At 59.2% G+C, this 46,085-nt stretch carries 43 protein-coding genes and 1 other RNA gene; 9 read left to right on the top strand and 35 right to left on the bottom strand.

Annotated features, from left to right (window positions below; all coding sequences use genetic code 11):
* Nucleotides 1-307 precede the first annotated feature (307 nt).
* From AC1RQB_RS23350 to AC1RQB_RS23340, 3 genes are all read left to right on the top strand, one after another.
* On the top strand, nucleotides 308-1,468 hold the full coding sequence (locus AC1RQB_RS23350; RefSeq protein WP_063341482.1) for an efflux RND transporter periplasmic adaptor subunit: 1,161 nt from the start codon (nucleotides 308-310) through the stop codon (nucleotides 1,466-1,468).
* Nucleotides 1,465-4,557: a multidrug efflux RND transporter permease subunit gene (locus tag AC1RQB_RS23345; RefSeq protein WP_063341483.1), complete on the top strand. Its 3,093-nt coding sequence runs from the start codon at nucleotides 1,465-1,467 to the stop codon at nucleotides 4,555-4,557. The genes AC1RQB_RS23350 and AC1RQB_RS23345 overlap by 4 nt, the downstream gene beginning before the upstream one ends.
* 247 nt (nucleotides 4,558-4,804) lie before the next feature.
* Complete coding sequence (locus tag AC1RQB_RS23340; RefSeq protein ID WP_063341484.1) at nucleotides 4,805-6,301, top strand: sensor domain-containing diguanylate cyclase; 1,497 nt, start codon at nucleotides 4,805-4,807, stop codon at nucleotides 6,299-6,301.
* Nucleotides 6,302-6,498: 197 nt separating this feature from the next.
* Here AC1RQB_RS23340 and lpxC read toward each other — a convergent pair whose 3' ends face one another.
* The 18 genes from lpxC to rsmI form a co-directional block, all read right to left on the bottom strand.
* Nucleotides 6,499-7,410, bottom strand: a complete 912-nt coding sequence (gene lpxC / locus AC1RQB_RS23335; RefSeq protein ID WP_007904315.1) for a UDP-3-O-acyl-N-acetylglucosamine deacetylase — start codon at nucleotides 7,408-7,410, stop codon at nucleotides 6,499-6,501.
* Between the two features lie 112 nt (nucleotides 7,411-7,522).
* Nucleotides 7,523-8,716, bottom strand: a complete 1,194-nt coding sequence (ftsZ, locus tag AC1RQB_RS23330; protein WP_007939850.1) for a cell division protein FtsZ — start codon at nucleotides 8,714-8,716, stop codon at nucleotides 7,523-7,525.
* 67 nt (nucleotides 8,717-8,783) lie between these two features.
* Nucleotides 8,784-10,043 carry a cell division protein FtsA gene (gene ftsA, locus AC1RQB_RS23325; RefSeq protein WP_007904319.1) on the bottom strand — a complete coding sequence of 420 codons (1,260 nt, stop codon included), beginning with the start codon at nucleotides 10,041-10,043 and terminating at the stop codon, nucleotides 8,784-8,786.
* Between the two features lie 15 nt (nucleotides 10,044-10,058).
* Nucleotides 10,059-10,925 (bottom strand): cell division protein FtsQ/DivIB, encoded by an 867-nt coding sequence (locus AC1RQB_RS23320; RefSeq protein WP_007904320.1) that lies wholly within the window; start codon nucleotides 10,923-10,925, stop codon nucleotides 10,059-10,061.
* A gap of 4 nt (nucleotides 10,926-10,929) precedes the next feature.
* On the bottom strand, nucleotides 10,930-11,913 hold the full coding sequence (locus AC1RQB_RS23315; RefSeq protein ID WP_063341485.1) for a D-alanine--D-alanine ligase: 984 nt from the start codon (nucleotides 11,911-11,913) through the stop codon (nucleotides 10,930-10,932).
* The gene (gene murC, locus AC1RQB_RS23310; RefSeq protein WP_007904332.1) at nucleotides 11,910-13,370 is read right to left on the bottom strand and encodes a UDP-N-acetylmuramate--L-alanine ligase; all 1,461 of its coding nucleotides are present in this window, start codon (nucleotides 13,368-13,370) and stop codon (nucleotides 11,910-11,912) included. Before murC ends, AC1RQB_RS23315 begins: the two co-directional genes overlap by 4 nt.
* On the bottom strand, nucleotides 13,363-14,433 hold the full coding sequence (gene murG / locus AC1RQB_RS23305) for an undecaprenyldiphospho-muramoylpentapeptide beta-N-acetylglucosaminyltransferase (protein WP_063341486.1): 1,071 nt from the start codon (nucleotides 14,431-14,433) through the stop codon (nucleotides 13,363-13,365). Before murG ends, murC begins: the two co-directional genes overlap by 8 nt.
* Nucleotides 14,423-15,640, bottom strand: coding sequence for a putative lipid II flippase FtsW (gene ftsW, locus AC1RQB_RS23300; protein ID WP_008072110.1), 1,218 nt, complete (start codon nucleotides 15,638-15,640; stop codon nucleotides 14,423-14,425). Before ftsW ends, murG begins: the two co-directional genes overlap by 11 nt.
* Nucleotides 15,637-16,983 (bottom strand): UDP-N-acetylmuramoyl-L-alanine--D-glutamate ligase, encoded by a 1,347-nt coding sequence (murD, locus tag AC1RQB_RS23295; RefSeq protein ID WP_063341487.1) that lies wholly within the window; start codon nucleotides 16,981-16,983, stop codon nucleotides 15,637-15,639. Before murD ends, ftsW begins: the two co-directional genes overlap by 4 nt.
* A gap of 5 nt (nucleotides 16,984-16,988) precedes the next feature.
* Nucleotides 16,989-18,071 (bottom strand): phospho-N-acetylmuramoyl-pentapeptide-transferase, encoded by a 1,083-nt coding sequence (gene mraY / locus AC1RQB_RS23290; RefSeq protein WP_007904350.1) that lies wholly within the window; start codon nucleotides 18,069-18,071, stop codon nucleotides 16,989-16,991.
* Nucleotides 18,071-19,438 (bottom strand): UDP-N-acetylmuramoyl-tripeptide--D-alanyl-D-alanine ligase, encoded by a 1,368-nt coding sequence (locus AC1RQB_RS23285; RefSeq protein ID WP_063341488.1) that lies wholly within the window; start codon nucleotides 19,436-19,438, stop codon nucleotides 18,071-18,073. Before AC1RQB_RS23285 ends, mraY begins: the two co-directional genes overlap by 1 nt.
* Nucleotides 19,431-20,894 carry a UDP-N-acetylmuramoyl-L-alanyl-D-glutamate--2,6-diaminopimelate ligase gene (locus tag AC1RQB_RS23280; protein WP_008072113.1) on the bottom strand — a complete coding sequence of 488 codons (1,464 nt, stop codon included), beginning with the start codon at nucleotides 20,892-20,894 and terminating at the stop codon, nucleotides 19,431-19,433. Before AC1RQB_RS23280 ends, AC1RQB_RS23285 begins: the two co-directional genes overlap by 8 nt.
* Nucleotides 20,894-22,633: a peptidoglycan D,D-transpeptidase FtsI family protein gene (locus tag AC1RQB_RS23275; RefSeq protein WP_177319036.1), complete on the bottom strand. Its 1,740-nt coding sequence runs from the start codon at nucleotides 22,631-22,633 to the stop codon at nucleotides 20,894-20,896. The genes AC1RQB_RS23280 and AC1RQB_RS23275 overlap by 1 nt, the downstream gene beginning before the upstream one ends.
* Nucleotides 22,633-22,926, bottom strand: a complete 294-nt coding sequence (gene ftsL, locus AC1RQB_RS23270) for a cell division protein FtsL (protein WP_032830409.1) — start codon at nucleotides 22,924-22,926, stop codon at nucleotides 22,633-22,635. The genes AC1RQB_RS23275 and ftsL overlap by 1 nt, the downstream gene beginning before the upstream one ends.
* Nucleotides 22,923-23,870: a 16S rRNA (cytosine(1402)-N(4))-methyltransferase RsmH gene (rsmH, locus tag AC1RQB_RS23265; protein ID WP_008072115.1), complete on the bottom strand. Its 948-nt coding sequence runs from the start codon at nucleotides 23,868-23,870 to the stop codon at nucleotides 22,923-22,925. Before rsmH ends, ftsL begins: the two co-directional genes overlap by 4 nt.
* Complete coding sequence (mraZ, locus tag AC1RQB_RS23260; protein WP_003205355.1) at nucleotides 23,867-24,322, bottom strand: division/cell wall cluster transcriptional repressor MraZ; 456 nt, start codon at nucleotides 24,320-24,322, stop codon at nucleotides 23,867-23,869. Before mraZ ends, rsmH begins: the two co-directional genes overlap by 4 nt.
* Before the next feature lie 354 nt (nucleotides 24,323-24,676).
* Nucleotides 24,677-25,030, bottom strand: an RNA gene (gene rnpB / locus AC1RQB_RS23255) — RNase P RNA component class A.
* Between the two features lie 73 nt (nucleotides 25,031-25,103).
* Complete coding sequence (gene rsmI / locus AC1RQB_RS23250; RefSeq protein WP_198537196.1) at nucleotides 25,104-26,009, bottom strand: 16S rRNA (cytidine(1402)-2'-O)-methyltransferase; 906 nt, start codon at nucleotides 26,007-26,009, stop codon at nucleotides 25,104-25,106.
* Nucleotides 26,010-26,185: 176 nt separating this feature from the next.
* Here rsmI and AC1RQB_RS23245 point away from each other — a divergent pair, with 176 nt between their 5' ends.
* From AC1RQB_RS23245 to AC1RQB_RS23230, 4 genes are all read left to right on the top strand, one after another.
* Nucleotides 26,186-27,997 carry a penicillin-binding protein activator gene (locus AC1RQB_RS23245; protein ID WP_063341489.1) on the top strand — a complete coding sequence of 604 codons (1,812 nt, stop codon included), beginning with the start codon at nucleotides 26,186-26,188 and terminating at the stop codon, nucleotides 27,995-27,997.
* Nucleotides 27,997-28,359: a YraN family protein gene (locus tag AC1RQB_RS23240; protein ID WP_007904371.1), complete on the top strand. Its 363-nt coding sequence runs from the start codon at nucleotides 27,997-27,999 to the stop codon at nucleotides 28,357-28,359. The genes AC1RQB_RS23245 and AC1RQB_RS23240 overlap by 1 nt, the downstream gene beginning before the upstream one ends.
* 104 nt (nucleotides 28,360-28,463) lie before the next feature.
* Entirely contained in the window at nucleotides 28,464-29,057 is a 594-nt protein-coding gene (locus AC1RQB_RS23235) for a phosphoheptose isomerase (protein WP_007904374.1), read from the top strand.
* Complete coding sequence (locus AC1RQB_RS23230) at nucleotides 29,054-29,632, top strand: BON domain-containing protein (protein WP_008072118.1); 579 nt, start codon at nucleotides 29,054-29,056, stop codon at nucleotides 29,630-29,632. Before AC1RQB_RS23235 ends, AC1RQB_RS23230 begins: the two co-directional genes overlap by 4 nt.
* A gap of 83 nt (nucleotides 29,633-29,715) precedes the next feature.
* Here AC1RQB_RS23230 and AC1RQB_RS23225 read toward each other — a convergent pair whose 3' ends face one another.
* From AC1RQB_RS23225 to rplM, 7 genes are all read right to left on the bottom strand, one after another.
* The gene (locus AC1RQB_RS23225; protein WP_008004998.1) at nucleotides 29,716-30,129 is read right to left on the bottom strand and encodes a ClpXP protease specificity-enhancing factor; all 414 of its coding nucleotides are present in this window, start codon (nucleotides 30,127-30,129) and stop codon (nucleotides 29,716-29,718) included.
* 16 nt (nucleotides 30,130-30,145) lie between these two features.
* Nucleotides 30,146-30,763 (bottom strand): glutathione S-transferase N-terminal domain-containing protein, encoded by a 618-nt coding sequence (locus AC1RQB_RS23220; protein WP_007905304.1) that lies wholly within the window; start codon nucleotides 30,761-30,763, stop codon nucleotides 30,146-30,148.
* Nucleotides 30,764-30,913: 150 nt separating this feature from the next.
* Nucleotides 30,914-31,696, bottom strand: a complete 783-nt coding sequence (locus tag AC1RQB_RS23215; protein ID WP_063341490.1) for a cytochrome c1 — start codon at nucleotides 31,694-31,696, stop codon at nucleotides 30,914-30,916.
* Nucleotides 31,696-32,907, bottom strand: a complete 1,212-nt coding sequence (locus AC1RQB_RS23210; RefSeq protein ID WP_008072120.1) for a cytochrome b — start codon at nucleotides 32,905-32,907, stop codon at nucleotides 31,696-31,698. The genes AC1RQB_RS23215 and AC1RQB_RS23210 overlap by 1 nt, the downstream gene beginning before the upstream one ends.
* Nucleotides 32,907-33,500: a ubiquinol-cytochrome c reductase iron-sulfur subunit gene (petA, locus tag AC1RQB_RS23205; protein WP_007905300.1), complete on the bottom strand. Its 594-nt coding sequence runs from the start codon at nucleotides 33,498-33,500 to the stop codon at nucleotides 32,907-32,909. Before petA ends, AC1RQB_RS23210 begins: the two co-directional genes overlap by 1 nt.
* Before the next feature lie 267 nt (nucleotides 33,501-33,767).
* On the bottom strand, nucleotides 33,768-34,160 hold the full coding sequence (rpsI, locus tag AC1RQB_RS23200) for a 30S ribosomal protein S9 (protein ID WP_002555064.1): 393 nt from the start codon (nucleotides 34,158-34,160) through the stop codon (nucleotides 33,768-33,770).
* A 14-nt stretch (nucleotides 34,161-34,174) separates the two neighbouring features.
* Nucleotides 34,175-34,603: a 50S ribosomal protein L13 gene (gene rplM / locus AC1RQB_RS23195; protein WP_007905295.1), complete on the bottom strand. Its 429-nt coding sequence runs from the start codon at nucleotides 34,601-34,603 to the stop codon at nucleotides 34,175-34,177.
* A gap of 245 nt (nucleotides 34,604-34,848) precedes the next feature.
* On the opposite strand from rplM, the gene AC1RQB_RS23190 reads away from it, so the two are divergent.
* The gene (locus AC1RQB_RS23190; RefSeq protein ID WP_063341491.1) at nucleotides 34,849-35,889 is read left to right on the top strand and encodes an NADP(H)-dependent aldo-keto reductase; all 1,041 of its coding nucleotides are present in this window, start codon (nucleotides 34,849-34,851) and stop codon (nucleotides 35,887-35,889) included.
* 102 nt (nucleotides 35,890-35,991) lie between these two features.
* On the opposite strand, the gene AC1RQB_RS23185 is transcribed toward AC1RQB_RS23190, so the two are convergent.
* The gene (locus AC1RQB_RS23185; protein ID WP_063341492.1) at nucleotides 35,992-37,128 is read right to left on the bottom strand and encodes an acyl-CoA dehydrogenase family protein; all 1,137 of its coding nucleotides are present in this window, start codon (nucleotides 37,126-37,128) and stop codon (nucleotides 35,992-35,994) included.
* Between the two features lie 244 nt (nucleotides 37,129-37,372).
* Here AC1RQB_RS23185 and AC1RQB_RS23180 point away from each other — a divergent pair, with 244 nt between their 5' ends.
* A complete protein-coding gene (locus AC1RQB_RS23180) occupies nucleotides 37,373-38,269 on the top strand; it encodes a GlxA family transcriptional regulator (RefSeq protein WP_173667540.1) in 897 nt (298 codons plus the stop codon).
* 126 nt (nucleotides 38,270-38,395) lie between these two features.
* On the opposite strand, the gene cyoE is transcribed toward AC1RQB_RS23180, so the two are convergent.
* The 9 genes from cyoE to moaC all read right to left on the bottom strand — a co-directional run bounded on the left by cyoE (nucleotide 38,396) and on the right by moaC (nucleotide 45,930).
* Nucleotides 38,396-39,283, bottom strand: a complete 888-nt coding sequence (cyoE, locus tag AC1RQB_RS23175; RefSeq protein ID WP_007896421.1) for a heme o synthase — start codon at nucleotides 39,281-39,283, stop codon at nucleotides 38,396-38,398.
* Nucleotides 39,284-39,294: 11 nt separating this feature from the next.
* Nucleotides 39,295-39,630 carry a cytochrome o ubiquinol oxidase subunit IV gene (gene cyoD, locus AC1RQB_RS23170; protein WP_007896420.1) on the bottom strand — a complete coding sequence of 112 codons (336 nt, stop codon included), beginning with the start codon at nucleotides 39,628-39,630 and terminating at the stop codon, nucleotides 39,295-39,297.
* Nucleotides 39,631-40,257, bottom strand: a complete 627-nt coding sequence (locus AC1RQB_RS23165) for a cytochrome o ubiquinol oxidase subunit III (protein ID WP_007896419.1) — start codon at nucleotides 40,255-40,257, stop codon at nucleotides 39,631-39,633. It lies immediately after the preceding gene.
* A 3-nt stretch (nucleotides 40,258-40,260) separates the two neighbouring features.
* Nucleotides 40,261-42,291 (bottom strand): cytochrome o ubiquinol oxidase subunit I, encoded by a 2,031-nt coding sequence (gene cyoB / locus AC1RQB_RS23160; protein ID WP_063341493.1) that lies wholly within the window; start codon nucleotides 42,289-42,291, stop codon nucleotides 40,261-40,263.
* 3 nt (nucleotides 42,292-42,294) lie between these two features.
* The gene (gene cyoA, locus AC1RQB_RS23155) at nucleotides 42,295-43,239 is read right to left on the bottom strand and encodes a ubiquinol oxidase subunit II (RefSeq protein WP_008070433.1); all 945 of its coding nucleotides are present in this window, start codon (nucleotides 43,237-43,239) and stop codon (nucleotides 42,295-42,297) included.
* 828 nt (nucleotides 43,240-44,067) lie between these two features.
* Nucleotides 44,068-44,577, bottom strand: a complete 510-nt coding sequence (locus tag AC1RQB_RS23150; RefSeq protein WP_032830273.1) for a disulfide bond formation protein B — start codon at nucleotides 44,575-44,577, stop codon at nucleotides 44,068-44,070.
* A 184-nt stretch (nucleotides 44,578-44,761) separates the two neighbouring features.
* Nucleotides 44,762-45,214 carry a molybdopterin synthase catalytic subunit MoaE gene (gene moaE, locus AC1RQB_RS23145; protein WP_063341494.1) on the bottom strand — a complete coding sequence of 151 codons (453 nt, stop codon included), beginning with the start codon at nucleotides 45,212-45,214 and terminating at the stop codon, nucleotides 44,762-44,764.
* 3 nt (nucleotides 45,215-45,217) lie between these two features.
* Nucleotides 45,218-45,460 (bottom strand): molybdopterin converting factor subunit 1, encoded by a 243-nt coding sequence (gene moaD / locus AC1RQB_RS23140; RefSeq protein WP_063341495.1) that lies wholly within the window; start codon nucleotides 45,458-45,460, stop codon nucleotides 45,218-45,220.
* Nucleotides 45,457-45,930 (bottom strand): cyclic pyranopterin monophosphate synthase MoaC, encoded by a 474-nt coding sequence (gene moaC / locus AC1RQB_RS23135; RefSeq protein WP_063341496.1) that lies wholly within the window; start codon nucleotides 45,928-45,930, stop codon nucleotides 45,457-45,459. The genes moaD and moaC overlap by 4 nt, the downstream gene beginning before the upstream one ends.
* Nucleotides 45,931-46,085: the final 155 nt, after the last annotated feature.

Genomic DNA, 46,085 nt, shown 5'->3' with positions numbered 1-46,085 from the left:
GCATGACACAAACGCCCTGGGGGGGCGGGCTTGCCCGCGATAGCGGCGTGTCAGTCACAGAGATGTTGGATGTGCCGACGTCATCGCGGGCAAGCCCGCTCCCACAGTGGAGCAGTGTGCACCCACCCTCACCACTCATTAGTTCGCCTGCGCTTTTGATCACGGGGAATCAGCATCAATCCAAAGAGGTCCAAACTGACAGCGCCGTCAGTTACCAGTCACTCTCCTGACGGGCGAACAGGTTTATAAAGGAAGGTATAAACCTGACAAAACTCCGACCACTCACTCTGCCCGGCGCCCCACTCGCATGCGAATTCATAAAAAAAACGCCCTGTTCGCCGCCCTTCTGATCACCCTGGCAGCCCTGGGCGTGTGGTATGCCGCCAAACCCGCCACCACCAAACTGACCACCTCCACCGCCATCCCCGTGCGAGTGGTCAGCGTCACCGAAAAAGACGTGCCCCGCTACATCAGCGGCATTGGCTCGGTGCTGTCCTTGCACAGCGTGGTCGTGCGTCCGCAGATCGACGGCATCCTCACCAAACTGCTGGTCAAGGAAGGCCAACTGGTGAACAAAGGTGACCTGCTGGCCACCATCGACGACCGCTCGATCCGCGCCAGCCTCGACCAGGCCCGGGCGCAACTGGGCGAAAGTCAGGCGCAACTGCAAGTGGCGCAGGTCAACCTCAAACGTTACAAACTGCTGAGCGTCGACGACGGCGTGTCCAAGCAGACCTATGACCAGCAACAAGCCCTGGTCAACCAACTCAAAGCCACCGCCCAAGGCAATCAGGCATCGATCGACGCCGCGCTGGTGCAGCTTTCTTACACACAGATTCGCTCCCCGGTCACCGGTCGCGTCGGTATTCGCACAGTGGATGAAGGCAACTTCCTGCGCATGACTGACACCCAAGGCTTGTTCACAGTGACCCAGATCGACCCGATCGCCGTGGAATTTTCCCTGCCGCAACACCTGTTGCCGACCCTGCAAGGCCTGATCAACGATCCCCAGCACACGCCGGTCAAGGCTTACATCGGTGCCGACACCGACGGCGAAACCGGCAACCTGCTAGGCGAAGGCCGCCTGACCCTGATCGACAACCAGATCAACGCCAACACCGGGACCATCCGCGCCAAGGCCGAGTTCGCCAACCCCGCACAGAAACTCTGGCCGGGCCTGCTGGTAACGGTAAAAATTCAGACAGCACTGGATAAAAATGCGCTGGTGGTGCCACCCACCGTCGTACAACGTGGCCTCGATCAACATTTCGTCTACCGGGTCAACGGCGACAAGGTCGAAGCCGTTCAGGTGCAGATGGTTTATCAAGGCAGCGGCCAGGACCTCATCAAAGGCGTGAAACCAGGCGATGTGCTGGTCAGCGACGGCCAGTCGAGGCTCAAACCTGGCTCAACCGTGCAGGTAGTGACCGACCCGCCGCAAATGGTGCAATCGGAGCCGAAACCATGAAGGGACATGGCTCGGTTTCCGCGTGGTGCATCGATCATCCGGTGGCGACGGTCCTGCTGACCTTTGCCTTGGTGTTGCTGGGGGTAATCGCCTTTCCGCGACTGTCGATTGCGCCACTGCCGGAAGCAGAATTCCCGACCATCCAGGTGGCCGCGCAACTGCCTGGCGCCAACCCCGAAACCATGGCCTCGTCGGTGGCCACGCCGCTTGAAGTGCAATTCAGCGCCATCCCCGGCGTGACCCAGATGACCTCGAGCAGCGCCCTGGGCTCGACCATCCTGACCTTGCAATTCACCCTCGACAAAAGCATCGATACCGCCGCGCAGGAAGTCCAGGCCGCGATCAACACCGCCGCCGGCAAACTGCCCAAAGACATGCCGAACCTGCCGAACTGGCGGAAGGTCAACCCGGCCGACAGCCCGGTGCTGATCCTCAGCATCAACTCGCCGCAAATGCCCGGCACCGAAGTCAGTGACCTGGTGGAAACCCTGCTCGCACGTCAGATCAGCCAGATCGACGGCGTAGGCAATATCAACATCACCGGTCAGCAGCGTCCGGCGATCCGCGTGCAGGCCTCGGCGGACAAACTCGCCGCCATTGGCCTGACCCTGGCGGACATTCGCCTGGCGATCCAGCAGACCAGCCTCAACCTGGCCAAGGGTGCCTTGTATGGCGAGTCGAGCATTTCGACCTTGTCCACCAACGACCAATTGTTCCACCCCCAGGAATACGGTCAGCTGATTGTTTCCTACAAGGACGGCGCACCGGTTCATCTCAAGGATGTAGCCAAAGTCGTCAACGGTTCGGAAGACGCCTACATCCAGGCCTGGGCTGACGGTCAGCCGGGGGTGAATCTGGTGATTTTCCGGCAACCGGGGGCCAACATCGTCGAGACCGTGGACCGTATTCAAGCGGCCCTGCCGACGCTGGAGGCCATGCTGCCGGCCTCGGTGCAGGTCAAGGTGTTGATCGACCGCACCCAGACCATTCGCGCTTCGCTGCATGAAGTGGAAGTCACCCTGCTGATCGCGATCCTGCTGGTGGTGGCGGTGATGGCGCTGTTCCTGCGGCAGTTGTCGGCGACCCTGATTGTGGCGTCGGTGCTCGGCGTGTCGTTGATCGCCAGTTTTGCCCTGATGTACATCATGGGCTTCAGTCTGAATAACCTGACGCTGGTGGCGATCGTGGTGTCCGTCGGGTTTGTGGTGGACGATGCGATTGTGGTGGTGGAAAACATTCACCGTCACCTGGAGGCCGGCGACGGCATGCGCGAGGCGGCGATCAAGGGCGCCGGCGAGATCGGCTTTACCGTGGTTTCCATCAGTTTCTCGCTGGTGGCGGCGTTCATTCCGCTGCTGTTCATGGGTGGCGTGGTCGGGCGGCTGTTCAAGGAATTCGCCCTGACCGCCACCTCGACCATCATGATTTCTGTGGTGGTGTCCCTGACGCTCGCACCGACGTTGGCCGCGCTATTCATGCGTGCGCCGGAACACAGCCAATCGGGCTTCGGCGAGCGCTTGCTGGCGCTGTATGAGAAAGGCCTGCGCCGCGCCCTCGCCCATCAGAAATTGATGATCGGTGTGTTCGGCCTGTCCCTCGGCCTGGCGGTCGCCGGGTACATTTTCATTCCGAAGGGTTTCTTCCCGGTGCAGGACACCGGTTTCGTCCTCGGCACCACCGAAGCGGCGGCGGATATTTCCTACGGCGACATGGTGAAAAAACACCTGGCGATGGCCGAAATCGTTGCCGCCGATCCCGCCGTCGAGACGTTCTCACACTCGGTCGGCGTTGCGGGCAGCAACCAGACTATCGCCAACGGACGGTTCTGGATTTCACTGAAAAAACGTGGCGACCGTGACGTGTCCGCCAGCCAGTTCATCGACCGGATTCGCCCGCAACTGATGAAAGTCCCGGGCATCGTGCTGTACCTGCGCGCCGGGCAAGACATCAACCTCAGCTCCGGTCCGAGCCGTGCGCAGTACCAATACGTGCTCAAGAGCAACGACGGGCCACTCCTGAGCACCTGGACCCAGCGCCTGACCGAAAAACTGCGCGGCAACCTGGCGTTTCGCGACATTTCCAATGACCTGCAACTGGGCGGCAGCATCACCCACATCAGCATCGACCGCAGTGCTGCGGCGCGTTTCGGCCTGACCGCCAGCGATGTCGACGAAGCGTTGTACGACGCCTTCGGCCAGCGGCAGATCAACGAGTTCCAGACCCAGACCAACCAGTACAACGTGATTCTGGAACTGGACACCAAGCAGCGCGGCAAGGCTGAAAGCCTCAACTATTTCTACCTGCGCTCGCCGCTGAGCGGGGAAATGGTGCCGCTGTCGGCCCTGGCGAAATTCGATGCACCGACCATCGGCCCGTTGTCCATCGCTCACGACGGGATGTTCCCGGCGGCCAACCTGTCGTTCAACCTGGCGCCCGGCGTCGCTTTAGGCGATGCGGTGATCATGCTCAATCAGGCCAAGACCGACATCGGCATGCCGGTGGCCATCAGCGGTAATTTCCAGGGCGCGGCCCAGGCGTTCCAGAGTTCGCTGGCCAGCCAGCCGTGGCTGATTCTGGCGGCGCTGGTGGCGGTGTACATCATTCTTGGCGTTCTGTATGAAAGCTTCGTGCACCCGCTGACCATCATTTCGACGCTGCCCTCGGCGGGGCTCGGGGCGGTGATCATGCTGTGGATCTGCGGCCAGGACTTTTCGATCATGGCGTTGATCGGGCTGGTGCTGCTGATCGGCATCGTCAAGAAGAACGGCATCCTGATGATCGACTTCGCGCTGGACGCCCAACGTAACCGTGGCTTGCCTCCCGAAGAGGCGATCTATGAGGCGTGTATGACGCGGTTCCGGCCGATCATCATGACCACCCTCGCCGCCTTGCTTGGTGCCCTGCCGCTGATGCTCGGCTACGGCACCGGCGCCGAACTGCGCCAGCCATTGGGCATCGCGGTGGTCGGCGGCTTGCTGGTGAGCCAGGCGCTGACGTTGTTCACCACGCCGGTCATATACTTGTGGCTCGAGCGGCTATTCCATCGGCCTAAGCCCGCACCGCTGCAGGCGATGGCGACCACAGACTGAGGCGGGGTCTCACGCGGTTCAGGGGCAAGCCCCCTCGCCACAAAAATACCAAACCACCAACACAGGGTAATTATCGACTGCCCGCTGAATGTCTTCTAAGCTTCAATTAGCAAAAGGCCAGCATGTTTTGCTGGCCTTTTTTTTATCCGCCATTTATACAGGCGCTCTGAACGCGACCGGTTTCTGGGACTCTGCCCGATTCTTGTAAAAGAACTTTCATAACGCCTTATTTGCAGAAGTCAGAACCATGAGTGTGAGCAGTGCGAAATCTCAACTTCCGATCCGTTCGACACGATCGGAGCGGCTTCTGGTTCTCGGCAGTTTGTTGTTGGTGATTGCGATACTCAGCATCGTGACCTTTCTGCTGATCCGTGAACGCGCCAATGCCGAATTGTCCGCTGCTCGCGCCGCCAACAATATCGTGCAATTGATCGACGCCGACGTGCTGCGCAATGTCGAACTCTATGATGTGTCCCTGCTGGGTTTGATCGCTGCCTCCCAGCGAGAAGACCTCAAGAGCGTTTCTCCAGCCATTCGCCATCTGGCCTATTTCGACCGCGCCACTGCCGCGCCGTACAAGGGCAACATTTTGTTGCTCGACAACAAGGGCGACGTGATCGCCGACTCGGCCTCGGTGGAGCCCAGGCAGGGCAACTATGCCGATCGCGAATACTTCCAGTCTCACGTGAACAACCCGGACCCGGGCATGTTCATCAGTCCCCCCTTCAGAGCCAGGTCGCCCGAACAGGATTGGCGTATCAGTTTCAGCCGCCGGGTGAACGGCCCCCAGGGTGAGTTCCTGGGCGTGGCCGAAGCCGCCATGCGGTTGAGTTACTTCGATCAGTTGTTCAACAGTTTGAGCATCGGCCGCGACAGCACGGTCAATCTGATCAGCAAGGACGGGACTCTTCTGGCTCAGCAACCACGTCTGGCCGAAGAGCTGATCGGCAAAAACTTCAGTCACCGTCCCAATTTCCAACGCATCGTCAAAGAAGGCAACGGCAGCTTCACCAGCATGTCCGATCGATACCGTGACAAGCGCTTGTACACCTTCTCCAAGGTCGGGAACTTGCCGTTGATCGTCATCGTTGCGCTGTCCAGTGATGAGGTCTTTGCGGCCTGGAAGCGCACTGCTGTGGTGGTCAGCTTCGCGACCATTGCCTTGTGTGTGAGCTTGCTGTGGCTGACCTGGTTGCTCTGCCGGGAATTGCGTCGGCGTCAAAGTGCCGAGCAGGAACTGGCACAACTGGCCGCTACCGACCCTTTGACCGGTCTGGCCAACCGTCGAAGCCTGGATCAGGCCTTGCACCATGAATGGTTTCGCGCCCAACGTTCTGGTCTGCCATTGTCGGTGCTGATGATCGATGTCGATCACTTCAAGGCGTTCAACGATCGTCATGGCCATCAGGGCGGCGACGATGCCTTGCGCTGGGTGGCCAAAGTGATCGGCACCCATGTTCGACGGCCGGCGGATCTGGTCGCCCGTTACGGTGGCGAGGAGTTTTCGGTGATCCTGGCTGAAACCGACAGCGCTGGCGCGCAACAGATTGCCGACAACGTCCGCTCAGCGGTGGAGCAGTTGCCGTTGGCGGAGGGTGGTATGTCGCCGATTACTGTCAGTATCGGTATCAGTACCTGGACGACGGCGTCCGATATCAGCCTGGAGCAATTGCTGTTTTCGGCGGACAAGGCGCTGTATCAGGCCAAGGAAAGTGGGCGGAATCGGGTGGTTGCAGCAGACTGAGATCTACGGTGTGGCGGCGCCTCTTCGCGGGCAAGCCTCGCTCCTACAGAGTGTGGAAGTTAAATGCGCCGCTGTCCTGTAGGAACGAGGCTTGCCCGCGAAAAGGCCATGACAGACACCACAAAACACCACTTTCCCGCACCCATAAAAAAAGGCCACCCGAAGGTAGCCTTTAAAAAACTAGAGAGGTTTTTTGCTTACACGGCCGCAACAGGACGCATGTAAGAGATCGGTGCAGTGCTGGCGTCTTCGAAAGTCACGACTTCCCAAGCATCTGTCTGCTCAATCAACTTGCGCAGCAGCTGGTTGTTCAATGCATGTCCGGACTTGAAGCCCTTGAACTCACCAATCAGGCTATTGCCCAGCAGGTAGAGGTCACCAATTGCATCGAGGATCTTGTGCTTCACGAATTCGTCTTCATAGCGAAGGCCGTCTTCGTTCAGTACACCATCCGCGTCGACCACAATAGCGTTTTCAACGCTGCCGCCGAGTGCGAGGTTGTGCTTGCGCAGGTACTCGATGTCACTCATGAAACCAAAGGTACGGGCGCGGCTGACTTCTTTTACGAACGAAGTGCTGGAAAAATCCACGCTTGCACTTTGTGTGCGGTCACGGAAAACCGGGTGATCGAAATCGATCTCGAAGCTCACTTTGAAACCTTCGAAAGGGACGAAAGTGGCGCGCTTGTCGCCGTCTTCCACTGTCACTTCCCGCAGGATCCGGATGAACTTCTTGGCGGCGTCCTGTTCTTCCAGGCCGGCCGATTGAATCAGGAATACGAAGGGTCCAGCGCTACCATCCATGATCGGGACTTCGGACGCGGAGAGCTCGACGTAGGCGTTATCGATGCCCAGGCCAGCCATGGCCGAGAGCAGGTGCTCCACCGTGTCCACTTTGACGTCACCGCTAACAAGCGTGGTCGACATAGTGGTTTCGCCAACGTTTTCCGCGCGGGCAGGAATCTGCACCACAGGGTCGAGGTCAGCACGACAAAACACAATGCCGGTGTCGACGGGCGCTGGCTTGAGGGTCAGGTAGACCTTCTCCCCGGAGTGCAGGCCGACACCTGTGGCACGGATAATATTCTTCAGGGTGCGTTGTTTTATCATGGCATGGGCCGCTTCAGCGCAAATTGCGAACTGGTATCAACAAAGGCTGGCGATGATAGCAGACCAGACCTTTGCTGAACACCAATCACCCTAATACCCCTGATACATTTCATCAATCGGCCTGACGACGCAGGAAAGCCGGGATGTCCAGGTAGTCCAGGTCATCTTGCGGGTTCATCTTCGCGGCAGTCGCAGCACCGGCCTGAGCCTGGTTGCGCATGACGGTCGGACGATCCAGGTCACGGTAATTCACCGCAGGCTGTTCCTGACGAACAGGGGCTTGTTGTTGTGGCTGGGAAGCCATCGAGGTGTGAACGGTATTGTCGATGACCTTCACAGGCTTCTCGATTTTAGCGCCTAAACCGGTGGCAACAACAGTCACGTGCAGCTCGTCGCGCATGTCCGGATCGATAACGGTACCGACCTTGACCATCGCGTGCTCGGAAGCGAAGGCTTCGATGATGCTACCCACGTCGGAGTACTCACCCAGGGACAGGTCAGGACCGGCGGTGATGTTCACCAGGATGCCGCGTGCGCCTTGCAGGTTCACGTCTTCGAGCAACGGGTTGCGAATGGCCGCTTCGGTGGCCTCACGTGCACGGTTCGGACCGCTGGCGCAGCCAGTGCCCATCATCGCCATGCCCATTTCGCTCATCACGGTACGCACGTCGGCAAAGTCGACGTTGATCATGCCCGGACGCTTGATGATGTCGGAGATACCGCGAACGGCACCGGCCAGTACATCGTCGGCCTTGGCGAAAGCCGACAGCAGGCTTGCGTCTTTACCGAGGATGGTCAGCAGCTTCTCGTTGGGAATGGTGATCAACGAGTCGACGCTTTCAGACAGCAGACGAATGCCTTCGTCGGCGAGCTGCATGCGCTTGCGACCTTCAAACGGGAACGGACGGGTCACCACTGCTACGGTGAGGATCCCCATTTCCTTGGCCACTTCGGCAATGATTGGCGCAGCACCGGTACCGGTACCACCGCCCATGCCGGTGGTGATGAACACCATGTTGGTGCCCTGCAGGACTTCGGCAATGCGCTCACGGTCCTCGAGAGCGGCCTGACGACCTACTTCAGGGTTGGCACCGGCGCCCAGACCTTTGGTCACGCTGGTACCCAGTTGCAGGATGGTCCGCGCACTGATGCTTTTCAGTGCCTGGGCATCAGTGTTGGCGCAGATGAATTCAACGCCTTCAATGTTGCTCTTGACCATGTGATTGACAGCGTTGCCGCCGCCACCGCCAACACCGATAACTTTAATTACCGGGCTTGCGGGGATGTTGTCTACGAGTTCGAACATTTTCCCTCTCCTTACGTTCTCTAGTTTTTTCGCCTACTGCTGTTTGAAGCGGTGTTGCGGTAAAGCTTTAGAAATTGCCTTGTACCCAGCTCTTGAAGCGATCGAGCAAGGCGACTTTCGGTTCGTCATTGCTGTAGCTGTCGCGGCTGCCGATGCCCGAGAACGAAATCCCGTCGGACTGCTTCTGCAGGCCGTACATCAACAGGCCAACGCCGGTGGAATAAATCGGGTTGCGGACCACGTCGTCCAGGCCCTTGACGCCATGCGGCACGCCCAGGCGAACCGGCATGTGGAAGATTTCTTCGGCCAGTTCCACCGCGCCTTCCATCTTCGACGTACCGCCAGTCAGCACGATGCCGGCCGGGATCAGGTCTTCGTAGCCACTGCGACGCAGTTCGGCCTGGATCAGGGTGAACAGCTCGTCGTAACGCGGCTCGACCACTTCGGCCAGGGCCTGACGGGACAGCTCGCGCGGTGGACGGTCGCCGACGCTCGGCACCTTGATGGTTTCACCGGCACCGGCCAGTTTGGCCAGGGCGCAGGCGTAGCGAATCTTGATTTCTTCGGCGTACTGGGTCGGGGTGCGCAGCGCCATGGCGATGTCGTTGGTCACCTGGTCGCCCGCAATCGGGATCACCGCGGTGTGACGGATCGCGCCTTCGGTGAAGATCGCGATGTCGGTGGTGCCGCCGCCGATGTCCACCAGGCACACGCCCAGCTCTTTCTCGTCGTCGGTCAGGACCGAGTAGGCCGAGGCCAACTGTTCGAGAATGATGTCGTCGATTTCCAGACCGCAGCGGCGCACGCATTTTTCAATGTTCTGTGCGGCGTTGACGGCGCAAGTGACGACGTGAACCTTGGCTTCCAGACGCACGCCGGACATACCCAGCGGCTCGCGAACGCCTTCCTGGTTATCAATCACATAATCCTGCGGCAGGGTGTGCAGTACGCGCTGGTCAGCCGGGATCGCCACCGCCTGGGCAGCGTCGAGAACGCGCTCAAGGTCGGCGGAGCTGACTTCGCGATCACGAATCGCCACGATGCCATGGGAGTTCAAGCTGCGGATGTGATTGCCGGCCACGCCGACAAACGCCGAGTGGATCCGGCAACCGGCCATCAGCTGCGCTTCTTCGATAGCGCGCTGGATCGACTGGACGGTGGACTCAATGTTCACCACTACGCCTTTTTTCAGGCCGCGGGACGGATGAGTACCGATCCCGACGATTTCGAGCGTGCCGTCGTCCGAGACCTCGCCGACCAGCGCCACCACCTTGGAGGTGCCGATATCGAGACCGACGATCATTTTGCCGCTTTGCACGTTTGCCATGGGTCCTGCCTCTTCTTAATTCTTCGCGACAGCGGGTTGGGCTGTCGTGGGCGCTACAGGTTCCCGCCAGCCAACAGCGAGGCCGTTGGCGTAGCGCAGATCGATGCGCGCAATGTTCGTAATCTGCTCTTTGAGCGTCTTGTCATAGATGGCAATGAAGCGGCGCATCTTTTCCACCAGCTTGCCGCGTCCCAGCAGCAGTTCGATTCCCGGGCCCGCGCTGCCGGCGCCGGTGGTCAGGAACCAACTGCCTCGTTCACGCAACTCCAGGCGTGCAATCGAGAAGCCCAATGGCCTGAGCATCTGGCTCAGCACCTGGTATTGCTGCATCACTTGCTGCTGGGCCCGCTGCGGGCCGAACAGCTGTGGCAAGTGTTCGTAGTTCGCCAGCTCGCGCGGGGTGAACGCCTGCCCCTGGTTGTTCAGCAGCGACTCATCGCCCCAGCGGGCCACCGGCAGTTGTTCTTCCAGGCGAATCACCACCTGATCCGGCCACACCCGACGCACTTCGGCGTGGGCAATCCATGGCATCTGTTCAAGCTCGGTACGCATGCTCTCCAGGTCGATGGTGAAGAAGCTCGACGCCACGTAGGGGGCGATCCGCTGCTGCACCGCTTGCTGGCTGATGTAACTCAAGTCGCCCTGCACCGCGATCTTGGTGATCGGCCGGTCGGCGTACGGCAGCAAACGCTGTGCGCCTTCATAAGTGCCGAACCCCAGCGCGACCAACAGCACGGGCCAGAACAGACTTTTCAGAAAACCAAAATTGGCTTTCGGCAGGCGCGCGGACATCGGCTCTTTGGCCACCATTCGGCTGGCACCCCGCGGCACCGGCTTGCGGCCGGGTGCGGAAGGCTGATGACGTAGCTGAGCGCCTTGCATGGTCTTAACCTCTTGTCGGCTCTTGGTTACCGGCAGCATTGCCGGTAACGCTGGCGGCCAGAATCGCCAGAACCAGTTGCTGGAAATCCAGGCCAGCGGCACGGGCCGCCATCGGAACCAGACTGTGATCGGTCATGCCCGGTGCGGTGTTGACTTCCAGGAACCAGAACTGCCCGTCGGCGTCCTGCATCACGTCTGCCCTGCCCCAACCGGCGATACCCAGCGCCTCACAGGCTTTGGCCGTGAGGTCCATGAGTTCTTTTTCTTTGTTGCTGTCCAGGCCACATGGGATCCGGTACTGGGTATCGGAAGCCACGTACTTGGCGTCGTAGTCGTAGAAACTGTGGGTTGTGCCCAGGGCGATTGGAGGCAACACCTGGTCACGCAGGGTGGCGATGGTGAACTCCGGACCTTGAATCCATTGCTCGACCAACACTTGCGAATCGTAGGTACTGGCCGCTTTCCACGCGTCGATCAATTCGGACGCGGAGGTCACTTTGGCCATCCCGATACTGGAACCTTCATGGGCCGGTTTGACGATCAAAGGGAAGCCCAGTTCCGTGGCCGCCGAAATACAATCGGCCTCAGAGCTCAGTACCGCATGGCGTGGCGTCGGAATACCGAGGCTGTGCCAGACCTGCTTGGTGCGCAGTTTGTCCATGGCCAGTGCCGAGGCCAGAATGCCGCTGCCGGTGTACGGAATGCCAAGGCATTCGAGCAGGCCCTGCATGCTGCCGTCTTCACCGCCACGACCGTGGAGGATGATGAAGGCGCGGTCGATTTTTTCGTTCAGCAGACGCTGCAGCAGGTCATCGCCCACATCAAGACCGAAGGCATCCACACCGGCGCTTTGCAATGCATCGAGCACCGCGTTACCCGACTTCAGGGAGACTTCACGCTCGGCACTCTTGCCGCCGAACAGCACGGCGACACGGCCGAAGTCTTTCGGCAAGAGAGTGGAGACGAGGTTGGCGTAAGCAGCAGTCATTTCAACTTCCCCACGCTTGGCGCGGCAACCGCGCCAGCGAACAACGGACTGTTCAATAGTTTCGGTGCGAGACCGCCGATATCACCGGCGCCCTGGCACAACAGAATGTCGCCGGCACGCAGCAGCGGCTTGACGATTGGCGCGAGGTCGATGCCGCGCTCGATGTAGATCGGGTCGAGCTGACCGCGCTGGCGAATGCTGTTGCACAGCTTGCGGCTGTCGGCGCCCGGGATCGGCTCTTCGCCGGCCGGGTAGACTTCCATCAACAGCAGCACATTGGCGTCGGCCAGCACATTGACGAAATCGTCGTACAGGTCGCGGGTGCGGCTGTAACGGTGTGGCTGATAAACCATCACCAGACGGCGCTCCGGCCAGCCACCGCGCACGGCTTTGATCACGGCCGCGACTTCGGTCGGGTGGTGACCGTAGTCATCCACCAGCATCACGTTGCCGCCATCAACCGGTAGTTCGCCGTACACCTGGAAGCGACGGCCAACACCCTGGAAGCCGGACAGGCCCTGGACGATGGCTTCATCGCTGACGCCTTCGTCGGTGGCGATGCAAATGGTCGCCAGCGCGTTCAGCACGTTGTGGTTGCCCGGCATGTTCACCGACACATCCAGCGGCTCGCGATCAGGGCGCAGCACGGTAAAGAAGGTCTGCATGCCCTGCTGACGCACATTGATGGCACGCACGTCGGCATCGTCGCCAAAGCCATAAGTGACCGTCGGACGTTTCACCTGCGGGAGAATTTCACGCACCACCGGATCATCCAGGCACACCACTGCCAAGCCGTAGAACGGCAGGTTGTGCAGGAACTCGACGAAGGTTTTCTTCAGTTTGTTGAAGTCGCCGTCGTAGGTCGCCATGTGGTCGGCATCGATGTTGGTGACCACGGCCACCAGCGGCTGCAAGTGCAGGAAGCTGGCATCGCTTTCGTCGGCTTCGGCGATCAGGTAACGGCTGGTGCCGAGCTGGGCATTGGTGCCCGCGGCATTCAGACGACCACCGATGACGAACGTCGGGTCCAGGCCACCGGCGGCGAACACCGAAGCGATCAGGCTGGTGGTGGTGGTTTTGCCGTGGGTACCGGCGACGGCGATGCCGTGGCGGTAACGCATCAGTTCGGCCAGCATCTCGGCACGTGGTACCACCGGAATCCGGCGTTCCAGGGCGGTGGCCACTTCCGGGTTGGAAGTGTTCACAGCGCTGGAGGTGACCAGCACATCGGCGTTCGCGGCGTTCTCGGCACGGTGGCCGATATAAATGTGGGCACCGAAGGATTCCAGGCGCTCGGTCACCGGCGATGCTTTCAGGTCGGAACCGGACACTTCATAGCCCAGGTTCAGCAACACTTCGGCAATGCCGCACATACCCACGCCGCCGATACCGACGAAGTGGATGCGACGGATGCGGCGCATTTCCGGGTGCGGCATGGCTTTTTTGTTCTCAACCATGGGCCACCTCCAGGCAGGTATCGACCACGTTACGAGTGGCATCGGGTTTGGCCAGGCGGCGTGCCGCGGTGGCCATGTCGTTGAGTCGTTGCGGTTGCATCAAGACCTCTGTCAGGCGAGCGGCAAGGTCCGCTGCGCCAGTCGTTCTTTGCGGCATCAGGAAGGCAGCGCCTTCACGGGCCAAATAGTCGGCGTTGCGGGTCTGGTGATCGTCGATCGCGTGGGGCAAAGGCACCAGCATCGAGGGCAGACCGGCAGCCGCCAGTTCACTGATGGTCAATGCGCCTGCGCGGCACACCACCAGGTCGGCCCAGCCATAGGCTTGGGCCATGTCTTTGATGAAAGGCTGCACTTGCGCCTCGACGCCAGCTGCGCGATAGCGCTCTGCAGTCACTTCATCGTGTTTTTTGCCGGCCTGATGAAACACGTCCGGACGCAGGTCGGGAGCGACTTGCGACAGGGCTTCAGGCAGCAACTTGTTCAACGGCTCTGCGCCCAGGCTTCCGCCCAGGATCAGCAAACGCGCCTTGCGACCGGCCAGGGCAGGTCGCGGTGTTTCGAGGAACAGCTCGGTACGCACCGGGTTACCGGTGGTGCGACGGCTGTTCGACAGGGTAAAGGTGTCGGGGAACGCTTCACAGACTCGGGCGGCCAACGGCACCAGCAACCGATTGGCGGTACCGGCCACGGCGTTCTGTTCGTGAACAATCACCGGCACGCCGGACAATTTGGCTGCAACGCCGCCGGGCCCGGTCACATAACCCCCGAAGCCGACCACGCAGACTGGCCGCAGCTGACGAATGATCGCCCGCGCCTGCCAGATCGACTTGAGCAACATGAACGGTGCCTTGAGCAGGGACAATTTGCCCTTGCCGCGCAAACCGCTGGCGTTGATCCGATGCAATTGAAGGCCGGCCGCCGGCACCAGATCGTTTTCGATCCCGCGCGGCGTGCCCAACCAGTGCACGGTATAACCGCGGGCCTGGAACTCGCGAGCGCAGGCCAGTGCCGGGAACACGTGGCCCCCGGTGCCGCCAGCCATGATCAATACGTTAGCGCCCATGGTTCGGCTCCTCGGCGAAGTCGCTCTCATGGAACTCCATCTCTTCACTGCCCAAGTGGGTTCGACTCTCCCACTCGATGCGCAGCAACAAGCCAAGACAGGCACAGCAGATCACCAACGAACTGCCGCCATAGCTGAGGAATGGCAGGGTCAGCCCCTTGGTTGGCAGCAGGCCGACGTTCACTCCGATGTTGATCAGGAACTGACCAATCCACAGGAACGACAAGCCATACGCGATATAGGCGGCGAAAAATTGTTTGGCCTTCTCGGCCCAATAGCCGATGTACATGCCACGAATACAGACAAACACGAACAGCGCCAAGGTGCACAACGAACCCACGGCACCCAGTTCTTCGGCCAGGACCGAGAACACGAAGTCAGTGTGGGCTTCCGGCAGGTAGAACTGTTTCTGCACGCTGTTGCCCAGGCCAACGCCCAGCCATTCGCCGCGACCGAAAGCGATCAAGGCTTGAGACAACTGATAGCCCGCACCGAACTGGTCGGCCCACGGGTCCGCAAAGTTGGTCAGTCGCGCCATTCGATACGGCTGCATTTGAATCAACAACACCACCGCGCCGACAGCCAGGACAACCATCAAGGAAAAACGGAACAGCCCGACGCCGCCGAGGAACAGCATCGCTGCAGCCGCCCCCATCATCACGACGGTGGCACCGAAGTCCGGCTCCATCAGCAACAGCCCCGCCATCGGCAGCAGAACGATGAACGGCTTGAAGAAACCCATCCAGCTTTCACGTACTTCTTTCTGGCGACGCACCAGATAACCGGCGAGGTAGATCACCACGAACACCTTGGCGATCTCGGAAGGCTGAACGTTGAAGAAGCTGAAGCCGATCCAGCGCATCGAACCGTTCACTTCACGGCCAATGCCGGGGATGATCACCATCACCAGCAAACCGAATGCACCAATCAGCATCAGCCAGCCCAGGCGTTGCCAGGTAGCGATCGGAATCATCATGGTGACGATGCAGGCGCCAAGTCCAAGCACTACATAGATAAGATGGCGGATCATGTAATACAGGGCACTGCCCGATTGCACCGCCCCCACTTCAGTGGATGCCGATGCAATCATGACCAGGCCCAGGCCCAGCAGCGCCAGACAACCGGCGAGCATTGGGAAATCAAGGTCGATGCCGCGCCCGGTGATGATCGGCGACGGGTACGGCTTGATGATATTCAGGAGGCTCATGCCAAGTCCTCCACGGCGCGGACAAATTGGTGACCGCGATCTTCGTAGTTCTTGAACATGTCGAAACTGGCGCAGGCCGGCGACAGCAGCACCGCGTCGCCCTTTTCTGCGATGGCGCGGCATTGCGCGACCGCTTCGATCAGCGAGCCGACGCGAATCAGTGGCACGGCATCGCCGATGGCATCGCCGATCTTGTCGGAATCACGGCCCATCAAAATGACGGCGCGGCAGTTGGCCGCCACCGGATCACGTAAATCCTTGAATTCGGCACCCTTGCCATCGCCACCGGCGATCAGCACGAGTTTGCCGTCGATGTCCGCACCCAGGCCTTCGATGGCGGCCAGGGCGGCGCCGACGTTGGTGGCTTTGGAATCGTTGTAGTAGCTCACGCCATTCAGCTCGCGTACCCATTGGCAGCGATGCTCGAGCCCGGCGAAATTGCGCAGGGCCGAAAGCATGGCTTCGAACGGCAGGCCGACGGCATGCCCCAGTGCCAAGGCCGCAAGAGCGTTGGACTGGTTATGCGCCCCACGAACTTTCAACTCGCGCACCGGCATCAGGTTCTGGAATTCGAAGGCCAGGTATTTCTCGCCGTCCTCTTCCCGGATCCCGAAGGCCTTGAAGTCGGGCTTGTTCAGACCGAAGGTCCAGCACGGTTGGCCTTCACCCATCAGCGGACGGCTCAGGGCGTCCTGACGGTTGACCACAAACTGCCTGGCACCCCGGAAGATCCGGTGCTTGGCCAGGTGATAGGCCGGCAGACCGCTGTAGCGATCCATGTGGTCTTCGCTGATGTTGAGCACGGTCGCCACTTCGGCGTTGAGTTGATCGGTGGTTTCGAGCTGGAAGCTCGACAACTCCATCACGTACAACTCGATGTCGTCGCTGAGCAAATCCAGCGCCGGTGTGCCGAGATTGCCGCCGACAGCAACACGCTTGCCAGCCGCAGCCGCCATTTCGCCGACCAGGGTGGTGACGGTGCTTTTGGCGTTGGAACCGCTGATGGCGACAATCGGCGCCTTCGCGTTACGCGCGAACAGCTCGATGTCGCCGGACAACTTCACGCCACGGGCGGCGGCAGCCTGCAGGGCCGGGGTCGCCAGCGCCAGGCCGGGGCTCACGTAGAGCTCATCGGCACGGCACAGGAATTCGACGTCCAGCTCGCCACAACGCACTTCCACGTGCGGATAGTCACGCTTGAGCGTGGCCAGTTCCGGTGGATTTTCCCGCGTATCGGCGACAGCAAACGACACGCCCCGGTTCGCCAGGAAGCGAACCAGGGACATGCCGCTCTTGCCGAGGCCGACAACGATGCGGAAGTGGTCAGAAGCGATCAGAGACACTCGTTCTACCTCAGCTTCAGGGTGGCAAGGCCGACCAGTACCAGAATCACGGTGATGATCCAGAAACGGACGATCACGCGCGGCTCGGGCCAGCCCTTGAGTTCAAAGTGGTGGTGTATCGGTGCCATGCGGAACACACGGCGACCGGTCAGCTTAAAGGAGGCAACCTGGATGACGACCGACAGGGTCTCCATCACGAACACGCCGCCCATGATGAACAGAACGATTTCCTGGCGGACGATCACCGCGATGGTGCCCAGGGCCGCGCCCAGCGCCAGTGCGCCGACGTCGCCCATGAACACTTGGGCCGGATAGGTGTTGAACCACAGGAACCCCAGGCCCGCACCGATCAGCGCGCCGCAGAACACAATCAACTCACCCGCGCCCGGTACGTAAGGGATCAACAGGTATTCAGCGAATTTCACGTTACCCGACAGGTAGCAGAAGATCCCCAAACCGCCGCCGACCATCACGGTAGGCATGATCGCCAGACCGTCGAGGCCATCGGTCAGGTTGACCGCGTTGCTCGAGCCGACAATCACGAAATAGGTCAGGACGATGAAACCCGCGCCCAGTGGAATGCTGTAGTCCTTGAGCATCGGCAGGATCAGGGTGGTTTCTACCGGCGTCGCGGCAGTCATATAAAGGAAGATCGCCGCGCCCAGGCCGAACACCGACTGCCAGAAATACTTCCAGCGGCTCGGAAGGCCACGGGAGTTTTTCTCGATGACTTTGCGGTAGTCGTCTACCCAGCCGATGGCACCGAACAGCAGGGTCACCAGCAACACCACCCAAACGTAACGGTTGGCCAGGTCGGCCCAGAGCAAGGTGCTGACTCCGATGGACGAAAGAATCAGCGCGCCGCCCATGGTCGGGGTGCCGGATTTGGACAGGTGCGATTGCGGGCCGTCGTTGCGAACGGATTGACCGATCTGACGGTTCTGCAAAGTGCGGATCATCCACGGGCCATAGCACAGCGACAAGACCAGCGCGGTCAGCACACCGAGAATCCCGCGCAGGGTCAGGTACTGAAAGACCGCGAAGCCTTTGTAGAACTGTTGCAGATACTCCGCTAGCAGCAGCAGCATTAATGTTTCTCCAGACGGGTCCCGCACAAAGCGGCGACGATGTTTTCCATCGCGGCGCTGCGCGAGCCCTTGATCAAAATGGTGGTGTTTGGGTCCTGCTCGGCTTCCAGGGCCTTGATCAGCTCAGCCTGAGTGCTGAAGTGAAAAGCCTGCTCGCCGAAAGCGTTTACGGCGTGGGTCATCATTGGCCCGACCGCGTAAAGCGCGGAAACCTTGCCGCGGGCGTACTCGCCCACATCGCGGTGCCCCTGCTCCGCCCAATCGCCCAACTCGCCGATATCTCCGAGCACCAGAACGGTGCGGCCGGAAAAGCCGGCGAGTATATCAACGGCGGCACACATGGAGGTGGGGTTTGCGTTGTACGTGTCATCGATCACGCGCATACCGTTAGTTGCCAGTTGCGCGACGGCACGACCCTTGACCGGTTGCACGGCATTGAGCCCCGAAGCGATATGCGACAAGGACACGCCCAGGGCGTGAGCCGCCGCGGCGGCGGCGACTGCGTTGGTGACGTTGTGCCCGCCGAGCAGGTTCAATTGAATCCGGGCAATACCTTGCGGCGTGTGCAGTTCGAATGCAGGGCAGCCGCGTGCATCGGAAACGATGAAGCTGGCATGGAAATCTGCGGTGGCATCCAGCTGAGAGAAACTCAGCACCCGTCGGGCAGCGGCACGGGCCTTCCAGATCGGGAACGCCTTGTCGTCGAGATTCAGCACGGCGATGCCCGAGGCATCCAGCCCTTCAATAATCTCGCCCTTGGCCTCGACGATTTTTTCCGGGCCGCCGAATTCACCGACGTGGGCAGTGCCGGCATTGTTCAGCACAGCGACATGCGGTTTGGTCATGGCAACGGTGTAGGCAATCTCGCCAAGACGCGAAGCCCCCAACTCGATGACCGCCGCCGTGTGTTCCGGCGCCAGTTCGAGCAGGGTCAGCGGAACACCGAGGTCGTTGTTCAGGTTGCCACGGGTCGCCAGCACCGGACCGCGCGTGCGCAGGATGCTCGCAAGCATTTCCTTGACCGTGGTCTTGCCGCTGGAACCGGTGATGGCCGCGATCGGTTGAGTGAACGCAGCGCGGTTCATCGCGCCCAATTGGCCGAGGGCCTGACGGGTGTCCTTGACCAGCAGCTGCGGCAGCGCGCTGTCGGCGACTTCGCGCTCGACCAGGGCACCCACGGCGCCTTTGGCGGCGACGTCATTGAGGTAGTCATGGCCATCGAAACGCGGGCCGGCCAGAGCAATAAACAATTGGCCGGGCTTGATTGCGCGGCTGTCGATGCTGACGCCGTCGAAGCTGGCGTCGCTGGCAATCAGACGGCCATTCAATGCGCTGGTCAGTTCGCTCAGTTTCAAGGCTTTAAGCATGGGCCACCTCCCACGCGGTCAGGGCGTGATCGGCCTCGACCAGATCGGAGAAAGCGTGGCGCTCGCCGTTGATTTCCTGATAGTCCTCGTGACCTTTACCGGCCAGGACAATCACGTCATCGGCCGATGCGCTGGCGATCAATTGGGCAATCGCCTGGCCACGGCCGGCGACGAAGGTCACTTTATCCACAGCGGTAAAACCGGCGCGGATGTCGTCGAAAATCACTGTTGGGTCTTCGGTGCGCGGATTGTCATCGGTGACCAGTACGCCATCGGCCAGACGCTCGACCACTTCCGCCATCAGCGGACGCTTGCCGCGATCGCGATCACCGCCGCAACCGAACAGGCACAGCAACCGGCCTTTGGCGTGAGGACGCAGGGCCATCAAGACTTTTTCCAGCGCATCCGGTGTGTGGGCGTAATCGACCACCACCAACGGCTGAGTACCGCCACCCAGGCGCTGCATGCGACCGGCCGGGCCTTCGAGTTTCGGCAGTACTTTGAGGATTTCGTCCAGCGCGTAGTCCAGCCCGAGCAAGGCGCCGATCGCGGCCAAGACGTTGCTCAGGTTGAAACGGCCGAGCAAGGTGCTGCGCAAATGGTGTTCGCCTTGCGGCGTGACCAGCGTGGCGCGCACGCCTTCGTCGTCGAACTGCGCCTGGCGGCAATACAGGTAGGCGCTGGAATCTTCCAGGCTGTAAGTGATCAGTCGCGACTCGCCTTCATCGCCAGCCAGTTGCCGGCCGAAATCGTCGTCCAGGTTGACCACCCGGCACTTCAGATCATTCCAGGCAAACAACTTGGCCTTGGTTTCGCCATAGGCCTGCATGGTGCCGTGGTAATCCAGATGATCGCGCGACAGGTTGGTCATCACCGCCACATCGAACGCCAACGCCGTCACGCGGCCCTGATCCAGGCCGTGGGAAGAGACTTCCATGGCCACGGCTTTGGCGCCGGCCTTTTTCAGGTCGGCGAGGGTCGCTTGCACTGCAATCGGGTTCGGCGTGGTGTGCAGACCGCTTTCCAGTGCGCCGTAGAAACCGGAGCCCAGGGTGCCGACGATGCCGCAGTGCTGCCCCAGCAGGTCGAGCGCCTGGGCGACCAATTGCGTCACGCTGGTTTTACCGTTGGTGCCCGTCACGCCGATCAGGTTCAAATGACGGCTCGGGTCGCCATAAAAGCGCCCGGCGATGTCCGACAGCTGCGCCGCCAGGCCTTTGACCGGAATCAACGGCACGTCGGTGATCGGCAGCACAGTCGCGCCTTCGACTTCATAAGCCACGGCAGCAGCGCCGCGTTGCAAGGCGTCGGCGATGTGCGCACGCCCGTCGAACTTGCCACCAGGAACCGCGAGAAACAGATCGCCTGCTCGTACGTTGCGGCTGTCCAGCGCCAATTCGCGGATCAACAGATCGCGGCCGGCGTGGGCGAAAATCTTGTTCAGGCTCAGCGACATCAGCCGCGCCCTCCATTAGCTTTCAGCGGAACGACCGGTGCGGCGTTCGCTTGTTGAGTGGCAGGCAGGTTGTCCGGGGTGATGTTCATCAGGCGCAGGGTCCCGGACATCACTTTGCTGAACACCGGCGCCGATACCAGACCACCGAAGTAACCGGCTTTGGTCGGTTCATCAATCACCACCACGATTGCGTAGCGCGGATCGCTCATCGGGCCGAAGCCGGCGAACAGCGAGCGGTAGGAATTCTCGGCGTAGCCTTTGGTACCGACCGACGTTTTACGTGCAGTACCCGACTTGCCGCCCACGTGATACGCCGGCACCTGCGCACGGAATACACCGCGCGGGGCTTCGATCACTTGTTGCAGCATGGTTTGCATGGTTTTCGCGACAGCTTCCGGCAATACCTGTGTGGTCTGCGGTGCCTTGTCGGTTTTGATCAGGGTCAGCGGCGCAAGGCGACCATTGTTGGCCAGGGCCGAGAAGGCGTGGACCAACTGGATCGCAGTCACGGAAATACCGTAGCCGTAGGACAGCGTGGCGGTTTCAGCCTTGCGCCATTCGCGGTAGTTCGGCAGGTTGCCGACGCGCTCGCCCGGGAAACCGAGCCCGGTATCCTGGCCGAGGCCGACTTTCTGCGCCAGGCGGAAAATCGTTTCGCCGCCGATATCGAACGCGACCTTACTCATGCCGACGTTACTGGAATTGATCAGGATACCGGTCAGGTCGAGTACCGGGCCTTCACTCTTCGATACGTCCTTGATGGTGTACTTACCAATCTGCAAGGTGCCTGGATACACCTCGACGGTATCGGTCGGCTTCCAGCGCCCGGTTTCAATCGCGGCGCTCATGGAGATCGCTTTCATGGTCGAACCCGGCTCGAATACGTCGATCATCGCGCGGTTGCGCATCATCGCCGGTTGCAGGTTGCGACGGTTGTTCGGGTTGTAGGTCGGCTGGTTGACCATGGCGAGGATCTCGCCGGTCTTCACGTCCATGATCACCAGGCTGCCAGCCTTGGCGCCGTTCTCGATGATCGCGTTGCGCAGTTCACGGTTGGCCAGGTATTGCAGACGCAGGTCAATGGACAACGCCAAGGGCTTGCCGGCCTTGGCGTTTTTGGTGACCTGGACATCTTTGATCAGCCGGCCGCGCCGGTCCTTGATCACCTGTCGCTTGCCGGGCACGCCGGCCAGCCATTCGTCGTAGGCCAACTCGACGCCTTCGCGTCCGTGGTCATCGATGTCGGTAAAGCCGACCATGTGGGCGGTGACTTCGCCGGCCGGGTAGAAACGCCGGAACTCTTCGATGCCATAAACACCCGGCACTTTCAGATCGAGCACAGCCTGGCCCTGCTCGGGGGTCAGCCCGCGCACCAGATAAATGAATTCTTTGTTGGCCTGGGCTTCGAGACGTTCGGCCAGGGCTTTCGGGTCCTGCCCCAAGGCAGCCGCCAGTGCCGGCCACTTCTCTTTGGCCGTTTGCATTTCCTTGGCGTTGGCCCACAGGGTGGTGACCGGGGTACTCACGGCCAACGGCTCGCCGTTACGGTCGGTGATCAGACCACGGTGAGCCGGAATTGGAATATGACGAACACTGCGCGCATCGCCCTGACCTTTAAGGAAGGCACGGTCGACCACTTGCAAATCGATGATGCGCCAGGCAATCGCCGCCACCATGATGCCGAGCAACCCGACCACCAGACGGAACCGCCATGGAAAGAGCGCGCCTTCGAGTTTCATCATGGCGCCACCATCTGCACTTCAGCGGCGCCGGGAATGCGCATCTTCAGTTGCTCGGTGGCCAGGACTTCGATGCGGCTATGGGCAGTCCAGGTGCTCTGTTCGAGAATCAACCGGCCCCACTCCGCCTGCGCCTTGTCGCGCACGCTTAATTCGCCGTACAGCGAATTGAGCAACTGACGGTTCCAGTGCGCGCTATAGGACACGCCTATAGCCGACACAAGCACGCCGGCAAACAACAGCAGCATGAAAAAGCTTCCGCCGGGAAGTGGCTTGGCGAAAAGCTTGCTCACCGCAGCTTCTCCGCGACACGCATGACGGCGCTACGGGAACGTGGGTTGGCTTTGAGTTCGGCCTCCGAGGCGGTCTGCGCTTTGCCATGGATTTTGATTACCGGTTCGAAAGCAACGTGACGGACCGGCAGGTTGCGCGGCAGGTTGTCGGCTTCGCCTTTCACCAGTTTGCGCATGAACAGTTTGACGATGCGGTCTTCCAGCGAGTGGAAGCTGATGACAACCAGACGGCCGCCCACTTCCAGGCATTCCAACGCCGCTTCGAGGCCGGCTTCCAGATCGCCCAGTTCGTTGTTGACGTGAATACGCAGGCCCTGGAATGCACGGGTGGCCGGGTTCTTGCCCTTTTCCCATGCCGGGTTGGCGACTTTCAGCACTTCAGCCAGATCACCAGTGCGCTCGAACGGCTTGATGTCGCGACGCTCAGCCACGGCACGCGCCATGCGACCGGAGAAACGCTCTTCGCCATATTGCTTGAACACCCGGGCAATTTCTTCCACCGGCGCGGTGTTGACGAACTCGGCGGCGCTGATCCCGCGGGACGGATCCATGCGCATGTCCAACGGACCGTCGTTGAGGAAGCTGAAGCCGCGCTCCGGGTCGTCGAGTTGTGGCGAGGACACGCCGAGGTCGAGCAGAACACCGCTGACCTTGCCTGCCAGACCGCGTTCGGCGACTTCCGAACCGAGCTCGGCAAAGCTGCGCTGCACAACGACAAAGCGGCCGTCTTCGGCCGCTAGCGTTTGCCCGGTGGCAATCGCTTGAGGATCTTTGTCGAATCCGAGCAACCGGCCATCAGGCCCGAGCTGGCTGAGGATCAACCGACTGTGCCCGCCACGTCCGAACGTACCGTCCAGATAGCAGCCATCAGGACGTACGGCGAGAGCCTCGACGGCTTCGTCAAGCAGTACGGTGATGTGGTTAAAGCCGCTATCAATAGTCACAGGATTAAATCACGCAGTTCATCAGGCATGGCGCCCGGTTGTTGAATAGCAGCCAGGTCAGCGGCAGAAACCGCATTCCAGGCATCCTCGTCCCACAATTGGAACTTGTTCAGTTGGCCTACCAACATCGCGCGCTTATCCAACTTGGCATATTCGCGAAGACGCGGCGGAACCAGAAAACGACCACTGCCATCGAGCTCGAGGTCGACGGCATTACCAATCAGTAAACGTTGCAGGCGGCGGTTCTCTTCGCGAAGCGAAGGCAGTGCGCGCAGTTTGGTTTCGATAATTTCCCACTCATCGAGGGGATAAACACACAAACACGGATCAACGGCATCGATGGTGACGATTAATTGACCGGAACTACGCGAAACCAGCTCGTCACGGTACCGGCTCGGCATAGCGAGACGGCCCTTTGCATCGAGACTGATAGCGTTAGCTCCGCGAAACACGTCAGCGTTTCTCCAAATATTAGCGTTTTACGCTCAAAAAACCCACTTCATGCCACTTTCCGCCACTTGCGCACACTATAGGAATGCGCCCACCACACCGTCAAGGCGCGGATTAAAGGAAAAGCCTTACAGAACGGAGATTTAGCAGCGTAAAAGGAGGGTTAACGAGAATCTGACGGATGAATTCGCTCAATAACTTGAATCAGCACATAAGGCTGCGTTCAGAAGTTAAAGTAGTTTGTTAAGAGTAAGATTTTTTCGGTATTACAAAAGCGCTTCTGCTATTGATTCAGCAGGGAGGGAAATTGCCATTACACACATCGCTGCCAATGACTCGGCAGAGAGGAAAAAAAGGTGGAGAGTCGATCTGTAAGCCGGGTTCTGTCTTGAACAGTCATTCGTCTACGATGGCCATCACTGGACATCTTTAGCAACCTACCCGGTCCCAGCGCGGGCCACGCCTTGGGACCCTATTTGGTCTTGCTCCAAGTGGGGTTTACCTAGCCACGAACTGTTGCCAGACGTGCGGTGCGCTCTTACCGCACCTTTTCACCCTTACCGGCGCCGAAGCGCTTAGGCGGTTATTTTCTGTGGCACTTTCCGTAGGCTCACGCCTCCCAGGCATTACCTGGCACTTCGCCCTATGGAGCCCGGACTTTCCTCCCCCCCCTAATTTTCATAGAGGGCAGCGACTGTCCGATCGACTCTCCGCCGCGAAGATTAACGGCAGAGCGACCGAAGAACAAGCGCTAAAAGCCTCTGGCCGGCGCTGCACGTCGGTTTACTCGCCCTTCTGTTTATCCAGCGCGACCTGATAGAGCACATTCTTGCGTTCGCCGGTAATTTGCGCCGCCAATGCCGCCGCACGCTTGAGCGGCATCTCTTCGAGTAACAGATTGAGAATACGCATGGCTTCACTGCTGACAGCGTCTTCGGTCTCAGGGGCAGTCCAGCCCGCCACCAGCACTACACACTCGCCACGCTGCTGATTGCTGTCCGATTCGACGAACTCGCGCAACTCGGCCAGCGGCAAGCCTTTGAGGGTTTCGAAGGTCTTGGTCAGTTCCCGAGCCAGCAACGCCGGACGCTCGGCACCAAATACCAGCTCCATGTCTTGCAGGCACTCGAGGATGCGGTGCGGTGCTTCATAGAAAATCAGCGTGCGCGGCTCTTCTTTTACCAGCTCCAGACGAGCCCGTCGGCCGACAGCCTTGGCCGGCAAAAAACCTTCGAAGATGAAACGATCGGACGGCAGGCCCGCCGCCGACAATGCCGCAATCAAGGCACATGCCCCCGGAACCGGCACCACATTGATCCCTGCGGCACGAGCCTGACGCACCAGGTGATAACCCGGATCGGAAATCAGCGGCGTCCCAGCGTCGGAAATCAACGCCACATCGTCGCCCGCCAGCAGACGCGTGATAAAGCGGTTACCCTCCTCACGCTCATTGTGTTCATGGCAGGCCGCCAGCGGTGTGGGGATACCGAAATGCTGCATCAATCGCTGGGAATGGCGAGTGTCTTCGGCCGCGATCAAGGCGACCTCACGCAGGATCTTCAGCGCACGCGCACTGATGTCGTCCAGGTTGCCGATGGGCGTCGCCACCACATAAAGCGAGCCAGCAGCGGAATTCAAAGCACCTGGAACAGTCAAAACGCACACCTCATGATCGGTAAAAGGCGACATTGTAGCGCGTAGCGGCGCTTGCGATACGCCTCCCCCTCCGCGGTTTTTCCAGCCTTTTGTGCAGTGCTGCAACATTTGCATGAGCTAAATTGATCGATTCACGCCAGTAACATCGCGCCCCGGCCAGTGCTTGGGTACAATTCCACGCTAATTTGATCGAGTATCAGGAACACTACATGATCGCTTGCCTGCGGCTGTTCACTGCCCTCTGCCTCGCTGCCTTGCTGGCGGCTTGCGCCAGCTCGCCCTCTTCCAGCCTTGGCGAACTTCCACGGACCCCGGATGCCAGTATCGAGCAACTGCTCGAACAGGCCACTCGAAGCAAAGACCCGGAAAAAGCCGCTCTACTGCGCTTGAGCGCGGCAGACCTGGCTTATCGCCAGGGCAATGCCGGCCAGTCCGCGCAAATCCTGCAACAGGTGCCGGTGGAACAACTCAAGCCTGGCCAACAAGTCTTCGCCAACACCCTGGCGGCTGAACTGGCCATGACCCGCAATCAGCCCAAAGCGGCGCTGACCGCCCTGAGCCATCCGAGCCTGCAACGCCTGAACGAACTGCCCGTCGAACAACAGGTTCGCACCGGCACCGTTCATGCCCGCGCCCTTGAGGCCGACGGCCAGACCCTGGCCGCCGCACGGGAGCGCATCTTTATTGCGCCGATGCTTGAAGGTGAAGCAGCCAGCAAAAACCACGAAGCGATCTGGACCCTGATCGCTTCGCTGCCGACCGATCAATTGCAGCCGACCACCGACGATGACCTCGGCGGCTGGATCCGTCTGGCGCTGGTGGTGAAAACGGCCGGCACCCTGGAACAGCAGCAAGCCGCGATCGACAACTGGCGCGAACAGAATCCAAAGCACCCGGCTGCCGTCCAGCTGCCGTTGCCATTGACCAAACTCAAGGAGCTGGCCAGCCAGCCTCTGAGCAAGATCGCCCTGCTGCTGCCGCAAGACGGCCCACTGGGTCCGGTTGGCAAAGCACTGCGTGAAGGCTTCATGGCTGCTCACTACCAGGCGCAACAAGCCGGGCAGAAGCCGCCAGCCATCGAATTCTATGACAGCTCGCGCCTGACCTCCCTCGACGATTTCTATCGCAAGGCCCAGGCCGATGGCGTGCAACTGGTAGTCGGCCCGTTGGAGAAGCCGCTGGTCAAACAGCTCAGCGCGCGCGCGCAACTGCCGATCACTACCCTGGCCCTGAACTACAGCGAAGGCGCACAAGGTCCGGCCCAACTGTTCCAGTTCGGTCTTGCCGCTGAAGACGAAGCCCGCGAAGTGTCCCGTCGCGCACGCGCCGATGGCCTGCACCGCGCCGCGATCATGGTGCCGAAAGGCGAATGGGGCGACCGCGTACTCAGGGCGTTCAGCCAGGATTGGCAAGCCAACGGTGGCAGCATCGTCGCTACCGAACGCGTCGACCAGCCGGTGCAACTGGCCCAGCAGATTGCCGACATGTTCCAGCTGCGCCAGAGCGAAGGCCGCGCCAAGAGCCTGCAAAGCACCGTAGGCTCGCAGGTTGCCGCACAACCTTCGCGCCGTCAGGACATCGAGTTCATCTTCCTGGCCGCGACGCCGCAACAGGCTCAACAGATCAAACCGACCCTGAACTTCCAGTACGCGGGTGACGTGCCGGTTTACGCCACCTCCCACGTATTCAGCGCCAGCGGCGATCAGAACCAGTACAACGATATGAACGGTATTCGCTTCTGCGAAACCCCATGGTTGCTGGATGCCAACGACCCGCTGCGCAAACAGGTCACTGCACAATGGCCGCAAGCCGGCGGCAGCCTGGGCCGTCTGTATGCGATGGGCGTTGACGCCTATCGCCTGGCACCGCGCCTGGGGCAACTCAAGGCCTTGCCGGACAGCCGCATCCAGGGTCAATCGGGCAGCCTGGGCATGACCCAGAATCAACGGGTCGAGCGTCAGCTGCCATGGGCAGAGTTCGCCAACGGTCAGGTTCAACGCCTGCCGGACACCTCGCGCTGATGCCTGACAGGTCACGCCAGCAAAGCGGTAAAGATGCCGAGCGTCATGCGCTCGAGCATCTTCAGCAACAAGGTCTGCGCCTGCTGGCGCAGAACTGGTTGTGTAAACGCGGCGAGCTTGATCTGGTCATGCTTGATGGCGATACAGTAGTATTCGTCGAAGTCCGCTATAGAAAAAACACCCAATGGGGTGGTGCGCTCGATAGCATCGATGGGCGCAAACGGCAGAAACTGATTTTTGCCGCGCAGTATTTTCTTCAGCGCGAGTCGCGTTGGGCCAATTCCCCCTGCCGCTTCGACGTGGTTGCCATCGACAGCAACCTTGATCAGTTGAACTGGTTGCAGAATGCCTTCGACAGCTGATCGCTTGCGTCCCGAACCGGACACCTTCACCCAACACTTTTGCTCTTTGCTTTGCGGGCTGCACATTCATGTGCCGAGTAGCCGCGCTAATTAAGGTCACACAGATGGACATGCAATCGCGAATTCGCCAGCTTTTTCAGGCCAGTATCGACACCAAGCAACAGGCGATGGACGTACTTGCACCGCACATCGAGCAAGCCAGCCAGGTCATGGTCAACGCCCTGCTCAACGAGGGCAAAATGCTGTCCTGCGGCAACGGCGGCTCCGCCGGTGACGCACAGCACTTCTCCTCCGAGCTGCTCAACCGCTTCGAACGCGAGCGCCCGAGCCTGCCCGCCATCGCGCTGACCACCGACAGCTCGACGATCACCTCGATCGCCAACGATTACAGCTACAACGAAATCTTCTCCAAACAGATCCGCGCCCTCGGTCAACCGGGTGATGTTTTGCTGGCGATTTCCACCAGCGGCAACTCGGCAAACATAATTCAAGCGATCCAGGCCGCACATGATCGCGAAATGATTGTCGTAGCATTGACCGGTCGTGATGGCGGCGGCATGGCGTCACTGCTATTGCCTGAGGACGTCGAGATTCGCGTACCAGCCAACGTCACTGCACGTATTCAGGAAGTCCACCTGCTGGCGATCCATTGCCTTTGCGATTTGATCGACAGCCAACTGTTCGGGAGTGAAGAATGACCCCTAATCGCCTAGGCCTTCTGGCCTTGACCCTGTGCCTTGGCATCAGCGGCTGCACCTCGGTGGTTAATGCCAGCCGTGAAGCGCCGATCGATGATGACCGCGGCACCCGCACCTTCGGCAGCAAGATCGACGACTCCCTGATCGAAACCAAGGCCGGTGTAAACATCGCCAAGGCCGATCCGGACCTGGACAACAACTCGCACATCGTCGTCACCAGCTTCAACGGTGTGGTGCTACTCGCCGGGCAAACCCCTCGTGCCGACCTCAAGGCCAAGGCCGAACAGGTTGCCGCCTCCGTGCAGCGCGTGAAGAAGGTGCATAACGAACTGCAAGTGCTGCAACCGTCCTCGCTGCTGGCGCGTCAGAACGACACCTGGCTGACCACCAAGATCAAGACCCAGATGCTCACCGACGCCTCCATTCCCGGCTCGCGCATCAAGGTTGTGACCGAGAACGGCATCGTCTACTTGCTGGGTCTGCTGACCAAGCAGGAAGCGGCTCAGGCGACCAATTTGGTACAAGGCGTTTCTGGCGTGCAGAAGATCGTGAAGTTGTTTGAGTACATCGACTGACGAGACTGTAAGCGCCGGTAGAAGCCTACGGTTTGAAAGTGGTGAAGTAATAAAAAAGGCGATCCATTCGGATCGCCTTTTTATTACTTCACCACCTTCAAACTCGGTCGACCGCTGGGACGCGGCGGCTCACTGTCGGGTGGCGGAACATCATCATCCGGCTCGATCTCTTCCTCGTCTTCCAGAGGCGATTCCATATCGAACACCATGCCCTGACCGTTCTCCCGGGCGTAAATGCCCAGGATCGATGCGATAGGCACGTACAGGGTGTGCGGCACTCCACCGAAGCGCCCCTCGAAACTGACTGCCTCGTTGTCCATATGCAGATGACGCACGGCTGCCGGGGAAACGTTCAGGACAATCTGTCCGTCACTGGCAAAACCCTGAGGCACCTGCACCGACGGATACTCGGAATTGACCAGCATGTGCGGGGTGCAATCGTTGTCCACAATCCACTCGTAGAGCGCGCGGACCAGATAAGGTCGACTGGAGTTCATAGCGGCTCCTTAAGCCTTAGCGCATATCGCGTTCGACACCAGACAGACTCGCCTGGAAAGCCTCACGCGCAAACGAGCGCTCCATATAATCAAGCAGCGGCTTGGCAGGCCGCGGCAGTTCAATACCCAGAATCGGCAATCGCCAGAGTATTGGCAATAGGCAGCAATCCACCAGACTTTGTTCCTCACTGAGGAAAAACGGCTTGTCGGCAAACAACGGCGACACGCCTGTCAGGCTTTCGCGCAGCTCTTTACGAGCCACGACACGGGCTGCTTCCTTGGTCCGCGAATCCAGAATCAGATCCACCAGGCCACACCAGTCACGCTGAATACGATGAATCAGCAGACGACTGTTGGCACGCGCCACGGGATAAACCGGCAGTAGCGGCGGGTGCGGGTAACGCTCATCCAGATACTCCATCACCACGGTCGACTCCCACAACGCCAGGTCACGATCGACCAGGGTGGGCAGGCTTCCGTAAGGGTTCACCTCAATCAGTTTAGGCGGCTGGCGACCAGCTTCCACGTAAATGATCTCGGCGCTGACACCCTTCTCTGCAAGTACGATGCGCACTCGGTGGGAATAGTGGTCGGCGGGGTCGGAGTAACAGGCCAACCGATTGGTCACGCCCATGGCGGTCCTCCTCGCTTGTTGAAATTATCGGAAACGGAAAAACACGCGCGCCCAGAGGGCGCCTCCCGTAACGCCTGGATCACCAGACTCGTTACACCTTCAGAGACGCCCCTGGGCGCGCGCGATTAACAGCAATGGCTTACCGCTTTATCAATGGACGTCTTTCCAGTATTCACGCTTGAGCAAGTAAGCGAATACGAAGAAGAACGCCAGGTACAGCAACACATAGGTACCGATGCGCTGATGCTGCAGCTTCACCGGGTTGGCCGAGTAGGCCAGGAAGGTCACCAGATTCTTGACCTTCTCGTCGAACTGCTCTTCGTTCAGCGTGCCGGTTTTCGGCAATACAGTCAGTTGATCGCAGGCTTCATGGGTCAAAGCGGTGCCAGTCAGCGGATCGTATTGCTTCTTGCCGTCTTCGACGACTTGAACTTGTTTACAGCCTACCACCTGACGACCCTGCAGGCCGACCAGAACGTTAGGCATGCCGACGTTCGGGAACACTTTGTTGTTCACGCCCCATGGACGTGACGGGTCTTCATAGAACGAACGCAGATAGCCGTAGAGCCAGTCGGTGCCACGAACACGAGCCACCAGCGTCAGGTCGGGCGGCGCCGCACCGAACCAGGTCTTGGCGTCAGCCGGCTGCATGCCGATGTTCATGTGATCGCCAATCTTGGCGCCGGTGAACACCAGCTTCTCAAGCATCAACTCGTGAGGAATGCCCAGGTCATCGGCGACACGCTCGTAGCGCTGGAACTTCGCGCTGTGGCAGCCCATGCAATAGTTGGCGAACGTGCGTGCGCCGTCCTGCATGGCAGCCTTGTCGGAAACGTCGATGTCGACCTTCTCAAGCTCCGGGCCACTCGATGTCGATGCGAAAGACAGCACAGGCATCGCCGCAAGAATCATTACAGCAAATAGCTTTTTCATCAGCCAGTCACCCTTTCCGGAACCGGTTTGGTCTTCTCGAGCCTGGTGTAGAACGGCATCAGAATGAAGTAGGCGAAGTACAGGAAGGTACATACCTGCGACAGCAACGTACGGCCTGGCGTTGGCGCCAGAACACCCAACACACCCAGGATCACGAACGAAATGCAGAACACCCAAAGCCAGATCTTGCTCAACCAGCCTTTGTAGCGCATCGACTTGACCGGGCTGCGATCCAGCCATGGCAGGACGAACAGCACAGCGATGGCCGCACCCATGGCGATTACGCCCAGGAGCTTGTCCGGAACCGCCCGCAGAATCGCGTAGAACGGTGTGAAGTACCAGACCGGAGCGATGTGCTCAGGGGTCTTGAAGGCGTTCGCCACTTCAAAGTTCGGCTTCTCGAGGAAGTAGCCGCCCATTTCAGGGAAGAAGAACACGATCGAGCAGAAGATGAACAGGAACACCACCACGCCGACGATATCTTTCACGGTGTAGTACGGGTGGAAGGCAATGCCGTCCAGCGGTATACCGTTTTCGTCTTTGTGCTTCTTGATGTCGACGCCATCCGGATTGTTCGAACCGACTTCGTGCAGCGCCAGAATATGCACCACCACCAGACCGAGAATCACGATCGGCAGGGCAACCACATGCAAGGCGAAGAAGCGATTCAGGGTAATACCGGAAATCAGGTAGTCACCACGAATCCACTGGGTCAGGTCATTACCGATGACCGGGATCGCGCCGAACAGCGAGATGATCACCTGGGCACCCCAGTAGGACATCTGGCCCCACGGCAGCAGATAACCCATGAAGGCTTCAGCCATCAGCGCCAGATAGATCAGCATGCCGAAGACCCACACCAGCTCACGCGGCTTCTGGTACGAACCGTAAAGCAGGCCACGGAACATGTGCAGATAGACCACGATGAAGAACGCCGAAGCGCCAGTGGAGTGCAGCAGACGCAGGATCGAGCCGTACTCGACGTCGCGCATGATGTATTCGACGGAAGCGAACGCCTCTTCCGCCGACGGGGTGTAACTCATGGTCAGCCAGACACCGGTAACGATCTGGTTGACCAGAACGAGCAGTGCCAGGGAGCCAAAGAAATAGAAGAAGTTGAAGTTCTTCGGGGCGTAGTACTTGCTGAGATGGTCTTCCCACATTTTGGTCGCGGGGAAGCGCGCATCAACCCAATCCATGAACTTGCTCATCACGCTTTCTCCGTATCGACGCCAATGACAATGATGTCATCGGTCTCATAGGAATGCGGGGGAACTGGCAGGTTCAAAGGCGCAGGTTGCGACTTGTAGACGCGGCCAGCCAAATCGTAGTGAGAACCGTGGCAAGGGCAGAAATAACCCCCTACCCAATCCTTGCCCAGGTCTGCAGGAGCCACTTCCGGACGGAAAGTTGGTGAGCAACCCAGGTGCGTGCAGATACCGATCAGCAGCAGAACTTCTGGCTTGATCGAACGCGTTTCCGGGTCGACATAGGTCGGTTGCGTCGAGTTCTTGGAGGTCGGGTCAGACAGCTGGCCCTCGATCTTTTTCAGATTCCCCAGGATTTCCTCGGTACGGCGGACAATGAACACCGGCTGGCCGCGCCACTCAGCAATCATTTGCTGACCTGGCTCGATTTTGCTGACATTCACTTTCACCGGTGCACCTGCGGCTTTCGCCTTGGCACTGGGAAACCATGACCCCACGAACGGGACCGCAGCCCCCACCGCTCCTGCAGCACCCACCACGGATGTGGCTGCTACCAAGAAGCGACGCCGGCCTGCATTCACGCCGTCATTGCTCATTCAGTCCTCTCCCATCAGCTTTGTGGCCTGTTAAATCAGGCGTCTACTAAGTAAAAATCTGAACTTATAAAAATTTTGCCGAATGGTAATGAAAAGCCCCAATTCTGACAAGGTAATTACCGAGGGGCTTCACTGCCAAGCCTTGCAGTATAGGGCCTCTGCGGATGTGGCAAGTTGTCACAGCGCAATTCCTTGATAAATCACGCCCATAAAAAAACGCCCAGCTTCGCGAGGAAACTGGGCGTTCTTTTTGAACGTGAAAGCGAATTAACGCTTCGAGTACTGCGGACGCTTACGCGCTTTACGCAGACCAACTTTCTTACGTTCAACTTCACGAGCATCGCGAGTAACGAAGCCAGCTTTGCGCAGAGCGCCACGCAGGGTTTCGTCGTACTGCATCAGTGCGCGAGTGATACCGTGGCGGATTGCGCCAGCTTGACCACTTACACCACCACCGATCACGGTGACGTAGATGTCGAACTTCTCGACAGTCTCAGTCAATTCCAGCGGCTGACGAACTACCATGCGGGCAGTTTCGCGGCCGAAGAAATTATCCAGCGAACGGTTGTTGATGGAGATGTTACCAGTACCCGGACGCAGGAAAACGCGTGCGGTTGCGGTCTTGCGACGGCCAGTGCCGTAATTTTGAGTCGCCGACATAATGAACTATTCCGTTAAAACTTCAGTTCTTGGGGCTGCTGAGCAGTATGAGGGTGTACAGCGCCCGCATAGACTTTCAGCTTACGATACATGTCGCGACCCAGCGGGTTCTTAGGCAGCATGCCTTTGACCGCGGTCTCGATCACGCGCTCAGGGGCTTTAGCGATCAGTTTTTCGAAGTTGATCGACTTGATGCCGCCCGGGAAACCGGAGTGGGAGTAGTAGATTTTGTCGGTGGTTTTAGCACCGGTTACACGAATCTGCTCGGCATTGATAACGACGATGTAATCGCCGGTGTCAACGTGAGGAGTGTACTCAGCTTTATGCTTGCCACGCAGACGGCTCGCGATTTCGGTGGCCAGACGACCCAGGGTCTGACCTGCAGCGTCGACGACAAACCAGTCGCGCTGTACTGTTTCCGGTTTAGCAGTAAAAGTTTTCATTCTTTATAGCCTCAGGGGCCGCCCTGTAAATTAGACGGCGGATCTTACTGAATAGTGCGTACTTTGACAAGTCAAAGGCAGCCGGATACAGACGCTTTCGGGGGCTCGGGTCGGCGCGTCCGTTCAACGGCAAGATTCTTCGGCGGCGGCGCATCACTTCCACTGCAGAAAGAGGTGCGCAATTATGCAGATTGCGAAAAATATTTCAACCTGCTTTTATGATTGTTTTGCCCAAGGAGCACCCGATGGACTATCGCCAGCTAGGCCGAACCAATCTGAACGTGAGTGCAATCTGCCTTGGCACCATGACCTGGGGCGAGCAAAACAGTGAGGCTGAAGCCTTCGCCCAGATCGAACGAGCCAAGAGCGCGGGCATCAATTTCATCGACACCGCCGAAATGTACCCGGTGCCACCCAAGGCCGAAACCTACGCCACCACCGAGCGCTACATCGGCAATTACTTCAAAAGTCGCGGCGATCGCGCCGACTGGATCCTGGCGAGCAAGATCGCCGGCCCCGGCAACACCATCGACTACATCCGCGACAAAAACCTCAAGCACAACCGCGAGAACATCGTCCAGGCCGTGGATGCAAGCCTCAAGCGCTTGCAGACCGACTACATCGATCTCTATCAGCTGCACTGGCCTGAACGCAGTACCAATTTCTTCGGACAACTGGGCTACAAGCACACGAGCGAAGTCAACCTCACCCCGCTGGAAGACACCCTCGAAGCACTGGACGAACAGGTCAAGGCCGGCAAGATCCGCCACATCGGCCTGTCCAACGAAACGCCGTGGGGCACCATGCGTTCCCTCGCCCTCGCCGAAGCCCGTGGCTGGCCGCGCGCCGTATCGATCCAGAACCCCTACAACCTGCTCAATCGCAGCTTCGAAGTCGGCCTGGCGGAAATCGCCATCCGCGAACAGTGCGGCCTGCTCGCCTACTCGCCGCTGGCGTTCGGTTTCCTGTCGGGCAAGTACGAAGGTGGCGCGCGTCCGCCCAAAGGTCGCCTGAGCCTCTACAGCCGCTTCAGCCGCTACTTCAATCCTCAGTCAGAGGCAGCGTGCAGCCGTTATGTAGCATTGGCTCGTGAACACGGCCTGGATCCGGCGCAGATGGCACTGGCCTTCGTCACACAGCAACCGTTCGTCACCAGCAACATCATTGGCGCCACCACGCTTGAGCAACTGGACAGCAACATTGCCAGCTTCGAGCTGAAACTTTCCGACGAAGTGTTGGCGGGGATCGAGGCGATTCATCAGGATCAGCCCAATCCTGCACCTTGATTGATTCATAGGCCCAATCGCGGGCAAGCCACGCTCCCACAGGAATCACAAACCTGTGGGAGCGTGGCTTGCCCGCGATGGCGTCCGCCCAGGCAACGCCAATCAAAGCGAGCGCGCAATAATCTCCTTCATGATCTCATTGGTCCCGGCATAGATCCGCTGCACCCGCGCATCCGCCCACGCCCGGGCGATCGGGTATTCCCACATGAACCCGTAACCGCCATGCAACTGCACGCATTCATCGAGCACCTTGCATTGCAGGTCGGTGCCCCAATACTTGGCCATCGCCGCCGTCGGCACGTCGAGTTTGCCTTGCAGATGCAGTTCCAGGCAGCGATCGACGAAAACCCGGCCGATCTGGATTTCGGTCGCCATTTCAGCGAGTTTGAAGCGGGTGTTCTGGAAGTCGGCGATGGCCTTGCCGAAAGCCTTGCGCTCACGGGTGTAATCCAGCGTCCATTGCAACGCCGCTTCAGCTGACGCCAAGCCACCTACCGCGACCGTCAGACGCTCCTGCGGCAGCTCCTGCATCAGGTAAGCGAAGCCCATCCCGGCCTGGCCCAGCAGGTTTTCTTTCGGTACCCGAACGTCCTGGAAGAATAGCTCCGAGGTGTCCTGAGCCTTCATCCCGACCTTTTCCAGACGCCTGCCCTTGGCGAAGCCGGGCGTATTGGCCTCTACCAGAAACAAACTGGTGCCCTTCGCTCCTGCCTTTGGATCGGTCTTGGCCACGACGATCACCAGGTCAGCCAGAAAGCCATTGGTGATGAAGGTCTTCGAACCGTTGATCACGTATTCGTCGCCATCTAGCACAGCGGTGGTTTTCACCCCTTGCAGGTCGGAACCGGCACCCGGCTCGGTCATGGCAATCGCGGTGACCATTTCGCCAGACACCAGCTTGGGCAGGTATTTGTGTTTCAGCGCTTCACTGCCGTAATGCAGGATGTAAGGCGCCACAATGTCCGAATGAAGTGAAAAACCGATGCCGGTCAGCCCCAGGCGGCCGACCTCCTCGATCACCACCGCGCTGTAGAGAAAGTCTGCCCCCAGCCCGCCGTATTCTTCCGGCAGATGCGAACAGAGCATCCCCGCCTCCCCTGCCTTGTTCCAGAGTTGGCGGTCGATATAGCCTTGTTTTTCCCATTGCCCATGGAACGGCACGGCCTCTTTTTCGAGGAACGTTCGCACACTGTCGCGAAAAAGCTCGTGCTCGGAACTGAACAAGGTTCTGGGGATCATGCGGCACCTGTGGTTATTGTTAGCCGGAATTGACCTTTAGAGACTAAGCCTCGTATCCGATACAGGACACTGGACACATCCGACAAAAAATAAGACGATCCAGCCGTCTGGTGACCACTTTCCCCTATAAGAATAAAGTTGAATTATGTCTAACCAAGTCTCCACGCCCTTGCGGCGCGTCAGCATCCTGGCTATCGACCGGGTTTTCGCTTCCACCCTCATGCAAGCCAAGGATTTCTTCCATCTGGCCAGCCTGCGCTATGGCAAACAACTGGGCCACGGCCTGACACCGGCGTTTGAAACCCGGCTGGTCAGCCCCGACGGCAAACCGGTGAACAGCTTCAGCGACGTGATCATGCCGGTGGACGGCGGCCTGGAAAACGCCGACGTCATCATCCTTCCCGCCTTCTGGGACGATTTCGACACCCTCTGCAAACGTTATCCACAGGTCCTGCCATGGCTGCGTCAGCAGCATGCACGCGGCGCCGTGTTGTGTGGCGAAGCTACTGGTGTGTTCTGGCTGGCCGAGGCCGGGCTGCTCGACGGCAAGGAAGCGACGACCTACTGGCGTTTCTTCAATGCCTTTGCCGAACGCTTCCCGCAGGTCCAGCTCAATCAGGACAAACACCTGACCGACGCCGACAACCTGTATTGCGCCGGTGGCACCACCTCGGCCTGCGATCTCTACATTTACTTGATCGAGCGTTTTTGCGGCGCCAATGTGGCCCAGGCCGTGGCCCGCGACATTCTTTATGAAGTGCAGCGCAGCTATGCGCCGGGGCGGATCGGCTTCGGCGGGCAGAAACTGCACCAGGACGTGATCATCCTGCAGATCCAGCACTGGCTCGAAGAACACTTCGCCGACAAGTTCCGCTTCGAAGACGTGGCCCGTGAACACGGCATGAGCATCCGCAACTTCATGCGCCGCTTCCAGACCGCCACCGGCGACAAACCGCTGCACTACCTGCAGCGACTGCGCATCGAGACGGCCAAGGGCTTGTTGTCCGGCAGCCGCAAGAGTATCAAGACCATCAGTTATGAGGTCGGTTACGATGACGCGAGCTTCTTTGCGCGACTGTTCCGCCAGCACACGGAGTTGTCGCCGAACCAGTATCGGCAGCAGTTTCAGCAAGCGGCGTAGATCAGGACTGTTTGTCTGGAAAACAGAAGCACTCCTACCATTGATTGATCCCTGCCCCCAAAGACCGCATAAAAAAGCCCCGCCCTTCTCTCGAAGGGCGGGGCTTTTCTTTACAGCATCCGACGCTTAAGGCGCGTACGTCAGCAACAACTCGCTCGGCACTTTGAAGTCCAAAGACATCATCACGCTCAACGCGGTAATGGTGAAGATCGAGAACACGAACAGCTTGCGTGCCCAGACCGTGTCATCCACTGCCTTGTAACCGGTCCAGGCCATGTACAACCAATACATGCCCATGGCCGCGGCGACGGCGAGGTAGCTCATGCCGGCGTAGCCGCTGAAGGTCAGCATCAAGGTCGCCACGAGGAACGCCAGGATGTAGAGCAGGATGTGCTTCTTGGCCACTTCAATTCCACGCTTCACCGGCAACACCGGAATCGATGCGGCCAGGTAATCGTTGAAGCGGAAGATTGCGATGGCGTAGGAATGCGGCATCTGCCACAGGCTGAACATCACCAGCAGCGTCAGTGCGGCCATGTCGAAGCTGTTTGTCACAGCTACATAGCCAATCACCGGCGGCATCGCCCCCGACAGACTGCCCACCAGCGTGCCGTGAACCGACTTGCGCTTGAGGTACAGACTGTAGAAACCGACGTAGATGACGAAACCGATCACCGCGAACAACGCAGCCAACGGGTTGGCCACCTTGTACAACAGTGCAACGCCGAAAACACCAAGAATGGTCGCAAAAGCCAGGGCCAGTTTCAGGGAGATCAGGCCCTGGACCAGCGCACGGTTCTTGGTGCGTTCCATCTTCAGGTCGATGTCGCGGTCGATGCAGTTGTTGAACACGCAACCGGAAGCGACCACCAGGGACGTGCCGATCATCGCAGCCAGGAAAATGGCCAGATCGACATGCCCTTTGGAGGCCAGGAAAAATCCGCCTGCCACAGAAAGCACGTTACCGAAAATGATCCCCGGTTTGGTGATTTGGATAAAGTGCTTGAGGGACATGCGGACTTACCTCACTTCGCCATCATGAACGTGTGGATGCTGAACATGATCCACAGCGACAGGCCAACCAGCAGGACGATCACGATCGCGGCGAAGACAAACGCAATCACGTTGTTACGCTGCGCGGCCGAACGGTCCAGGTGCAGGAAGTACACCAGGTGCACCAGCACCTGGACGATCGCGAACGCAAGGACGATCAACAGGGTGATCGACTTCGGCAACGTCGGGTACATCACCAGACCGAATGGAATGACGGTCAGGATCACCGACAGAATGAAACCGATAGCGTAGGACTTGACGCTGCCGTGGCCGGCGTCGTGGCTATCGTGGGAATGAGCGTTAGCCATTTACATAGTCCCCATCAGATAAACAACGGTGAATACGCAGATCCACACCACGTCCAGGAAGTGCCAGAACAGGCTCAGGCAGCTCAGACGGGTCTTGTTGGTCGAGGTCAGGCCATGCTTGTTGACCTGATACATCATGATCGCCATCCAGATCAGACCGCTAGTCACGTGCAGACCGTGGGTACCGACCAGGGTGAAGAACCCGGACAGGAAGCCGGAACGGCTAGGGCCGTAGCCTTCGGAGATCAAGATGTGGAACTCGTTGATCTCCATGCCGATGAAGCCCAGGCCGAACAGGAAGGTCATGGCCAACCAGCCCAGGACCTGCTTCTTGTTGCCCCGGTAGAACGCCAGCATGGCGAAGCCGTAGGTGATCGAACTGAACAACAGCAGAGCGGTTTCGCCCAGCACGTATGGCAGTTCAAAGATGTCGTGGCCCGACGGGCCACCCGCTACGTTGTTAACCAGTACCGCGTACACCGCGAAGATCGACGCAAACAGAATGCAGTCGGTCATCAGGTAGAGCCAGAAACCGTATACGGTCATCTCGCCCGAGTCGTGGTGATGGTCATCATGCCCATGTCCATCGACATGGGTGTGTCCAGCATTGGTCACTAAGTTCGACATGGTTTAAGCCTGTTCCAACGAGGTTTCAACACGGGTGGCGGTGGCTGGAACTTTCCCGGCCGCTACCAGACGCTTGTGCTGCTCGGCTTCGATGCGCTCGATTACGTCGACCGGCACCATATAGCCTTGATCATCACGTGCAGCGTGGATCACGAAGTACACAACAGTGCCGACCAGGCTTGCGATGGCCAACCACCAGATGTGCCAGATCATCGCGAAACCGAACACGGTCAACAGAGCACCCATGACCACACCGGTGGCGGTGTTGTTTGGCATGTGGATCGGCTCGTACCTGGCCGGAGCCTTGTACGCGGTGCCGTTTTCCTTGGCTTCGGTGAACGGGTCGATGGTTTCTGCTTTTGGCAGCACGGCAAAGTTGTAGAACGGTGGTGGCGAGGAGGTCGACCATTCCAGGGTATGGGCATTCCACGGGTCGCCGTGTTCGCACATGTTCTGCGGCAGCTTGCGGTCACGGATGCTCACGTAGAGCTGGATCAGCTGGCAGGCGATACCGACGGCGATCATCACCGCACCGAACATGGCAACGTACAGGTACGGTACCCACTCAGGGTTGGTGGTGGCGTTCAGACGACGGGTCATGCCCATGAAGCCCAGTGCATAGAGCGGCATGAACGCGACGAAGAAGCCGCTGATCCAGAACCAGAACGCTGCCTTGCCCCAGCCTTCGTGCAGCTTGAAGCCGAACGCTTTCGGGAAGTAGAAGGCGAAACCTGCGATGTAGCCGAATACCGCGCCGCCGATGATCACGTTATGGAAGTGCGCGATCACGAACAGGCTGTTGTGCAGAACAAAGTCAGCACCCGGAATGGCCAGCAGTACGCCGGTCATGCCGCCGATGGCGAAGGTCACCATGAAGCCCAGGGTCCACAACACTTGGCTGGTGAAACGCAGACGGCCCTGGTAGATGGTGAACAGCCAGTTGAATAGCTTCACCCCCGTCGGGATCGAGATCAGCATCGTCGCCAGACCGAAGAAGGCGTTGACGCTGGCACCCGAACCCATGGTGAAGAAGTGGTGCAGCCAGACCATGAAGCCCAGGATCGAGATCGCGCCGCTGGCGTAGATCATCGAGTGGTGGCCGAACAGTTTCTTGCCGGTGAAGGTCGAGATGACTTCGGAGAAGATCCCGAATGCCGGCAGAATCAGGATGTAAACCTCGGGGTGACCCCAGGCCCAGAACAGGTTGACGTACATCATTGGATTGCCACCAAGTTCATTGGTGAAAATGTGGAAATCCATGTAACGGTCAAGTGTCAGCAGTGCCAGGGTAGCGGTCAGGATCGGGAACGAAGCCACGATCAGGACGTTGGCCCAAGTGCAGGTCCAGGTGAAGATCGGCATGTCCATCAGCTTCATGCCAGGGGTACGCATTTTCAGCACGGTGGCCAGGAAGTTGACCCCCGTCAGCGTCGTACCCAACCCGGATAGCTGAAGTGCCCAGATGTAATAATCCATCCCCACGCCCGGACTGTATTGCAGGCCCGACAGCGGTGGATAAGCAACCCAACCGGTCTTGGCGAATTCGCCAACGCCCAGGGACAGGTTGATCAGCACCACGCCGGATACCAGCAGCCAGAAGCTCAGGGAGTTCAGGAACGGGTAGGCAACGTCACGCGCGCCGATCTGCAGCGGCACCGCAAGGTTCATCAGGCCGGTGAAGAATGGCATCGCCATGAAGATGATCATGATCACACCGTGAGCGGTGAAGATCTGGTCATAGTGTTCAGGTGGCAGGTAGCCAGGCGAACCCTCGGTGGCCATGGCCAACTGGGTACGCATCATGATGGCGTCGGCAAAACCACGCAGCAACATGACCATGGCGACGATGATGTACATCACGCCGATTTTCTTGTGGTCGACCGAGGTCAGCCACTCGGTCCACAAATAGGTCCACTTCTTGAAGTAGGTGATTGCAGCGAACAGCGCCAGACCACCGAGCGCGATCATGGCGATGGTTACCATCACGATCGGTTCGTGGAACGGGACCGCTTCCCAACTTAATTTACCAAACATCGTTTACTCCTCTGCCCCGGCAGCTGAATGCGAGTTCATGTCCATTCCTTGCGTAGCGGCCACTTCTTTCTCTTTCTTCTCGTGCTTGACCTTCGGACCCGGTTTCATGCCTTCGTACTTGTCGACGATGATCTGGAACAGGTTCGGCGTGACCGAGGAGTAGAGCTCGACTGGGTTGTTCTGGCTTTGCTTGGCAAGGGCTGCGTATTCAGCTTGTTCAAGCTGTTTAGGTGCCTTTTTGACTTCGCTTACCCAGGCGTCGAAATCTTCCTGAGAAGTGGCGATAGCTTTGAATTTCATGCCGGTGAAACCCGCGCCGCTGTAGTTGGCGGAGATACCGTCCATTTCAGCGTTCTGGTTGGCGATCAGGTGCAGTTTGGTCTGCATGCCCGCCATCGCGTAGATCTGACCGCCCAGGGCCGGAATGAAGAACGAGTTCATCACGGCGTCGGAAGTGATCTTGAAGTTGATCGGGGTGTGCGCCGGGAACACGATCTTGTTGACCGTGGCAATGCCTTGTTCCGGGTAGATGAACAGCCACTTCCAGTCCAGCGCGACCACTTCAATGGTGATTGGCTTGACGTCGGATTCCAACGGCTTGTAAGGGTCCAGCGCGTGGGTCGACTTGTAGGTGACGTAACCCAGGGCAATGATGATCAGTACCGGAATAGTCCACACCGCGATTTCGATCTTGGTGGAGTGGGACCATTTTGGCGTATAGACGGCGTCTTTGTTGGACGCGCGGTATTTCCAGGCGAACGCGAAGGTCATGAAAATGACCGGCACGACGACCAACAGCATCAGCAGCGTTGCGGTGATGATCAGGTTTCGCTCATCCAGGCCGACCTGGCCCTTGGGATCGAGCAAGGTCATGTTGCAGCCTCCCAGCAACAACGTGCCGAGCAGCGGCAATAAGCCTAGTAGTCTGGGGTACCTGTTTTTACTCATCTCACGACCTCTAAAGCAGCTTGCGCAATGCAGTTGGGTTTTGATCGCCAACACTTCACCCTGCCAAGGGTTGGCATTTTTCTTGGATTGAATAAGGGCCTGCCCGTCGCGCGTCAGACGCTGTTCGACAATTGCTGGGCCTGCGGTGAGTTCTTATTCGAATTCGTGGTCAAGGGCCTTGTTACAGACCAATTCCATTTGGTGCGGATAGTCGGAAGGCACCGACACCTGGGAGTCGCATGAAGCCATCAGGCCTCTCGACACCCAGGTTCTGCTCATGCACCTGAGTAAGGGTGAGCAGTGCCGGGAATTCAGTGCGGGCGATTGTAGATATGTAACGATTCATAAACCATGTCTCATCCCGAAATAATTTATATCCGATCCGACAACAATCATTAACGGCTTTTGCAAAAGTGCGCCATGGTATCGAAATTAATTCTCAACAAAAACACCAAAAATAGTAGGTCTACCACGCGAAGTTCAGACAGCTTCCAAGGCTCTGCGCTCGCCTTCGACCCGGCTCTACCCCCTATGTGACAAGGGCTTTGCCAATTTGCCAGGCCCTGTTAAAACTGCCTGTTTCGACTGACGAGCGCTGAAACCGACAGTGCCTGGAGGAGCAGGTTTTTGCTGCGAAGCGATGCCCTGAATCAGCGATTTGAAATGCCTTGCGACACTCAAGCTGTGACAACATGTCGCATACGTGTCGCACCCTTCCTTGTCGAGCATCAAGGTCTTTTTACCTGACCTGCGAATATGCAAACGCCCCGGCCTCTCAACGAGAACCGGGGCGTTTTTTTGCTTCCTGCAACAGTACGACGTACAGCCTCAGCGCAGCGCTTTGCGGTTACGCGAAATGAGCAGCGGCACCAGCACCACGATCAGCACGAAGGCCAGCAGCGCCCACTGTGCCAGGGACAAGCCGAGGATCGGCGGGTACGGTGTAGAGCAGAAGCCATCGACCTGGAAGCCCAGCGGGAAGATCTTCGCCAGCGGCAGGCCGTCGACGATTGGCTGCAGCACATCGATGCCGCAACTGACCGCCGGGTAAAACTGGGTATAGACGTGATGCCCGGCCACCCCGGCGCCCGCAATGGCGCAGATCACCACCAACGTTTCGAACAGCGTGACGCTGCGGCGGGTGCGCGTCGCTGCGCCGATAAAGGCGAACAGCGCAATCAGCAACAACGCGTAGCGTTGCAGGATGCACAGCGGGCATGGTGCCTCGCCCAGAGCCACTTGCATGTACAGCGCGCCACCGATCAGCGCCAGGCAGATAATGCCCAGCAACACCAGATAGCGCCGCTCACGCCCCAACCGCATGGTTTCCTCGCTCATCGCGTTTCCCTTTTGTGTCCGTGGATATCGGTTGTCCGGAAGTCTACACGCAGCCCCTGCCCTTTGAGAGCCTTGAACGGGCCGCTGAAGTCGGGGGAATAAACGATAAACCGGTTAAGCACGGATTAACCTTCAAGCGATTGTTAATAATCGAAACCGCGACGCGGCCTTCGCGAAGGGTTGCTTACTGCTTCCACCGATCCGCCGCCGCATGATCGCTGTCACGCCCTTCCACCCAACGCGGCCCGTCCCCGGTGTTTTCTTTCTTCCAGAACGGCGCGCGGGTTTTCAGATAGTCCATGACAAAGGCACAGGCATCGAACGCTGCCTGACGGTGGGCGCTGGCGGCGCCGACGAAAACGATCGGCTCGCCCGGCTCAAGCGCGCCGATGCGGTGCAACACTTCCAGCTTCAACAGTGGCCAGCGCTGCTCGGCCTCCGCGGCAATCTTGCCCAAGGCTTTTTCGGTCATGCCCGGGTAGTGCTCAAGGAACATCCCGGCGACGTCGAGGCCGTCATTGAAGTCGCGCACGTAGCCGACAAAACTCACGACCGCACCAACGCCCACATTGGCTGCGTGCATGGCGTTGACTTCAGTACCCGGATCGAACGGTGTGGACTGCACGCGAATCGCCATGGCTCAGCCCCCGGTCACGGTCGGAAAAAACGCCACTTCATCGCCATCGCTCACCGGTTCTTCGAGCTGGCAGAGGTCTTCGTTGCGGGCGCACATCAGGTTTTGCTCGCTTAGCACTTCGGCGCCGTCACGTTGGGCCAGCAGCGCGCGCACATCGTCGACCGTGGCGAAATCACCTTCGACCTTCACCGAGTCCACACCGAGCGCTTCACGGTAACGGGCGAAAAACTTCACGGTAATGTTCATGGCTGATCCGCCCGAAAATGACCGCTCTTGCCGCCGAGTTTCTCCAGCAGCCGCACGCTCTCGATGGTCATGCCGCGATCCACGGCCTTGCACATGTCATAAATGGTCAGCGCCGCGACGCTGGCGGCGGTCAGCGCTTCCATTTCGACGCCGGTCTGCCCGGACAACTTGCAGCACGCCACGATGCGCACGGTGTCGTCGCCTTCGGTACTGAGTTCGACCTTGACTCCGGTGAGCATCAACGGGTGGCACAAAGGAATCAGATCGCTGGTTTTCTTCGCCGCCTGGATGCCGGCGATCCGCGCCACGGCGAACACGTCACCCTTGGGATGGCCGCCCGTGACAATCAACTGCAGGGTTTCGGGCAGCATGCGCACCAGCGCTTGGGCCGTCGCTTCACGGAACGTCACGTTTTTTTCAGTGACGTCGACCATATGAGCGCGACCTTGGGAATCGAGATGAGTCAGCACAGGGATACTCCTGATCAGGAGCATCGATTGTAAACCTGTGGGTCAAATTTCCGCACGTTTGATTATGCATTCACATTGAACCCTGTGGGAGCGGGGGGGGGGGGGGGGGGGGGGGGGGGGGGGGGGGGGGGGGGGGGGGGGGGGGGGGGGGGGGG

It is taken from the genome of Pseudomonas sp. GW822-FHT02E03 (assembly GCF_058802325.1).
The sequence above is the reverse complement of the archived record's forward strand: the minus strand, read 5'-3'. Positions and strand labels throughout refer to the sequence as shown.

Coding starts and splice junctions, on each gene's coding strand:
- AC1RQB_RS23285 (WP_063341488.1), bottom strand. CDS start 19,438: ATGCTTAAAGCCTTGAAACTGAGCGAACTGACCAGCGCATTGAATGGC.
- ftsA (WP_007904319.1), bottom strand. CDS start 10,043: ATGGCAAACGTGCAAAGCGGCAAAATGATCGTCGGTCTCGATATCGGC.
- AC1RQB_RS23150 (WP_032830273.1), bottom strand. CDS start 44,577: ATGAGCGAGGAAACCATGCGGTTGGGGCGTGAGCGGCGCTATCTGGTG.
- AC1RQB_RS23245 (WP_063341489.1), top strand. CDS start 26,186: ATGATCGCTTGCCTGCGGCTGTTCACTGCCCTCTGCCTCGCTGCCTTG.
- AC1RQB_RS23235 (WP_007904374.1), top strand. CDS start 28,464: ATGGACATGCAATCGCGAATTCGCCAGCTTTTTCAGGCCAGTATCGAC.
- AC1RQB_RS23320 (WP_007904320.1), bottom strand. CDS start 10,925: ATGCAAGGCGCTCAGCTACGTCATCAGCCTTCCGCACCCGGCCGCAAG.
- cyoD (WP_007896420.1), bottom strand. CDS start 39,630: ATGGCTAACGCTCATTCCCACGATAGCCACGACGCCGGCCACGGCAGC.
- moaE (WP_063341494.1), bottom strand. CDS start 45,214: ATGGCGATTCGCGTGCAGTCCACACCGTTCGATCCGGGTACTGAAGTC.
- AC1RQB_RS23350 (WP_063341482.1), top strand. CDS start 308: ATGCGAATTCATAAAAAAAACGCCCTGTTCGCCGCCCTTCTGATCACC.
- AC1RQB_RS23190 (WP_063341491.1), top strand. CDS start 34,849: ATGGACTATCGCCAGCTAGGCCGAACCAATCTGAACGTGAGTGCAATC.
- rplM (WP_007905295.1), bottom strand. CDS start 34,603: ATGAAAACTTTTACTGCTAAACCGGAAACAGTACAGCGCGACTGGTTT.
- mraY (WP_007904350.1), bottom strand. CDS start 18,071: ATGCTGCTGCTGCTAGCGGAGTATCTGCAACAGTTCTACAAAGGCTTC.
- murG (WP_063341486.1), bottom strand. CDS start 14,433: ATGGGCGCTAACGTATTGATCATGGCTGGCGGCACCGGGGGCCACGTG.
- AC1RQB_RS23280 (WP_008072113.1), bottom strand. CDS start 20,894: ATGTCGCTGAGCCTGAACAAGATTTTCGCCCACGCCGGCCGCGATCTG.
- ftsZ (WP_007939850.1), bottom strand. CDS start 8,716: ATGTTCGAACTCGTAGACAACATCCCCGCAAGCCCGGTAATTAAAGTT.
- rpsI (WP_002555064.1), bottom strand. CDS start 34,160: ATGTCGGCGACTCAAAATTACGGCACTGGCCGTCGCAAGACCGCAACC.
- AC1RQB_RS23165 (WP_007896419.1), bottom strand. CDS start 40,257: ATGTCGAACTTAGTGACCAATGCTGGACACACCCATGTCGATGGACAT.
- AC1RQB_RS23185 (WP_063341492.1), bottom strand. CDS start 37,128: ATGATCCCCAGAACCTTGTTCAGTTCCGAGCACGAGCTTTTTCGCGAC.
- murC (WP_007904332.1), bottom strand. CDS start 13,370: ATGGTTGAGAACAAAAAAGCCATGCCGCACCCGGAAATGCGCCGCATC.
- AC1RQB_RS23275 (WP_177319036.1), bottom strand. CDS start 22,633: ATGAAACTCGAAGGCGCGCTCTTTCCATGGCGGTTCCGTCTGGTGGTC.
- AC1RQB_RS23340 (WP_063341484.1), top strand. CDS start 4,805: ATGAGTGTGAGCAGTGCGAAATCTCAACTTCCGATCCGTTCGACACGA.
- AC1RQB_RS23215 (WP_063341490.1), bottom strand. CDS start 31,696: ATGAAAAAGCTATTTGCTGTAATGATTCTTGCGGCGATGCCTGTGCTG.
- AC1RQB_RS23225 (WP_008004998.1), bottom strand. CDS start 30,129: ATGAACTCCAGTCGACCTTATCTGGTCCGCGCGCTCTACGAGTGGATT.
- lpxC (WP_007904315.1), bottom strand. CDS start 7,410: ATGATAAAACAACGCACCCTGAAGAATATTATCCGTGCCACAGGTGTC.
- cyoB (WP_063341493.1), bottom strand. CDS start 42,291: ATGTTTGGTAAATTAAGTTGGGAAGCGGTCCCGTTCCACGAACCGATC.
- AC1RQB_RS23220 (WP_007905304.1), bottom strand. CDS start 30,763: ATGGGCGTGACCAATCGGTTGGCCTGTTACTCCGACCCCGCCGACCAC.
- AC1RQB_RS23240 (WP_007904371.1), top strand. CDS start 27,997: ATGCCTGACAGGTCACGCCAGCAAAGCGGTAAAGATGCCGAGCGTCAT.
- cyoA (WP_008070433.1), bottom strand. CDS start 43,239: ATGAGTAAAAACAGGTACCCCAGACTACTAGGCTTATTGCCGCTGCTC.
- cyoE (WP_007896421.1), bottom strand. CDS start 39,283: ATGTCCCTCAAGCACTTTATCCAAATCACCAAACCGGGGATCATTTTC.
- rsmI (WP_198537196.1), bottom strand. CDS start 26,009: ATGTCGCCTTTTACCGATCATGAGGTGTGCGTTTTGACTGTTCCAGGT.
- petA (WP_007905300.1), bottom strand. CDS start 33,500: ATGAGCAATGACGGCGTGAATGCAGGCCGGCGTCGCTTCTTGGTAGCA.
- AC1RQB_RS23345 (WP_063341483.1), top strand. CDS start 1,465: ATGAAGGGACATGGCTCGGTTTCCGCGTGGTGCATCGATCATCCGGTG.
- AC1RQB_RS23210 (WP_008072120.1), bottom strand. CDS start 32,907: ATGAGCAAGTTCATGGATTGGGTTGATGCGCGCTTCCCCGCGACCAAA.
- AC1RQB_RS23315 (WP_063341485.1), bottom strand. CDS start 11,913: ATGACTGCTGCTTACGCCAACCTCGTCTCCACTCTCTTGCCGAAAGAC.
- ftsW (WP_008072110.1), bottom strand. CDS start 15,640: ATGAGCCTCCTGAATATCATCAAGCCGTACCCGTCGCCGATCATCACC.
- moaD (WP_063341495.1), bottom strand. CDS start 45,460: ATGAACATTACCGTGAAGTTTTTCGCCCGTTACCGTGAAGCGCTCGGT.
- AC1RQB_RS23230 (WP_008072118.1), top strand. CDS start 29,054: ATGACCCCTAATCGCCTAGGCCTTCTGGCCTTGACCCTGTGCCTTGGC.